Consider the following 55,151-nt stretch of genomic DNA (forward strand, 5'->3'; position numbering starts at 1 on the left):
TTTCCCCATGTGAAAGTAGGTCACTGCCAGGCTTCGAATCAGACCCTGTCCGAATGGACGGGGTTTTTTTATGCCTGGAATTTATTCAAATTATTCTATCAACCTGATTGTACTAATTTGAGCTTTATAGACAGAGGCTTGAATAAAGGCCCTTTTAGTTTAAAGGGCCTTTAAGCTTATCCTATTTAGATTGAGAAAAGGTTTGTGAATCGATTGAAGCGCTGACCAACTCTTGAGTAATTGGAATGTCTTCGTTGAAATAGTGGACAACCCTTTTAATTCTTAGCGGAACTCCCAAGCCTTTTAAGTACCACCTTTCATCTGCAATAGTTACTTTCAAGTAATCGCCATTACCTGGGTCAACTGTTCTTGTATAGCGCAGGTGGCAAGTCTGATAAGTTCCAGATGAAGTTGAAATTTTTTCCATTGCAATAAAACGCAGCGTAACTTTAGACTGATTTTTAAGGTCTACTTCGCCGTTTTTATCTGTCTCATACGATTTTATAGCGCCTGTGACTGTCCAGCTTTTTTCCATACCTGGTTTATCAAAACCAAAATACTCAGGTAGGCCTGGACTAAAGGTTTTAATAAATTGATATTCACCTCCTGATTCTTTAGCTACTGAGTTTTGATCAGATACATGATAAAAGCCCAATTTGTCTTCCGTTGGTTTAACTGATTGGGTTGATATGATCTGTTTTTTTTCGCTTAGCGAGTCAGCTGTTTTGGCATCTTGTTTGACCACTTTATAAGTTGTTAGGTTTTTATCTTCAGGTGATGCTTTTACTACAGTTAGGGTGCTCTCGCTCACGAAGCCATTATCTGTATAGTTAGCGTATGTGATGGTGTTACCTAGCTTATAAAGCTTTGGGTTATAGCATTGTCTAGCGCTATTTTCTGGAATATCTGGTGAGCATGCGCTAAGAACAACGCTAACTAATGGCAGCAGCATAATGGTTGGTTTCATCCCTTAGAACCTTTTCTCTATGACTTAAATAACGATCACTTCTATATTTTGTCATTTTCGCAAGTTCTGCCCATCAGTGATATATCGATATTTAGATAGAGGCTAGTTTATGGTATTAGAATTTGCGAAAAGGCAATTTTTTAACCATGTTTAAAGTTCCCCCTTTTTATGTAGAGGTGAGCAATGCGTTGGTTAAAATATTTTGTGCTTTGTATGGCGATTGCGGCAACGTCAGGGAGCTCATTTGCTGCAAGTTCGAGCCTTAACTCAATAGAGCAGTTACGCTGGAGTAATCGTTTAATATTGATTCATGGCTGGCCATACGAGCAGTCAGCACACAAAATCTTTCAGCCGTTTTCAGCTCAGTTTGCGGACCGTCATATTTTGTGGTTTGTTTTTGAAGATAGTGCAAATGGTATGAAAGTAGCTGAGACTAATTATACCGGACAGCTAGGCCCACAGTTCGCCAAACTAACGAAACCTTATCAATTTGCCAGTGGCGACCATTTGTTGTTAATTGGCAAAGATGGCGGCGTAAAACTTCGCCAGAAAGATATCGAGATGAATCAAATATTTGATCTGATCGATACCATGCCTATGCGCCAATCAGAGATAGCCCAAGCAAAGATGACAAAAGTGAATCAATAACGTTAGCGATTGAAACGATCATCTGAGCTTGTTTGTTTTGGATCTCGACCATGACTCATCCAGCCATCGGTGGTATCGGTGAAGCAATCAAACTGATGGCTGTATGGTTTGAGATCAATAATTGGCGTACCATCAAGTAAGTCGAGTTCGCTGATTTGTAAAATATTACCTTCGATAGCGTTGAGTCGCACGATGGTTAAGCCAATGGGGTTGGGCCGCTTAGGTGAGCGTGTTGCAAAAACTCCGCGTGGGGTTTTATCTAAAAAAGGTGTAACGGTTAGTGCTGTTCCTGCACTTTGGTGTAGATGAAATAGCACGTAGATGTGTGAAAATCCATCTAGGTCTGCAAGCCCTTGTTGGTATTGGCTGAAGATCTCTATCTGTCCGGACTCTTGGGATATTCCCGCACCTTGAATCGGCATCTGCTCGCGTGTTTTAAAGGGCGTTCTGGCAACGCCAATTGGACTTAACTCAATGTTCGTCATAGGAACTCCTTGAGATGAATGTTTTATGAAAGAATCAGCATAGAAAGTTGTGAATGTCGTGCCTATGAGGCGGATCAATATCTGTATAAATTTCATCCTTTTAAAAATGAGTTCGTAACTAATTGGAATTTTTACTCAAATTTGTTTATAATCGCGCATTCTCGTTGCCCTATGAATTTCCTCCCTTGGTAGCGATATCTCAAATATATTGTTGACTATTGATTGGCTATTTTTTGTATAGGGCTATCATTTAGCTTTTTAGGGTGCTATAATTTCGCGCCCTTTAAATAGGCAGCCATAGACCTTTTAAGGTCAGTTGTAATGTTACAGAGGCATAATCGCCTCATGTAAAAATTAAGCGGAGCACTGAAATGATCCAAATGCAATCTATGCTCGACGTGGCCGATAACTCCGGCGCACGTAGCGTACAGTGTATTAAGGTCCTGGGTGGCTCGCACCGCCGTTATGCAAACATTGGTGACATCATCAAAGTTGCTGTGAAAGAAGCAATTCCTCGCGGCAAAGTTAAAAAAGGTGATGTTCTCAAGGCTGTGGTAGTGCGGACACGTAAAGGCGTTCGTCGTCCCGACGGTTCTTTAATTCGGTTTGATCGCAATGCTGCGGTTGTTCTGAATAATAATAACCAGCCGATTGGTACTCGTATCTTTGGCCCTGTGACACGTGAACTTCGTAATGATCAGTTCATGAAAATCGTGTCTCTGGCGCCTGAAGTACTATAAGGAGTAACAAGAGATGGCTAATAAAATTCGTCGTGAAGATGAAGTAGTAGTATTAACTGGTAAAGATAAAGGCAAACGTGGCAAAGTCACTAAAGTTCTTTCCTCTACTGGTAAAGTTTTTGTCGAAGGCGTCAACCTGGTTAAGAAACACCAGAAACCTAACCCTCAAGCGGGTGTTAATGGTGGTATCGTTGAACAGGAAGCTGCAATCGATGTATCTAATGTAGCGATTTACAATGCCGCTTCAGGCAAAGCAGATCGCGTTGGTTTCCGATTTGAAGACGGTAAAAAAGTCCGTTTCTTTAAATCTTCTGGTGAACTAGTTAAGTAATTGGAGTAAAACGATGGCGAAACTGCATGATTTGTATAAGGAGTCTGTAGTGCCTGCACTTCTTAAGGAGTACGGCTACAAATCCATCATGCAAGTCCCTCGGATCGAGAAAATCACCCTGAACATGGGTGTTGGTGAAGCATTAAATGATAAGAAATTGCTAGAAAATGCTGTTGCAGATCTAGCTGCTATTTCTGGTCAAAAACCGCTTGTCACCAAAGCTCGTAAATCCGTTGCGGGCTTCAAAATCCGTGAAGGCTACCCTATTGGTTGTAAAGTAACCCTCCGTGGTGAACGGATGTGGGAGTTCCTTGAGCGCCTGATTTCGATCGCTATGCCTCGTATTCGTGACTTCCGTGGTGTCAGTTCAAAATCTTTTGACGGCCGTGGTAATTACAGTATGGGCGTGCGTGAGCAAATCATCTTCCCGGAAATCGACTATGACAAAGTTGATAAAATTCGTGGTCTAGATGTGACTATCACAACTAGCGCGACATCCGATGAAGAAGGCCGTGCTCTGCTGGCTGCCTTTAACTTCCCATTCCGTAAATAAAAGGGTTAGGGTTATGGCAAAACAATCAATGAAAGCACGTGAAGTGAAACGTGCCAAGCTGGCCGCTAAATATGCTGAAAAGCGTGCGGCTCTCAAAGAGGTTATCTCAAGCGTAAATTCTTCTGATGAAGAACGTTGGGATGCAGTATTGAAACTTCAGGAACTGCCACGTGACTCGTCTCGTAGTCGTCAGCGTAATCGCTGTAACATTACAGGTCGTCCACATGGTTATCTGCGCAAATTCGGCGTAAGCCGTATTAAGCTGCGTGAAGCAGCAATGCGTGGTGAAGTACCTGGTCTTAGAAAAGCCAGCTGGTAAGCCAATCATTCACGGAGTAAGCAATTATGAGCATGCAAGATCCTATTGCGGATATGCTAACCCGCATCCGTAACGGTCAAGCGGCCAATAAAGTATCTGTCAAGATGCCTTCTTCTAAACTGAAAGTGGCGATTGCCAAGGTTTTGAAAGACGAGGGTTACATCACTGACTATGCTGTTTCTGGTGACGTTAAAGCCGAACTAGAAGTAACTCTCAAATATTTTGAGGGTAAAAAAGTTATTGAAACAATTCAACGCGTTAGCCGCCCTGGTTTGCGGATCTACAAAGGCGCTACTGAACTTCCTAAAGTTCTTGGTGGTTTGGGGATTGCAGTTGTTTCTACATCAAAAGGCGTTATGACTGACCGTGCCGCGCGTAAAGCGGGTATGGGTGGTGAAATCGTCTGCTACGTAGCTTAATCGGAGGTATTCATATGTCTCGTGTCGCTAAAGCTCCCGTAGCCATTCCTGCTGGTGTAGAAGTGGTTTTAAATGGCCAGGAGCTGACAATTAAAGGCGCTAAAGGTGCGGTTTCTCGTACTTTAAATGACGCTGTTATCATCACCAAAGAAGAGAATGAACTGAAATTCTCTGTCGCTGATGGTGCACCTACTGCGCAGGCAGGTACTGCTCGTGCATTGGCAAACAACATGGTTATCGGTGTTACTGAAGGCTTTGAAAAACGTCTGCAGTTGGTCGGTGTTGGTTATCGTGTTCAAGTTCAGGGTAAGAAACTGAATCTGACTCTTGGTTACTCGCATCCGGTAGTTTACGAACTGCCTGAAGAAGTGAGTGCTGAAGCGCCTTCTCAAACCGAACTGGTTATCAAAGGTGCTGATAAACAAGTCGTTGGTCAAGTGGCTGCGCACATTCGTCGTTACCGTCTGCCTGAACCTTATAAAGGTAAAGGTGTTCGCTATGCTGACGAACAAGTACGCCGCAAAGAGGCTAAGAAGAAGTAAGGTAACACTATGGATAAGAAAAGTGCTCGTCTGCGTCGCGCGACTCGCGCACGCAAAGCTATGCAAGAGTTGGGTGCAACTCGCCTGGTGATTCACCGTACTCCGCGCCATATTTATGCGCAGGTTATTACACCAGACGCTAATGTTGTTGCAACTGCCTCAACTGTTGATAAAGCAGTTCGTGAGGCGTTAACAAAAACTGGTAATGTCGAAGCCGCTAAAGCAGTTGGTAAAGCAATTGCAGAACGCGCTTTAGAAAAAGGCATTACTCAGGTTTCTTTCGATCGCTCTGGTTTCCAGTATCATGGTCGTGTCGCTGCTTTGGCAGAGGCTGCGCGTGAAGCTGGCCTTCAGTTCTAAGGGGTGAATCATGGCTAAATTTGAAACACAAACCGGTGATCTGAACGAGAAGCTAATCGCAGTTAACCGCGTTTCTAAAGTAGTTAAAGGTGGTCGTATCTTTAGCTTTACTGCATTGACTGTAGTAGGCGACGGAAATGGCCGAGTAGGGTTTGGTTACGGTAAAGCAAAAGAAGTTCCAGCTGCTATTCAAAAAGCAATGGAAAAAGCTCGCCGCAATCTACGTGCTGTTAAATTAAACGGTACCACATTGCAGCACCCGATTAAGGGCCGTCATTCAGGTTCTCGGGTATACATGCAGCCAGCATCAGAAGGTACCGGTATTATTGCCGGTGGTGCGATGCGTGCCGTACTGGAAGTCGCAGGCGTACAGAACGTACTGTCTAAAGCTTACGGTTCGACTAACCCGATTAACATCGTCCGCGCAACCATCGACGCTTTAGAGCATATGCATGCTCCTGAAGATGTCGCTGCGAAACGTGGCCTGAGCGTAGAAGAAATTCTGGGGTAATTGGGCATGGCGAAAATTAAAGTAACACAAACTAAGAGCTCTATCGGTCGTTTGCCAAAACATAAGGCAACTTTGACTGGTTTAGGTCTGCGTCGCATTGGTCACACAGTTGAACTGGAAGATACTCCTTCTGTTCGCGGTATGATCAATAAGGTTTACTACATGGTTAAGGTAGAGGGTGAATAAGATGCGTTTAAATACTCTATCACCAGCTGAAGGTGCTAAACCTAGCGCTAAACGTGTAGGTCGTGGTATCGGTTCTGGCTTGGGTAAAACCGGCGGCCGTGGTCATAAAGGTCAGAAATCTCGTTCTGGCGGCCGCGTACGTGCAGGTTTCGAAGGCGGTCAGATGCCATTGAAACAACGCTTACCAAAATTTGGTTTTACGTCTCGTAAAGCAGCAACTGCAGCAGAAGTTCGTACATCAGAACTAGCTAAAGTAGCTGAAGGCGTGGTAAGTTTGGATACTCTGAAACAATCTGGCGTTATCGCTCGGACAGCCAAAACTGCGAAAATCGTACTTTCTGGCGACGTCACTAAAGCGGTAACTATCCAGGGTGTTGGTGTAACCAAAGGCGCACGTGCTGCTATTGAAGCAGCGGGCGGTAAAATCGAAGGATAGTACGTAAATGGCTAAGAAACCAGGATTACCATCAAAAGGTGGACAAGGCGGGCTAAGCGAGCTGAAGCGACGTTTGTTATTCGTGCTGGGCGCACTGATTGTGTTCCGAGCTGGCTCGTTTATTCCAATTCCTGGGATCGACGCTAATGTACTTGCTGGGTTAATGCAGCAACAAAAAGGGACCATCATTGAGATGTTTAACATGTTCTCTGGTGGTGCCTTAGCTCGAGCCTCAATCTTCGCGCTGGGTATTATGCCGTATATTTCGGCATCAATTATTATCCAGTTGTTGACTGTGGTGAATCCCACTTTGGCCGAATTGAAAAAAGAAGGCGAATCTGGGCGGCGTAAAATTACTCAATATACTCGTTACGGCACGTTAGTGCTGGGCTTGTTCCAATCTATCGGTATTGCTACCGGGTTGCCTCGAATGGTGACTGGATTGGTGCATAACCCAAGTATGGCGTTCTATGTTACTGCGGTTGTTTGTCTGGTTACTGGGACCATGTTCCTGATGTGGCTGGGTGAGCAAATTACTGAACGTGGTATCGGTAACGGTATTTCGATTCTGATCTTTGCCGGGATTATTGCTGGGCTTCCGCCTGCAATTGGCCGGACTATCGAACAGGCTCGATTGGGTGAAATTAATGTCTTGCTGCTATTACTTATCGTTGTCATCGTTTTTGCGGTTACGTTTTTTGTGGTGTTTATGGAACGTGGTCAGCGACGGATTGTCGTTAACTATGCCAAACGCCAACAAGGACGCCGAGTATATGCCGCGCAAAGTTCACATTTGCCATTGAAAGTTAATATGTCAGGTGTGATTCCGGCAATTTTTGCATCAAGTGTCATTTTGTTCCCAGGAACACTGGCGCAATGGTTTGGTCAGCATAAAGGCTTTGGCTTTTTATCTGATATTTCTTTAACATTGCAGCCCGGTCAGCCACTTTATGTGATATTATACGCGGCCGCGATTATCTTTTTCAGTTTCTTCTATACTGCATTGGTGTTTAACCCACGCGAAACAGCGGACAATTTGAAAAAGAGTGGTGCGTTTATTCCGGGCATTCGCCCAGGTGAACAAACCTCGCGTTACATTGATAAGGTGATGACTCGCTTGACACTAGCTGGTGCCTTGTACATCACGTTTATTTGTTTAATTCCACAGTTTATGATGCAGGTGATGAACGTGCAGTTCTACTTCGGTGGTACTTCATTGCTCATTATCGTTGTAGTCATCATGGACTTTATGGCACAGGTTCAGACCCATATGATGAGTCATCAATATGATTCTGTCCTGAAAAAGGCTAATTTGAAAAACTATGGTCGATAAGACCTAAGCGATTTAAATTAGTGAAACTTTTGCGGAGATAGCAATGAAAGTTCGTGCTTCCGTTAAGAAAATCTGCCGTAACTGCAAAATTATCAAACGCAATGGCGTTGTTCGGGTAATTTGCACAGAGCCTAAGCACAAACAGCGCCAAGGCTAATAAGCAGATTTCTAGACATTTTAGATTGCAAATCGGTCATCTGTTGAGTATCCTTACGGGCTTTTCACAGATGGCCTTCGTTTTACGAAATAATAGGAGTGTCCCTAATGGCCCGTATAGCCGGCATTAACATTCCTGATCAGAAACACGCAGTTATCGCGTTAACTGCTATTTACGGTATCGGTAAGACCCGCGCAAAAGAGATCTGCGCAGCTGCTGGTATCGCTGAAGACGTGAAGATCAGAGAACTAGATGAATCTCAAGTTGAAAAACTGCGTGAGCAGGTAGGTCATATCACTGTTGAAGGTGATTTACGCCGCGAAGTTTCAATGAATATCAAGCGCCTGATGGACCTCGGTTGTAACCGTGGGCTTCGTCATCGTCGTAGTTTGCCCGTTCGTGGTCAGCGCACTAAAACTAATGCGCGTACCCGTAAAGGGCCTCGTAAACCTATTAAGAAATAAGGTGAGGACAAATGGCTAAAACTCCGACTCGCGCTCGTAAACGCGTTAAAAAACAAGTTGCTGACGGTATGGCTCATATCCATGCTTCTTTCAACAACACAATCATTACTATTACTGATCGCCAAGGTAATGCTCTATCTTGGGCAACTGCCGGTGGATCTGGTTTCCGTGGTTCACGTAAGTCTACTCCGTTTGCAGCGCAGGTTGCTGCTGAACGTGCAGCTGAAGCTGCAAAAGACTACGGCCTAAAAAACGTAGAAGTATTCGTTAATGGCCCGGGTCCAGGTCGTGAGTCATCAATCCGTGCGTTAAACGCGGCAGGTTTCCGCGTCACTAACATCACTGATGTGACTCCAATTCCACACAACGGTTGTCGTCCGCCTAAGAAACGCCGCGTGTAATTCTTGGGATAGACAGGAGATAGAATAATGGCAAGATATTTGGGGCCTAAGCTCAAACTTAGCCGTCGTGAAGGTACTGACCTGTTCTTAAAGAGCGGTGTACGCGCGGTAGATACTAAGTGTAAGCTTGATTCAGCACCAGGCCAACATGGTGCACGTAAACCACGTCTGTCTGATTACGGTTTACAGCTTCGCGAGAAGCAAAAAGTTCGTCGTATTTATGGTGTACTGGAAAAACAATTCCGTAACTACTATAAAGAAGCGGCACGTTTAAAAGGTAATACTGGTGAAAACCTGCTGAATTTGCTTGAAAGCCGTCTAGATAACGTTGTTTATCGCGTTGGCTTTGGTTCAACTCGTGCTGAAGCACGTCAGCTGGTAAGCCACAAAGCGATCCTGGTTAATGGTAAAGTTGTTAACGTACCTTCTTTCCAGGTTTCACCGGAAGATGTTATCAGCGTTCGCGAGAAAGCTAAAAAGCAAACTCGTATCACTGCTGCACTGGAAATCGCAGGACAGCGTGAAAAACCAACTTGGGTAGAAACTGATGCGACTAAAATGGAAAGCGTTTTCAAACGTAATCCAGAACGCACAGATCTGTCTGCAGACATTAACGAACAGCTGATCGTCGAGCTTTACTCTAAGTAAGGCTAATTTCTAAGAGAGGACACAATGCAGGGTTCTGTAACAGAATTTCTTAAGCCACGGCTAGTTGATATTGAACAACTTAGCCCTACTCATGCAAAAGTGACTTTAGAACCTCTTGAAAGGGGTTTCGGTCATACGCTTGGTAATGCGCTGCGTCGCATTCTGCTTTCATCTATGCCTGGCTGCGCTGTCACCGAGGTCGAGATTGACGGCGTATTGCATGAGTACAGCAGTAAGGAAGGGGTTCAGGAAGATATTTTAGAAATCTTGTTGAATCTAAAAGGTATTGCTGTGAAGCTCGAAGGTAAAGATGAAGCAATGCTTACTCTTACCAAATCTGGTGCAGGCCCAGTCGTAGCGGGTGACATCACCCATGATGGTGATGTTGAAATCGCTAATCCTGAACATGTTATCTGTCATTTAAGCAGCGATGCTGAAGTTAACATGCGGATTAAAGTAGAACGGGGTCGCGGTTATATTCCTGCATCAACTCGCGTTCACGCTGAAGACGAAGAACGTCCTATTGGTCGTTTGTTAGTTGATGCAGCCTACAGCCCGGTTGTACGTATTGCTTATAATGTTGAAGCTGCTCGTGTAGAACAGCGTACTGACTTAGATAAGTTAGTTATCGACATGGAAACCAATGGTACTTTGGATCCTGAAGAAGCGATTCGTCGTTCTGCTACGATCCTGGCCGAGCAACTGGATGCATTCGTCGACTTACGTGATGTGAGTGAACCCGAAGAGAAAGAAGAAAAACCGGAGTTCGATCCGATCCTGCTACGTCCTGTTGATGATCTGGAATTAACTGTTCGCTCCGCTAACTGCTTGAAGGCAGAAGCGATTCATTATATTGGTGACTTGGTTCAGCGTACCGAAGTTGAGTTGTTGAAAACACCTAACTTGGGTAAAAAATCTCTTACTGAGATTAAAGACGTTTTGGCAAGTCGTGGGTTGTCTCTGGGCATGCGCCTGGAAAATTGGCCACCTGCTAGTATTGCTGAAAAGTAATCAGTCACTGGTCCGATAGTATTATTTAGAAGGATAAGGTCATGCGCCATCGTAAGAGTGGTCGTCAATTGAACCGAAACAGTAGCCATCGTCAGGCTATGTTTCGCAATATGGCCAGTTCATTGGTTCGCCATGAAGTTATCAAAACAACTCTGCCTAAAGCTAAAGAGCTTCGGCGTGTTGTAGAGCCTTTGATTACATTGGCTAAAAACGACAGTGTTGCTAACCGCCGTCTGGCTTTTGCACGTACTCGTGACAAAGAAGTAGTTGGTAAACTGTTCTCAGATTTGGGACCTCGTTTTCAGGCTCGTGCGGGCGGTTACACTCGCATCCTGAAATGTGGCTTCCGAGCTGGTGATAACGCTCCAATGGCTTATATTGAGCTGGTTGATCGCGCAGATTCTCAAGAAGAATCAGCCGAGTAACTGCAAAATATTTATCAAGCCGGGCTTTTGCCCGGCTTTTTTTATGTCTGCAATTTGTACTTTATTTAATTGAAACTTTATCAAATGCCTCAGGAATAAAACTGATACGCTGTGCTTGTGGCAGAATTGTTTTAGCCTGTGCGAGCTCTTTGCTGCTGAGTACCTCAGTTATCTCAACATTTAAATCGGCCAGCGAAAATACCGGTTGTTGCGATTGTTCTATCAGTTGCACAAATGGGTAGAGCAATTGATGCTGATTAATCGCCACAACTAGTGCAATTTGCCCATCTGAAAGCCGCAGCAGTGTTCCTGGTGGGTAGACGCCTATTTCATTACTCAGCAACTGAATATAGTTATTATTGAGTTTGCCTTTATAGTGCTTGGTTAATGTCACCAGTGCGATATGCGGACTTTTAATATCATCTTGGTTACATAAATTATCAAAGGTATTGGCCACACTTAACAGCTGGGCAAGCGGGTGGATCTGTTCATCAATCAGTTTGCTTGGGCCTCCACTGCCGTCTAAATATTCATGATGCTGATTGATAATATTTAGCAATTGATGATCGTTGATGCCCGCATCCGTTAACATCTGACTCGAGCGCACGGCATGATGCAGTTTAGGTTTATCTGTTACTAAACAGCCTAAATCATGAAACAGTGCGGCTTGACCAATAAGCTTAATTTCATACTTGCTGCGCATTGCCGATTGAGCCAATAACATACTTAGAATTGTCACATTTAGACAGTGGGCCCCAAGATTATTGGCTATATCGTTGGATGGAATGATATGAATAATGTGCTCTTGTGTTTGCGCTAACGTATTCCAGAAATTATTTACAATCGGTTCAGCTGAGCTTCGAATCTCATCTAATTTAGGCGGGCTTTGATAGAGTTGGTTCAGCTGACTTAAACATTGTGAGTAAAGTGTTTGAGCCTGCGTTAGGCTTATTTCGTATCGCTGTTGGCGATCAAGACGCTCCCACTGTGCTTGAATCTTTGCTTCGCTTGTTAATCTATCTGTATCGACAGCAATAGGTTGCTCTAGATCGCTTAATCTATGGCTTACTGGCGGCAGCGGTGGCACATCACTTTTACTCGGATCGACCAAGACATGCTCGAGTCCTAGGTTATGTAAAATTGTCAGCTCACTGGCGCTGGTTATCTTAAAGTTAGAGCGCAAAAAAGGATGTTGGTGCCAACTGAGTGGCAATTTAACATAGATGCCGACAGCCAGTCGGTTCACTGCTACTTTTATATCACTCATTATTGTTAGTCGATTAACTAATCCTTCTTTTATCTTAGTCAAAAAATGATGTGTTGGTTACTTTGGCTCGATTAAGACTAGACTTAACCTGCAAACAATTTAGAATAGGTGTCTAGATGTCTAGACTTTCATTTTGGAGTGATAAAAATGCCGATTCGGATCCCCGATGAATTACCTGCAGCAGAGGTGCTACGAGGCGAAAATATTTTCGTTATGCCACAAACTCGAGCTTTGGCTCAGGAGATCCGGCCTCTAAAAGTCATTTTATTAAACCTGATGCCCAAAAAGATCGAGACTGAAAATCAGATCCTGCGCCTGCTTTCCAATACGCCATTGCAAATTGATGTTCATTTACTGCGCATTGATCACCGAGTATCCAAAAATACCCCTAAAGCCCATATTGACAGGTTTTATCGGGATTTTGATAAAATTCGGCAAAGCAATTTCGATGGCTTGATCATCACTGGTGCTCCATTGGGACTGACACCATTTGAAGATGTTTATTACTGGGATCAGATGTGCGAGATTATTCGTTGGTCGACCACGCATGTAACATCAACGCTGTTTTTATGCTGGGCTGCGCAGGTTGCTCTGAATGTGCTCTATGGCATGCCACGATGTACACTGGAGAAAAAATTATCTGGAGTCTATGAGCATCAAAGCGTCGGCGGACATAGTAAATTACTGCGCGGCTTTGATGATACGTTTTTAGCACCACTTTCGCGAAATGCTGCTTTTCCCATTGATACCATCAAAAAATACACAGATTTAGATATCCTTGCCAAATTGCCAGAAAATAACGAGCTTTATCTTGCTGCCAGCCATGATTTGCGTCAAGTGTTTGTAACCGGTCACCCAGAGTATGACTCTCACACTCTGGCCAATGAATATCGCCGAGATGAAGCTGCTGGATTGTCTCCTGCTCTGCCACATAATTATTTCCCTCATAACGATGCTAGTAATGAGCCTTTGGCTACTTGGCGAAGCCATGGCAGTTTGCTCTATAGTAACTGGATTAACTATTGTGTTTATCAGATCACGCCATATGATTTGAAAGTAATGCATCCATCTGACAACGATTAATTGCTCGAGCAGGAGAGTTCATGGCTAAAGCCCTTGATTTGTTAACTGAACAATTACACCAGCGCATTCTCATTCTAGATGGCGCGATGGGAACCATGATCCAGCAGTTAAAGCTGGATGAGGCCGACTATCGAGGCGAGCGATTTGCGAATTGGCCATGCGATCTCAAAGGCAATAATGATTTGTTGGTGCTAACCCAAGGCGATAAAATTGCAGATATTCACCGCCAGTACCTTAAAAGTGGCGCCGACATCATTGAAACGAACACTTTTAACGCCACAACCATTGCGATGGCTGACTATCAGATGGAGGACGTCTCTTTTGAGATTAACTTTGAAGCGGCCAAGCTTGCGCGTCAAGTCGCTGACCAAGTCAGTGTCGAAGAGCCTTTAAAACCACGCTTTGTTGCAGGCGTGCTTGGGCCAACGAATCGAACCTGTTCTATTTCTCCGGATGTGAATGACCCTGGGTATCGTAATGTTCATTTTGATGAGTTGGTTAGCGCCTATGAACAATCGACGACTGCGCTGATTAAAGGCGGCGTAGATCTTATCCTTATCGAAACTATCTTCGATACACTCAATGCGAAAGCGGCGGTTTTCGCGGTTAAAACAGTTTTCGAAACCCTTGGGTGTGAACTGCCCATCATGATCTCTGGAACCATTACCGATGCTTCTGGACGAACGTTATCTGGGCAAACCACGGAAGCTTTTTATAACTCGCTTCGTCATAGTGACGCTATATCGATGGGCCTTAACTGTGCGTTAGGGCCAAAAGAGCTACGCCAATATGTGCAAGAGCTATCCCGCATCAGTGAAGGTTTTGTCAGTGCTCACCCGAATGCAGGTTTACCCAATGCTTTTGGTGAATATGATCTAAACGCCGAGGATATGGCCAGCGAGATTAAGCAGTGGGCACAAGATGGTTTTTTAAATATTGTCGGTGGATGCTGTGGTACAACGCCTGAGCATATTCAAGCGATGGCTGATGCGGTTGCTGATGTACCGCCGCGGCCACTTCCCAAGATTGCGCATGAATGTCGATTATCAGGTTTAGAAGCGCTCAATATTTCCCAGCAGAGCCTGTTTGTAAACGTTGGCGAACGTAATAACGTGACCGGTTCGGCGCTGTTTAAGCGATTAATTGTCAATGATGATTACGACAAAGCTTTAGAAGTTGCGGCGCTGCAGGTAGAAAACGGCGCGCAAATTATCGACATCAATATGGATGAAGGGATGCTCGATTCTAAGGCGGCGATGGTTCGCTTTTTAAATCTTATCGCTGCCGAGCCAGATATTGCCAAAGTCCCGGTGATGATTGACTCCTCCAAATGGGACATTTTAGAAGCGGGTCTAAAATGTGTGCAGGGCAAACCCATTGTTAACTCTATTTCCCTCAAAGAGGGAAAAGAGAAATTTGTTCATCAGGCCAAATTGCTGCGCCGTTATGGTGCTGCGGTCATTGTTATGGCTTTTGATGAAACAGGCCAAGCCGATACTAAAGCGCGTAAGGTCGAAATTTGTCGGCGCAGCTATCACGTATTAGTCGATGAAGTTGGGTTTCCGCCTGAAGATATTATTTTCGATCCGAATATTTTCGCCGTTGCCACCGGCATTGAAGAGCACAATAACTACGCGCTTGATTTTATCGAAGCGGTAAAAGAGATTAAAGCGCAGCTGCCTTATGCGATGATTTCGGGCGGCGTATCGAATGTGTCATTTTCCTTTCGTGGTAATAATCCTGTTCGCGAGGCGATTCACGCTGTGTTTCTTTACCATGCGATTGCTAATGGCATGGATATGGGAATTGTTAATGCGGGACAGCTGGCAATTTACGAAGATATTCCTTTAGAGCTTCGCGAAAAAGTTGAGGCGGTGATCCTCAACACCCATTCAGGAGCCACCGATGAGCTATTAGAAATTGCTCAAAACTATCGCGGTGATGGACAGGCAAAAGAAGCTGACCCAAGAGAGCTAGAATGGCGAAGCTGGCCAGTGAATAAGCGCTTAGAACACGCGTTAGTCAAAGGCATTACTGAATTTATTGAAGAGGATACCGAAGCTGCGCGCCAGCAAGCCGAGCGCCCATTACATGTCATCGAGGGGCCTTTGATGGATGGCATGAATGTGGTGGGCGATCTGTTTGGCGCCGGTAAGATGTTCTTGCCGCAGGTGGTCAAATCAGCGCGAGTGATGAAACGTGCGGTTGCTTACCTTAATCCGTTTATTGAAGCTGAAAAATCGAGCGATCAAAAATCAAACGGTAAAATCGTCATGGCGACAGTCAAAGGCGATGTGCACGATATTGGGAAAAATATCGTTGGCGTGGTGTTGCAGTGTAATAATTTTGAAGTGATTGATCTGGGCGTGATGGTGCCATGCGAAAAGATTTTGCAGGTCGCCAAAGATGAACAGGCCGATATGATTGGTTTGTCTGGTTTAATTACGCCATCTTTAGATGAAATGGTGCATGTTGCCAAAGAGATGGAGCGTCAGGGGTTTGATCTTCCGCTGCTTATTGGTGGTGCAACGACATCTAAAGCGCATACCGCGGTTAAGATTGAGCAAAATTACTCTCATCCTGTTGTGTATGTTTCTAATGCCTCAAGAGCTGTAGGCGTATGTCAGAACCTGCTTTCAACCACGCTGAAAGCTGATTTTGTAAAACGCTTAGCGCAAGAGTATGAGGTGGTGCGCGAGCAACATGCTAGAAAACGACCTCGAAGTGCACCAGTGACCTTGCAACAGGCGCGCGACAACGCGTTCGTAACTGACTGGCAAAATTATCGACCGAGTGTTCCCAAAAAACTCGGGGTGCAAGTATTTGATAAAGTTCCGATCGCCACCTTGCGCGAGTATATCGATTGGACCCCCTTTTTTATGACATGGTCGCTGGCTGGTAAATATCCGCGTATCTTAACCGATGACGTGGTAGGTGAGCAGGCGCAAGCACTATTTGCCGATGCAAATGCGATGCTCGATTCTCTTGAGCGTCAGCCTAACATGCAGGTTCGTGGTGTCCTTGGTCTCTTTGCGGCCAACCGGGTCGGTGACGATATCGAAATTTATACCGATGAGAGTCGTACAACCCTGTTGGGGGTTAGCCATCAACTGCGTCAACAAAGTGAAAAACCCAAAGCCAGTAACTATTCATTAGCTGATTTTATCGCGCCGAAAAGCTCTGGGGTTGCCGATTATATCGGGGCATTTGCGGTTACTGGTGGCATTGGGGAAGATGAATGGGCGGATAGCTTTAAAGCCAACGGCGATGATTACAACGCGATTATGGTCAAAGCGGTTGCAGATCGCCTTGCCGAAGCCTTTGCTGAATATCTGCATTCGCAGGTGCGCCGTGAACATTGGGGATATAGTCCGGATGAATCACTGAGCAATGAAGAGTTGATTCGCGAGCGCTATCAGGGGATCCGTCCCGCGCCGGGTTATCCTGCTTGTCCTGAACACACCGAGAAACGCCTGATTTGGCAGTTGTTAGATGTGCAAAAACGCATTGGCATGAAACTGACCGACAGTTATGCGATGTGGCCCGGTGCTTCGGTATCGGGTTGGTATTTCAGCCATCCTCAATCGCGTTATTTTGCGGTGGCAAAAATTCAGCATGACCAGCTGGAAGACTATGCTAAACGCGCCAAAATGACGATCGAGGAAGCTTCGCGCTGGTTAGCGCCAAACCTGGATGATTAGTGAAAATGGTGATAGTTCAAATATTTCGAACACAATGGTCAATATAATCACATATATTCGAACATAAAGCCGTGGTACCATTTTCACATCATAAAAAAGGAGATCAAAAAGATGGCAAAGATTTTAGCGCTCAAATCAAGTGTACTTGGTGAATACTCTCAGTCTTCAAAATTGGTTGATGAATTTCTTTCTCAGCACAAAGATGATGAAGTGATCGTTCGTGACTTGGCTGCTAATCCTGTTCCTGTTCTGGACGGTGAATTAGTCGGTATGCTGCGTCCTTCTGGTGAGTTGAGTGCTCGTCAGCAGGAAGCTAAAGAGCTTTCTGACACACTGATTAAAGAAGCCAAAGAAGCTGACCTGTTGGTACTGGCTGCTCCAATGTACAACTTTGCTATTCCTACTCAGCTAAAAACTTGGTTTGATTTCGTAGCGCGTGCTGGCGAAACTTTCAAATACACTGAATCTGGTGCGGTTGGTTTGATTGAAAACACCAAAGCATTGATCGTAACTACTCGTGGTGGTATCCACCAAGAAGGCGGTAGCGATTTCGAAATTCCTTATCTGAAAACTCTGTTGGGCTTTTTGGGTATCAGCGAAGTTGAAGTCGTTTATGCACAAGGTCTGGCAATGGGTGAAGAAGTTGCTAAACCACAGTTAGACGAAGCAGTTGCTAAACTGAGCAGCTATCAGATCTAAGCTGATAATCGTTGATTAAAAAAGGCTGCGTTGCAGCCTTTTTTATTGTTAAGATTCACTTTTTTGTTTAATCGCTCATCTGTTGAGCTTGTTCTTTGAGCTCTTCAAGACGCGTCTCACAGTCAAGCCAAGCCTCTTCAGCTTGCTCGAGCTGCGCTCTAACGGTTGCTTGCTGTTTTATCAACGTATCTAACTGCGATTTTTGACCTGCTTCATATAAGCTTGTATCACTCATCTTGGTTTCAATCTCATGAAGCTGCGCCGTTAATTTTTCTGTCTGCTTTTCGAGTTTTTCCAGCTCTTTGCGAAGTGGCTGTGTCTTTTTGCGAAACTCTGCCTGCAAGCGCTTTTGCTCCTGTCTTGCGTTTTGTGAGTTTAACGCTTGCGGTTTATTTGGCGTATTACTACCTTGATTTTGGGCTTTGAGCCACGCTTGATATTCATCTAAATCACCTTTAAAGGCATGCACACTACCATTGTCGACCAGATAAAACTCGTCACAACTGGCGCGCAATAAAGCTCGGTCATGCGATACTAAGACCATCGCGCCTTCAAAGCTTTGCAGGGCAATGGTGAGCGCATGGCGCATATCTAAATCTAGATGGTTGGTCGGTTCATCGAGTAACAACAGATTGGGTCGCTGATAGACGATCATCGCCAGAACCAATCGAGCTTTTTCACCACCACTAAACGGTGCGACTTTCGCTAGCGCCTGGTCGCCAATAAAACCGAAGCTCCCCAAATAATTACGTAGTTGCTGCTCAGTTTGATCAGGGGCTAAACGGCGCATGTGATCAAGGGGTGAATCATCAACGCGAAGCGTCTCTAACTGATGCTGTGCAAAATAGCCAATTTTGACGTTCGCATTCAGATCTAGCACGCCTGAGAGCGGTGTTAAATCGCCACTTAATAATTTAATAAATGTGGATTTACCCGCGCCATTTCGGCCAAGCAGACCAATGCGGCTGCCGGGCACGAGGTTAAACTGGATTTCACTGAGCACGGTTTTATCTTGATAGCCTGCGCTGACCTTTTCCATCTGCAATAGAGGCATTGGCAGTGTATCTGGCGGCTGAAATTCAAAATTAAATTCTGAGTCGACGTGCGCGGGCCCAACTAGTTCCATTTTTTCTAATGCTTTTAAACGGCTCTGCGCTTGCTTGGCTTTGGTTGCTTTATAGCGAAATCTGTCCACATATTTTTGCAGGTGATCGCGCTGTTTAAGCTGTTTCTCATGTAACGCCTGTTGCTGCGCAAGTTTAGTGGCTCTTTGGCGTTCGAAGCTTGAATAGTTCCCGGTGTATTCATTAAATTTAGCGTTCTCAATATGAATGATACGCTCGGTGGTCTGATCTAGAAAATCGCGGTCATGAGAGATGATAATTAAGGTGCCTTGATAACGTCCCAGCCACTGTTCTAGCCAAACGACAGTGTTGATATCGAGATGGTTGGTCGGTTCATCAAGCAGTAATAGATCGCTGCGGCACAATAGTGCCTGAGCTAAGTTTAATCGCATCCGCCAACCGCCCGAGAAACTAGCAACGCTCTGTTGCTGCGCAGGTTCATCAAATCCCAAACCTGCTAGTAGGGTCGCCGCTCGCGCTTGAATTTGATAGCCCCCGATGGCATCTAATTGCCCGTGTAATGTCGCGATTGCCAGACCATCGTGATTTGCTTCAGCTTCGCTAAGCTTGGCCATCACTTGTCGATATTCCAGATCGCCATCAATGACATAGTCGATAGCGGAGCACTCAAGTGCGGGCGTGTTTTGCGCAACACTTGCAATTTGCCAGTTTGCTGGAAAGTCGAGCTCACCGCTATCGAGAGTTAATTCACCTTTTAACAGGCTAAATAAAGATGATTTGCCGCAGCCATTTTTGCCGACTAAGCCGACTGATTGACCTGGATGGATGGTCAGTGATGCTTTGTCTAGCAGGACTTTGATGCCGCGCTGCAGACTAATTTGTTGAGCTGTGATCATAGTGATAACTTAAAATGCAATAATAAGGGATCATATCTTAAAAGTGGTTGAACTGTCGAAGTTCACTAAGTAGGTTGATGATGAAAAGACGATTTATCGCTGGTGCGAGCTGCCCAAAGTGCCATCAGCAAGATACATTGGCTATCGAATCAGATAGCCAAGGCCATGATAGGGTCAAATGTGTGCATTGTGGCTATCAATTTGAAGATAAACAAAGCAAATCCCAATCTTCAACAAAACAGCCACAACAGCCATCAATTGCGCGATTTAAACTCTAATCGAGCCGTTTCCCTAAGATGGCTAGGTTGCGCAATGTGTCATCAAGCTTGGCAATTTTTGGTAATTCGCCCCACAGTTGGTAACCATGATGTTCAAATAACTTCATGCTGGGGATATTGTGACTAAAAATAAACCCAAGTAAAACATTAATGTTTTGTGTTTTGGCCAGTGTTTCAGCGTCATCTAAGAGTCGTTTGCCCAAACCGTGCCCTCGGCAACTTTCTGCCAGATAAATACTCAGCTCGCGGGTTTGCTGATACGCAGGGCGGCCATAAAAGGCGCTAAAACTAAACCACGCAATGATTTCACCGTGGCTAATTGCAACCTGAACCGGGTGGCCAATGCGTTGATGTTCCTCAAGCCAACCAGCACGGTCGGCGAGCGTAATCGGTTCCATATCGGCAGTCACCTGTCGAGATGCAATCGTTGAGTTATAAATGGCAACAATCGCTTCAAGATCCTCTGTTGTCGCGCTGCGTAATTGATAGTCCATCATCAAAACTTCTCTTATCTTTAATAATGTGGCGGTGGCGTTTCCTCAGATTGAGATGCAATCTGGGAGGGTTGAAATTGCTGAATTTTATCACTGAGTAATTTTACTTGGCGAGTTAATTTATCGATTTGCCACTGCTGATTGGTAATCGCGTCATTAAGCTGGGCAATGGTATCTTCCTGAAACGTCAGCTGACTTTCCAGTTGTTCAATGTGTTCTTGTAATTCAGATGTCATCAGATTATTCGTTATGTACAGACCAATATTCAACCAAGCCACTTGAGCTTGCACTTATCACCTGTCCATTGTCATCGATTGTGGCGTCATATACAACCGCGCTGGCAGGGCGGCGCTTGGTATTAAGGCCAACTTTCCACTGCTCAAGTAACTGACCTGTTTTAACATCCCACAGCCGCAGTTTGCGATTCGCTGAGCCTGTTAACAGCCACTGGTCATGGTTGACAAAACGCGCTGAGCTAAAAATCTCTTGGCGAGTGTGAATGGCTAATTTGCTTAACAATTGACCTTGAACAATGGTGTAGATCTTAGCTTGATTATGACTTCCTGCGACAAAGATATATTTTCCATCTGGTGTCATGGCAATTTGCGTGATGCGACTATTCATGTGGACTTTGGTGATGATTTGGGCGCTTTGTGTATTCCATAAAATCGCATCTCCGCCATTACCTGCGCTAAACGCATAGCGGCCATTGGCCGATAGTCGCACGATATTAATTGCTTGCGTATGGCCTAAAAATTCCAGCCTGCGGCCTGTTCTAAGATTAATAAACACGACCTTGGCATTTTCTAACCCCACCACGACGTTTTGGCCGTTAGCTGATAGCGCAATATCGCGAATGACCGATTGGCCGATAGAATAAAAACCCAATGATTGGCCGGTTTGCGTTGACCAAATCGCAAAATCATGGCGCGATGCGCTGATCGCATAGCGATGTTCGGGGGAGAATTTAACTAAGAAAACGTTATTTTGTGATTGTTGCTGCCAGCGAAACTTAATTTGAGCATTAGGGGTAAGCTGCCAAAGCGTTACATCATCGCTAGCGCTAGACATTAAACTTAATGAACCATCCCGGCTTAGAGCCGCCGCAAAAACTCCATCACGCTCTTGAGTAATGGTTTTACTCGCCTCTGTTTTAGGCGTGCAACCAGCCAAAAGCGCTATTAGTAGTAAAATAGCCCCGAAATAGCTGCGTCTTACGTAAATTTGTGTGAAATAAATGTTCATATCTTTCTACATGGCTCGATAGACGCTAGTATAGACGGCTCATTGAAGAATCAGTAGATTAAGTATATCGGCTATTGTGTATAGAAATGAAGCCATTCTATTGATTATGATTGATAAATCTTAAGGTCTGGAGAGTTCATCTCATGAAAAAATATTTAGCAGTATCGCTATTAGCCAGTTCGGTCTTGTTTGCAACGGCTCAGGCGAGTGCTGCCACCGAGCATTTCAAAACAGAAGCACAGAAACAGGCATATGCTGTGGGCGCTTCTATGGCTCGCTATTTGGATAAATCACTGCAGCAGCAAGAAAAAATTGGTGTCAAACTCGATCGCAATATGATCATCGAAGGTATGAAAGATGGTCTCAATGGTAAAGTTAAGCTTTCTGATAAAGAAATTCGCGCTGCTTTAACTGATATGAGTAAAGATTTGGCCGCCAAAGCGAAGAAAAAAGCAACTGACGATGCTGCGAAAGCGAAAGTCGAAGGAGCGAAATTTCTTAAAGAGAACGCTAAAAAACCAGGCGTAAAAACAACTAAATCAGGCTTACAGTATAAAGTTCTGAAAAAAGGAACTGGCGCTCAGCCTAAAGCCTCTGACATTGTCACGGTCAATTATAAAGGTTCATTAATTGATGGTACGGTCTTTGATAGCTCTGCTAAACATCACCAACCTGCCACATTTAAATTAGATCAGGTTATTCCTGGTTGGACTGAAGGCGTGCAGCTGATGCATCAGGGCGGTAAATATCGCTTCTATATTCCAGCAAAACTGGCTTATGGTGAACATGCTACAGGTGCTATTCCAGGTAACTCTACATTAATTTTTGATGTTGATTTACTTAAGGTTAAAGCCGCACCTAAAGAAGCATCTGACGACTCAGCTAAGTAATATTAGCTCAAAAGCGATCCTAATTATCCATTGGGATCGCATTCTGATTTAAGGATTGGCCTGCGCCTTCTCATCAACGACATGTTGGTAAAGCTCTGCAAGCAATTTATCTTCGACCGTGAAGCGGTTCTCTAAGCTTTCACCGATAACACCTAATGTATCGATAAACTCATTGAGTTCGCTTAAGTCACTGATTTCTACATATTGGTCATAAAAATCAACAATTGTTTCGGTGGTTGGAGCAAGTTGGTGGATATATCCGTGAACACGTCGGTAATCTTGGCAGTCTTCAATTATTTGGTCAAATACGCCAAAGTGTCCGGTTGAAACATAATCGACTAAATGGTGGCAGAAGTGCTGGATCTGCTCTATTTGCGGCAACTTTTGAGCCGATTTAGGTTGTTTTTGCCCGACCAGCTGGCAATATTCAACAATCAGTTGGCTTCGTGCGGCAAGCCAGTTATCGATAACTTGACTTGCGCCCCCCCAACGTTGTTGAGCTTGGGCTACTCGTGTAAGCATTGTGACCTCCGGCCTCTAAGTGATACAAAGGACTATCTTAATTTAACTTTGGTTGAACGAATGGATTTGATCAAGTTTCCAGCGCAAAGATCGTAAAATAAGGAATTATATGTCTGTTTCTCATCCGAATCGTCAGTCATTAGCTGGCTGGTGGTTTTTTACCTCACAAGACAAAATATTGTGTGTGCCGCAAGGTCAGCGTATTCCGTTTGGTCAAATCGACGATCTTCCTGTGGCGGAATCTTGGCTCACTCAAGCTGAGTATTTTAATGACTATATGGGAGAGCCTTGTTATCGATTAGCCTTAGATGAGCCGATTGATCTAGGCTTAGGTGAATGGATAACCCTTTATCAGCTGGTGAGTGATTTAGACGAGGCTTTGTTTTTGCTCGCAGGTCAAGCGATGCAACAGGCATTGTTTTTAAAAACCCATCAGTTTTGTGGCCAGTGCGGCCAACCGATGGCGCGTGTTGAGTGGGAATTTGCCATGCAGTGCGAGCACTGTGGGTTTCGCGCTTATCCGCGTATTTCGCCTTGTATTATTGTGGCCATTCGTAAAGAAAATTCCATCTTGTTGGCTTGCCATAAACGGCATGTCAAAAAAGATAATCCGATTTATACCGCGGTTGCAGGGTTTGTTGAAACAGGTGAAACCCTTGAGCATTGCGTTCAACGTGAGGCGTTTGAAGAGACGGGGATTCATGTCGATAACATTCGTTATGCTGGCAGTCAGCCGTGGCCATTTCCTCATTCATTGATGATGGCTTTTTTAGCTGATTATCAATCGGGTGAGATTAAAGTTCAGCGCAGTGAACTGGTGGATGCAAATTGGTTTGAGATTACCAACCTGCCGCAATTACCAAAACATGGCACGATTGCCCGTAAAATTATCGATACGTTGGTTAGCAACATCTCACAAGAGCTAAAAGGGTAATCGAAGAGGGGGACTATGGCCTTTATTGGCGAATCACCATACAATGCCGCACAGTTTGTGCCAGCATCAGGAATACTATGAGCAAGTTAAAAAATGATCGTTACTTAAGAGCATTGCGCCGCGAAGAGGTCGATGTTACGCCTGTGTGGATGATGCGCCAGGCTGGGCGTTATCTGCCTGAATATCGACAATTGCGTGCAAAAGCAGGTGATTTTATGGCAGTTTGCCAAAGTCCTGAACTTGCTTGTGAAGTAACATTGCAACCGCTGCGCCGATTCGCTCTGGATGCTGCTATTTTATTCTCTGATATTTTGACCATTCCTGATGCAATGGGATTGGGACTTTATTTTGCCAAAGGTGAAGGCCCAAGATTTAACCATCCGATTCAATCGTTAAGTGATGTCAAAGCGCTGAGCATACCCGATCCCCTCAAATCGCTGAGCTATGTTCCGGCTGCGGTGAAAACCATTGTTAGAGAGTTAGATGCCAGTGTGCCTTTGATTGGTTTTTCAGGTAGCCCTTGGACATTGGCAACTTATATGGTGGAAGGGGCGTCAACAAAGCAGTTTACCAAAATCAAAAAAATGCTCTTTAGTGAACCTGCCACATTGCATCTATTGCTGGATAAATTAGCGCTGTCCGTCATTGATTATCTGAATGCTCAGATTGAAGCGGGTGTGCAAGCGGTCATGATTTTTGATACCTGGGGCGGAGTATTAAGCGGCGATTGTTATAGAGAGTTTTCGCTTGCCTATATGCAAAAAATTGTCGAAGGAATTCATCGCAGTGTTGATGGCCAGAGCATTCCGGTGACGCTATTTACAAAAAATGGTGGTCAGTGGCTGGAGTGGATAGCTCAGAGCGGCTGTGATGCAATTGGCATCGATTGGACGTGTGATATGGATGATGCACGGCGCAGAGTTGGCGATAAAGTGGCTTTGCAGGGAAATATGGACCCTTCGATGTTGTACGCGTCAGCCGATAAAATTGAGAGTGAAGTCAAGCGCATACTTAAGCAATATGGTCACGGCAATGGCCACGTTTTCAATTTAGGTCATGGCATTCATCAGGATGTCCCTTTGGAAAATGCGGGTGTATTTGTGGATGCTGTTCACCAATATAGTCGCGCTTATCATCAAACTTCTTACAAGGGGTGAATAACTGTTAAATGTTATTGTCACTAAGCTGTGATAGAAACACGCTAGAGTGACAACGCGGTTATTTGTTTTAAGGTTATTTATGTTTTGGATCTGCTTGGTGTTAGGCGCTGTGGCCGGAACCCTCTCAGGATTGTTTGGCCTCGGTGGTGGGGTGCTCATCGTCCCGGCGCTAGTTGTGATTTTTCATTGGGCTCATTTTCCATCAGAGTTGGCTATCCATATGGCGATGGGAACTTCTCTAGCAACGATTATTTTTACCGCTTCAAGCTCGACCTACGGGCATTATAAACAGGGAAGTGTTGACTGGAAAATTGTCTGGCAGCTTACCACTGGGATTGTTATTGGTGCCTTTTCTGGAAGCTGGTTGGCGCATTTTATTAATGGTCGATGGCTCGAGTGGGCTTTTGGCGTTTATTTAATTTTGATTGCTCTCAAAATGTTGTTTGCTCATCAGCAAGTTTCTAACCGTTCCATGCCTTCGATATGGGTGACTAACTGTGTCGGTATCTTTATCGGGTTTAAGTCGGCTATTTTTGGCGTTGGCGGCGGGACTGTCACAGTGCCGTTTTTAAACTATTTTGGTCAGCCAATGAAGCGCGCCGCTGGGATCTCAGCCGCGTGTGGATTGCCGATTGCCATTAGCGGTACGTTGGGATATCTGTTTGCGGGAAGTCAACACGATATATTGCCTCAGTGGAGCGTCGGTTATGTCTATCTGCCGGCGTGGTTGGGAATTATTTTAACCAGCTCTATCTTTGCTCGCTTTGGCGCCAAACTCTCCCATATTTGGTCTCAGCAACGGCTACAGCGATTGTTTGCAATCTTGCTGTTTGCCATTGCTGCCAAAATATTTATCGCTTAGAGCGGCTTTTAAGCCAATCTAAGCGATAGCGCATCTACTATGGTTGCCAGATATACAGCGCTTGTTTGCGCAATTTATCTTTAGTGGCTGCGCTCTCACCCCATTGGTAGTGAATCGCTGCGCCATCCCATGTACCGTAAATCGGGTTAGGCAGCACAATGTATTTAGTGCCCCACTGTGGACGATACTGGTCAGCTAACTGCTGGCGTTGCTCCATGCTCTTAGCATCAAATTTATCGCTGAAATCACCTAAATTATCTCCCATGTATAAGGCAATATCATAATGAGAGCGAACTTGATTGCGTCGTGGTTCTTTATCGCTGCTGGTGGATTTCATTAATAGATGGGAGTTTACAACATTAGGAAAACCAAGTTGTTTAAGGTTCGTTAACGTTGCCTCACGAACTTTCTCGGCACGGTTGGTGATATAGAACACTTGCACACCATGCTCACTGGCGAAATTTAAAAATGATACTGCGCCAGGAATTGCCGTTGCTTTACTTTGTTTCACCCACTGTTGCCAGGTTTTACTCGAATAGCCCTGATTTTTGCCAATTAACCAGGCTTGATATGGCAGATTATTTAGAACCGTTTCATCAATGTCGACAACCACCGCCAGAGGCTTGCTATGATCGCTTGATAACTCTTTTTTTAGCTGATCACTGGCAACATTAAATGCTTGATAACACAGCGCTCGATATTCAGCAGAACGTTGCATCCAGACTAAAGCCTGCATCTGTTGCTCGTTCAGATCTTTGGTTGAATAAGAGGATGATGGCTGTGATGGGGAAGATTGCACATGGTTATCAGTCGATGATAACTGAGCGCACCCAGATAAAATCAGTGAACTGAAGGCGATGATCGAGAGCTGTTTAAGCATAGAGAGATCCTGGAGATTATTAAAACTATCAGTATTTTGCCATATCATACCGTATCTGCTAGAGCTGCATAGTGCAAGATCTTGTAAATTTTTGCCTGTTTTAGACTATCCCCATGTAGGGATTTTCCCCAATTGAGCCAATTCAATAAGCTGCCTATGCTTAGCTCATGAGCAATGTAATGAAATCAGCTCAGGCTGAATCCCGCGTCGAAATTCCAGCCTGTCAACAAGTGCAGCTCATGCAAAAAAATGCCAGTGAGCTTCGCTTGCAATGGTTTGGCTGGATGCTTAACGATGAAAATAGACGTCTTGATAAATCTCAGTTTTTAGAGAAGGTTCAGTTGTGCGCGCAAAAAATGCTAACAGAGCAGGTTGGCGGGCCGCTTTTAATTGTCATTGATGTTGAGTTGCTAAGCGATAAACCATGGCTTGAACAACTGTTAGATAAGCTTTTAAAGATTCACTTTTCTTGGCGAAATCTAATAGTACTGGTAAACGATTGGCCAAGCCAAAATGACGTGGCGGCTGTCAATCAATCCATTTATTGGCTGCGCTCATGTCAGGTTCAAGTTTGGCTCCAGAGTTTGCAAATACCCAGTAAATCTCAATTGGAATCCGTTTTAGTGGATGCCGTTGTGGTGGATGCTTTTCATGATCCGCACTTGGCTGGTGACGATTTTGAGGCGAATGTGGATGAGCTATCAGAGGATAATGCTGCGGTGATCCTCTATAATCCTCCCGAGTCATTTCTGCAAGGTCATGATATATCAGCGCTATTGAGTGTGCTAACATCCAGTGACGATTCTATGTAAAAAACGGAGTTTTTTATGCACTGGCAATGGCCTTTTTCAGTCCCAAAAGCTCGTGCATTTCAAACTCATGCAGCATCTCAATTAAAACTCGTTCCTTATCAACAGAACGTTCACTGCATTGCGGGTGCGGATATTGGTTTGCCAAATAAAGCCAAGCAAGTTCGAGCCGCAATATGTACTTTCGATGCGAACGATTTAACGCCTATAGAACTGAGTATTGTGACGTTGCCTAACACGATGCCGTATATTCCCGGACTACTTGGTTTTCGCGAAGTGCCAGCGCTGGTAAAAGCTTACCAATTGTTAGAGACCAAGCCGCAATTGATTTTGGTTGATGGTCAGGGGATTGCACACCCGCGCCGCTTTGGTAATGCATCTCAGCTTGGTTGGCAACTCAATGTCGCCACCATTGGGGTGGCTAAATCAAGACTAACCGGCGAACATGAGCCCTTAACTGAAGCGCTTGGCAGCGTTCAACCTCTAGTGAGTCAAAGCCAAACCATCGGGTATGTATTGCGCTCAAAAGTGCGCTGTAAACCGCTCTATCTTTCGCCTGGCAACTTAGTGTCAACAGAGCAGAGTTTATCCTTTGTTCAGCAATGTCTAGACGGTTATCGCCTGCCGAAGCCGACTCGTTGGGCAGATGCATTTGCCTCTAATCGGTCCTCGGCAGCGAAGTTACTAAAATTAATACCCTCGAGCAAAGTCCACCAGATAACGTAGCGGTTGTGAATTGAGGTAGCGGTTCACATTATCCAAAATGACCGGTTGAACATCTTCGATACGTGATGGAGCGGCAATATGTGGCGTAATACTCACTTGCGAATGACGCCAGAGTGGATGCTCTTGAGATAGCGGCTCTTGGTGCATGACATCCAGCACAGCTCGAGCATTTGGATTGTCATCAAGAAAGCTCAGTAGTGCTTTTTCATCAACGGTGGTGCCCCGGCCACTGTTAATAAACAATGCTTCGCTAGAAAAAAGCGAGAGCAGCTGGGCGTTGACCTTCTCATAGGTTTGTTCGGTGCTTGGCAGTAAGTTGGCAATGACATCTGCTTTTTGGATGAGCTCGCTTGCATCATCCCAGCTCACTACACTTTGGAATCCTTCAGCAGGTTTGGCTGAGCGGCTCACAGCATCGACACGCATTCCTAACTGGCTTGCTGTTTTGGCAACAGCTTGAGCTAAAGAGCCACTTCCTAGGCACAACAGTCGATATTCGGTTAGTGGGCGATAACTCAGTTGTTGCCATTGTTGCTGGCTTTGTTGTTTCTCATATTGAAACAAATGACGTTGCCACGCCAAAATATAACCCACTACGTACTCACTCATGGCTTGGCCAAGAACATCACGAATGTTGGTTAATTGATAATCACGGCGCATTTGTGGTTTCAATAATGGGTCTACGCCGGCATAAAGTGACTGAACCCATTTGAGATTAGGCATTCTCTCTACCACCTGTTGGCCATCGGCGGGGGTTGCAACTAAAATTTGAGATTGCAGGCCTTCATCGGCCAGCTCTTGAGCATTTTTAGCATGAAATATGGTAATTTGCGGATGAGCTTGTTGGATCTGTTGAGAAAGCTCTTCTAAGTTTTGGCCAATTAGAGTGATATTTGTTGACATATTACTTCCTGATATCGCTTGTGTTTGAACTTTTTTTGGTCGTTTTTTAAACTTATTGTGTCATGTTAATACAAATGATTCATTTTTAGCTATTTTATTTATAATTTTACTGGTGCTTTTACAACTTTCTTTTAAAATCACCTCTTTCATCAACCCGGGAGTTTATTGATGCTATCAGCTTCTTTTTTGACAAATTTAAAAAAGCTGCCAAGATTAGCGCAATTACTGTTTTGTGCTTGTTTAGTCCAGCGGATGATGCCAAATTATAAGTTGTTCGCTCTGGCTACCGGGTTTGCCCGTGATGATGCGCTAGATAAATATATGGCGTTGTTCTGGGAATATTTGAGCTATCCGAAAGCGCGCATTAATTTTGCGTTGCAGCGCGAACAATTGGATCCAGTTATTCCGGAAGTCAATAATTTTGATGTTTATGGCGTATATCCGGCTTTGGATTGCTGTGTCGGACTAGAATTATTATTTAGTATCGTTCTGAGCTTTGATGGGGACGAAGCGGCGCAGGCGAGCCAGTTATCGCTGAGTTCGGTGACAAATTTTTTGCAGATGCAAAATGATTTTGCTGATGATGAGCAATTATTCCAAGAGCCATTAGCAGTAGAGGAGTTTGCATTTCAAAAACAATGTTATGATTTTGCTCTTAATTTTCAGAGAAATCATGATTATATAAAACAGGTGAGAGAAGTAGCTCGACAAGAAGATGTGAGTAATCTAGGGATCTGTTTGCGGGACGAATAATTCCTGTTACAGTGGCCTTCGGCATGGGATATTTCGGTAATTTTATACGGAAATTGTGTTAATCCCGCGTCAAATCTGGCTTCTTGGATAAAAAAATCTTTGCGAAGCTTATTTTTTTCTCTTAAAGTGTTCTCGGCTAATCGAAAATAATCACAAAGGATTACTTATCTATGAATAAAACTGAACTGATTGACGCTATCGCAGAAAAGGCGGATCTGTCTAAAGCTCAAGCAAAAGTGGCATTAGAAACTACTCTGGAATCAATCTCTGGCGCGCTAAAAGGTGGTGATCAGGTTCAGCTGATTGGTTTCGGTACTTTCAAAGTAAATCATCGTGCAGCTCGTAAAGGCCGTAACCCTCAGACTGGCGCTGAAATTGATATCGCTGCAGCGAACGTTCCTGCGTTTGTTGCTGGTAAAGCTCTTAAAGACGCAGTTAAGTAATTTGTCTCTCTAAACAGGTTAAACAGTGTTAACCTGTTATTGTTAGAATAAATATGGGCATTCGATGCCCATATTTTTCTCTTCGTTCCGACTCGGAGCATCTTATGTCCAACGCCTTTGTGTTAGTTGCTCATGGCAGCCGTAAAGATGAATCCAATCAAGAAATCATCGATTTTACGAAGTGTTTACACAGCGCCTTAAATCCACGTTTTGATATTATTTGCCACGCTTTTTTAGAACTCTGTGAGCCAGATCTTCACTCGCGGCTTAGTCAGTTGATGGCCCAAAAGGTGAGTTCAGTGACATTGTTCCCATTTTTTCTGGCAGCGGGGAAGCATGTTCGCAATGACTTGCCTGAACTGGTGAATGCCCTTGAAAAGCAATATCCTGAGTGCGAATTCATTTTGCTTGAACATTTAGGAAAACAAAGCGGTTTGGTGAAGTTGATTCAAGAAGCTGTGCTATAAAAGCGACAGCTCCCTGACTGGCAATCTGAGCGGTTTTTAAAAATTATAATCAGTGCCGAGATAAAAGTTATTTTCATAGCGTAAGTCTGGGCCTGCGCTATAACCAAAAGTTGTGCGGCGCCAACCAACTACTACATCGACGTTATCAACTGCCATATATGATGCTTTAGCACCATATTGCATGTATCGGTCAACGTGGTGAAATGACAAAATATCGGGTGCGTAATAAGTTTCCGCTGTAGCACTTAGCCTGTCATTAAGCTGATAAGTAACGTGGCCACCGAGAGCAACGACACCACCATTTTTATGGTCTTTTGCATCCAGAAAAACAGCTTTGCCACCAAAGCCAAAGGAAATTGGATCGGCATTTCCGACAAATTCGGCTCCCAACTGGCCGATTGTCCCGCTATCGTCAGAATATTGACCATTGGCAAAAAATTGCACATTTTCCCCTGCCATTGCTTTAATACCACCTGCCACACTTTTGTTGTTGACCTGTGCGTTGATGTTGTTATTTGCATGTCCTGTGGCCGCAAATGCTGACTGTCCTGCCAGCAGCAATCCTGCGCCTGCTATTGAAAGTGCCATTATTCGTTTGTGCATTGTAGTCTCACTCATTTGAAGTCGAACAAAGTTAACTGACAATTTTAGTGATGCATTGATACGGCGAGATGTCACGTTTTTGTCGTTTCAGTTGTTATTACAAATAGTATGCCAGTTATGAAAATAATAAAGGATGTGACCATCCTTTATTATTTATTGTAGTTGCAAGTCTGATGATTCGTGAAAGAGCATTAGCTCGCGGCAAGCCATACTCCAACCAAAGCCATCAATGTACCAGAGATACGATTGAGCCATTTAAGGTTACCTGAATGGGCCAGATAGTGTCCCAATGTCTTACCTCCGGAGGCGTAAATGGTCAGGCAGACAAATTCGCTGCACAATATGATTGCAACCAATAATGTTAGCTGCGGGGCAACCGGTTCGTTAGCATTGATGAACGGCGGTAACAATGAAACCATAAATGCCCAGGCTTTGGGGTTGGCAATGGCTGTAATCCACCCTTGTAACGCCAGTGCTTTACGACTTTGTCGCTTAGCGTTATCCGGCATGTGTTGCAAAGCCAACTTGGAACGAGCTCGCCACATCTGAATGGCTAGATAGATGAGATAGGCTCCGCCTAAGTATTTCAATATATTAAAAAGATGAGGGTAGTTGAGCATGATGGTTGCAACGCCAATCACAGAGGTTACTGCAACGCTGCCAACACCAATGAGTTCGCCTATCATCATCCATAATGTTCTTTTGACACCGATTGTCATACCCAGCGTCATTGCGAGAGTCATACACATTCCTGGGGTGAGTGAGACAAAGAAAAACGTCCCCAGAAAGGCCATCATGACGTGTCCGTGCATTTAATTTTACTCCTGAAATAATTCGTAAGCTCTTTTTTGGCAACGGGCATGTGCGCTGCAACTTATGAGGTGGTCATTAAACATGCCGACTGCTTGCATAAAGGCATAGCAAATGGTTTCGCCGACAAACTTGAATCCATGCTTTTTGAGTGATTTTGCCATCGCTATCGCTTCTGGACTGGTGGTCGGCGTATCGTTGCCGTCAACTAATTGGTGATCAATTGGGAAATTATTCACAAAAGACCACAAATAATCGCTAAAATTAATGCCTTGCTGCGATAAGTCTAAATAGGCTCGCGCATTTTGCACAATGGCCCTAATTTTTAGACGGTTGCGAACGATGCCGGGCTCTTTTAATAGTTGCTCAATCTTATCGTCGTTAAACAACGCTATTTTTTCCGGGTTAAATTGCTCAAATAAGCGATAATATTCAGATTGTTTACGTAAAATGATTATCCATGATAATCCGGCTTGCTGACCATCAAGGCATAATTTGGCAAAAAGTTCTTGGTTATCGACAACGGGCATTCCCCAGCAGTTATCATGATACTGGCGGTATTGCTCATCGTCTCCTGGCCAACTGCATTCAGGCATACAAGCTCCTTGGGTGTCGTTTAGCCGATGGTTAATTGCTCTAGCAGTTTGCCATTGCGGATGATATTTACAATATCAAAAAGGCGATTTATTGGGATAAATTCGATAAGCTAGGCGCTCCACTAAAAGAGTTAATGAAAAAGTATTAGAAGCGAATGAATATCTGTGAAACTGTCGAATAAATTTATTCTATTTATCGTCATCTGTGTGGTGACTGCGGTCGGTTTGGTTGGTGTTGGCGGCGCGTTGACGTTTCGCAAGCTAGCCTATGATCAGCAATCATTCAAGATTAAAGCAATTGTGCAGCTTCTTGATAGCCAGCTGGATGTTCAACCTGATACGCCAGAATTTGAACAGTGGTTACCCAACTGGTTACATGCTCATCAGATTGTTCGGATGGATTTGTCTAATCAGGGCGGAACTGTTTATACGTTTCGTGAGGTGCGCTACCACGGCAGTACGGATTCGCTGATCCATTATCATTTCCAACTTAAATCCCACCCTGATTTTTCGATTACATTATGGGTCGAGAGTCCTTTTAAACGGCTCCGTTATGCGCCTGATGCGATGATTTATGTTTTCTTAGGCGTCGTGATTGTCGCCGTGGGATTACTCATTAGCATTCAATGGTTAAAAAATGCCTTTAAAGGTGCTGAGCGGCTAGAGTGGCGAGGTCGGCGAATTATTGGTGGCCATCAAGATGGTGTGATGAATGCCGATCCCTGCGAGTGGCCACGCAGTGCCAGCCGAGCGATTAGTCAGTTGCTTTTACAATTAGAAGATAGCCGTCAGGACCGAGCTCGCTTTGATCGGATGATCCGCGAGAATGCTTTTATCGATGAGCTAACAGGGCTTGCCAATCTTACCCATTTTAGTAATCGGCTCGAAACAGAGATGCTCGATGTGGATGCAAACATCGGGGCCGTTTTGCTATTTCAGTTAACGATTTTGGATGAACTTAATTACAGCCATTCGCGCGAGAGCGGTGATGTTTTACTCCAGCAGTTCGCGCAACTTTTGAACAATTACGCGAAAAATAACACTAACGCAATTGTTGGCCGAGTCGGCGGGGATTGTTTTGCGCTGTTGCTCGCTCAGGTGACACTCGCGCAAGCTGAATCAGTGGTTTTAACATTGTTAAAACAGTTAGAGCGGATCCCGCTGCCTTCGGGTTTTTATAGTGATGATTATATAGCGGTCGGTATCGCTGGATATCAATTTGGCGATTCCCCTCAAGAGGTGATGCATCAGGCGGATGATGCGCTGCGTATTGCCAGACAGCAAGGTGGCAACACCTGGTTCACCGTCGATAGGCAGTTAACGGCTAACTATATCGGTCAAGGGTCTGTGCGTTGGCGCAGCATGCTTGAACAGGCGCTTAGCTTGCACCGCGTGAGTTATTTCGAGCAGCTTATCTATGCGCGGGAAAGTAAACCTTACTGTGTTGAGCTATTAGCGCGCATTCAAGATTCAGACTCAACCTGGTTAACTGCCAGTGTTTTCTGGCCGTGGGTTGAGCGCTGCGGAATGGTTAAACAGTTTGATTATCTGGCCATTGATCATGCCCTGGAGCGCTTAAAAAGCAGCTCAATGGCGGTGAGCATTAACTTAGATGTTTCCACCTTGCAAGAGCGCTCAGTGATTCGACGGTTAATCTATTGGGCGATGGAAACCAATCCGCGTCAAGCCGGAAGGCTTATTATCGAGCTCAAAGAACAGCAAGTTGCGTTTTTAGGACGCCGTCAGCAGGCTCGTATTAACGCCTTGCGTGAAAAAGGCATTTTGATAGCCATCGATAGAGCTGGGCAAAATGTGCTTAGCACCCAGTACATCAACGATCTTAAGCCAGCCTATGTTAAGTTGCACCCAAGTCTCGTTCGAGATTTAGCAAGGCGTCAGGTGAATCGTTTGGCGATTAGTAGTTTGCTCGCAAGTGCCGAAGGCAAGGCTAAAGTAGTCGCTGTGGGGGTTGAATCAGCGCAAGATTGGCAGGTGCTAGAGCGCTTAGGGGTAAGCGCCGGACAAGGGACTTGGTTCTCATCTGTAAGCCAGAGAGAACAGGTCGATTGAGTGCCAAAATTGTAACCTAATCGTTAAAATTGAGTGGTTTTTGACTTGATTGAATAATCTTTGTGCGCCTTTCATTTTATTGAGAAAACTCTCTTCCTATTCATTAATTCTGTGCCATACTGGATAGCACTAAATACGATGGTAGAAACGAAATGTAAGTGATCACTTATAAGCCTACAGTTACGCTTGCTCTATTGGTTGAGCGTTGGTAAAGTTAGGCTCACTTAGAGATAATCCATCCCCAACATTTTCAGGATTTTAGCTAGCGATGTTTAAGAAGCTCAGAGGCCTTTTTTCCAACGATCTATCGATCGATTTGGGAACCGCCAATACCCTCATTTACGTTAAAGATCAGGGCATCGTCCTTAATGAACCATCAGTTGTCGCTATTCGTCTGGAGCGCGCTGGGAGCCCAAAAAATGTAGCCGCTGTGGGACATGCAGCCAAACAGATGTTGGGGCGTACACCAGGTAACATTTCAGCCATTCGACCTATGAAAGATGGCGTAATTGCTGATTTTTACGTCACCGAGAAAATGCTGCAGTATTTCATCAAACAGGTTCACGAAAACAACTTTCTACGTCCAAGTCCTCGAGTTTTGGTTTGCGTGCCTTGTGGCTCAACTCAAGTTGAACGCCGTGCTATTAAAGAATCTGCATTAGGTGCCGGCGCGCGTGATGTGGTGTTGATTGATGAGCCAATGGCTGCGGCAATTGGTGCCGGTTTACCTGTGTCTGAAGCGACCGGTTCAATGGTGGTCGATATCGGTGGTGGGACCACTGAAGTTGCGATCATCTCTTTGAATGGGGTTGTTTATTCTTCATCCGTACGTATCGGTGGTGACAAATTTGATGACGCTATCATTAATTATGTGCGCCGTAACTACGGTAGCTTGATTGGTGAAGCAACTGCTGAACGTATTAAACATGTTATCGGTTCAGCCTATCCTGGCGATGAAGTCAAAGAGATTGAAGTGCGTGGTCGAAACCTTGCCGAAGGGGTCCCACGGAGCTTTACACTTAACTCCAATGAAATTCTTGAAGCACTGCAAGAACCACTGTCTGGGATTGTGAGTGCGGTGATGGTTGCTTTAGAGCAGTCACCACCAGAGCTTGCTTCTGATATTTCTGAGCGTGGCATGGTCTTAACTGGTGGTGGTGCGCTAGTGAAGGATTTAGACCGGTTACTCATGGAAGAAACAGGGATTCCAGTTGTAATCGCAGATGATCCATTAACGTGTGTCGCTCGTGGCGGTGGTAAAGCGCTCGAAATGATTGATATGCATGGTGGCGATCTGTTCCAGTATGAATAAGGTCGGCTTTAGTTAGCTCGGTTCTTTGCTTATGAAGCCAATTTTTTCTCGCGGGCCATCGTTACAATTACGTTTGCTGTTGGCATTGATTGTATCGGTGGCACTGATCTATACCGATTCTCATTTTAAACCGTTCTCGATTGTGCGAGGTTATCTAGCCTCGCTCGTCTCGCCTTTGCAGTATGTTGCTAATTCTCCTCGGGAATTTCTTGACGATGCTTCCGATCAATTGGTTAGCGCACACCGCTTACGTCAAGAAAATGTTCGTCTGAAACAGCAGTTGCGTTTGCAACAAGCGCAGTTATTGACCATGGCAAATCTGCAAAAAGAGAATGGGCAGTTACGCTCATTGCTCGGCTCTCCCGTACACGTTGATGGGCGGCGCATGGTCGCTGAAATTCTCGCGGTGGATTCCGACCCATTTTCTCAGCAAGTGGTGATTAATAAAGGTAGTCAGGATGGTGTCTATCAAGGCCAACCAGTGATAAATGATGTGGGTGTAGTGGGCTTTATCGTTCATGTCGCTACAGCTAGTAGTCGAGTACTGCTCATTAGCGATAGTTCAGCTGCGGTGCCTGTGCGAGTGATGCGTAACGATATTCGAGTCATCGCCGAAGGCAATGGCGATGTGAATAGTCTGCGAGTGCCAAATGTCCCTCGTAGCACGGATATCAAAGTGGGTGATGAACTGGTGACATCAGGGCTTGGCGGGCGTTTCCCTGAAGGGTATCCCGTTGCTAAAGTGACCCAATTTCGTTATCAGGAAGGTCGGCCATTTGCTTCTATTGAAGCTAAACCGGTAGTGAATTTAGAGCGGCTTCGTTATCTGTTGCTATTATGGCCAGATAAGACCCAGTTAAAACAGCCCGTGCCTCAGAGCAATAACACGACGAAGGGGGCCAAATGAGAGGTTTTTTCAATCTGTTGATTGTGATCCTGACATTGTTGGTCGCCGTCGTTTTACAGATTTTACCAATCCCAGAACAATTTGCGAATTTTCGCCCTGATTGGCTTTTGGCGTGCGTCTTTTATTGGTGTATCGCATTGCCAATGCGCTTTAATGTTCTGGGCGCTTTCATCTGTGGTTTGGTGCTTGATCTGTTGCTGGGCTCAACGCTCGGGATTCGAGCGCTATCTTTTTCGCTCATCGGTTACATTGCTGCGATTAATTATGTTCGTCTTCGCAATTTATCACTTTGGCAACAGGCGATTGTGTTTGCCTTGACCTGTATTGCGAATAAGGCTGTGATATTCTGGATTAATTATATTGTCCATGGTGTTCAAGCACCGGTTGGCTATTTTTATTCAGCGATTGGCTCGCTCATTATTTGGCCTTGGATCTATCTATTATTGCGTAAACTGCGGCGTCGATTCCGAATGGAGGCTTAAGCTTGGTGGATTTTTATCTCGCATCACAATCACCACGTCGTTTGCAGTTACTTCAATACCTTGATTATACATTTGATGTTGTTGATGGGCAGATAGATGAAACGCCAAATGCTCTGGAGTCAGCAACTGATTATGTGGCGCGAATGGCTCGCTTGAAAGCCTATTGCGGTCTTAAAAACAGCGGTGAAAACCGTCCTGTTTTAGGTGCAGATACCACTATCAGTGTCGATAATGAAATATTGGCCAAACCTGAATCTCTTGAACATAGTCTGTATATGTTGCGGCGGCTCTCTGGGCGGGTTCATGAAGTATTAACCGCTGTTTGCGTGGTGGATAAAACGCGTATTGAACAAGTCTTGGTGCGCACCAGCGTAAAAATGCGCTCGATCAGTGATGACGAAATAAAATCGTACTGGCAAAGCGGTGAACCCTGTGACAAAGCCGGTAGTTATGCGATTCAGGGGATTGGTGGTAAATTTGTACAGGCTATTGATGGTAGCTACAGTGCTGTGGTCGGATTACCGCTGGTTGAAAGCGAACAATTGCTAAAAATATTTTTATCCAAATAGGTTGGATAATGAGGAGTTATCATGCCGGCCGAGTTACTGATCAATGTAACCCCAACCGAGACGCGTGTTGCATTGGTCGAAACGGGGATCCTCCAAGAGATCCACATTGAACGCGAAGCCAAACGCGGCATCGTGGGCAATATTTACAAAGGTAAGGTTAGCCGGGTGTTACCAGGCATGCAAGCTGCCTTTGTTGATATTGGCTTAGATAAAGCAGCGTTTTTACATGCGTCCGATATTATGCCTCACACTGAATGTGTTGATACGCAGGAGCAGGCCAATTTTCAAGCCGGAAACATTGCGGCTTTAGTTCGCCAAGGGCAGGATATTATGGTTCAAGTGGTTAAAGATCCGCTTGGAACCAAAGGGGCGCGACTCACCACTGATATCACTTTACCTTCTCGTTATCTGGTGTTGATGCCAGGTAGTTCTCATGTCGGTGTCTCACAGCGCATTGAAGGCGAAGAAGCGCGTGAGCATCTAAAATCGCTTGCAAGTAGCTATGTCGATGATCTGGGCGGATTTATTGTCCGCACAGCCGCTGAAGGCGTCGGTGAGCATGAGTTGTCTCAAGATGCGGCGTTTTTAAAACGGCTGTGGCGTAAGGTTTTGCAGCGCAAGGAAAAATACCCAAGTTGCAGCATGCTTTATGAAGACTTGTCATTAGCCCCTCGCACCGTTCGCGATTTCGTCGGTACACAACTCGATCGAATTTTAGTCGATTCTCGCGCAAGCTATGAAGAGCTCATTACATTCTGTCAGGATTTTGTCCCTGAATTTGCTGAAATTCTTGAATATTATTCGGCAGATCGGCCTATTTTTGATCTTTACGATACTGAAAATGAGGTGCAGCGTGCTCTGCAGCGGCGAGTTGACCTTAAATCAGGTGGTTATCTGATTATTGATCAGACCGAAGCGATGACGACGATTGATATTAATACGGGTGCTTTTGTCGGCCATCGTAATTTAGAAGAAACCATCTTTAACACCAACGTTGAAGCAACTCAAGCCATCGCAAGACAGTTACGGCTGCGAAATCTGGGTGGCATTATCATTATTGATTTTATCGATATGCAGCAAGAGGAACACCAGCAAAGGGTGCTTTACAGTCTTGAACAAGCGCTGGTGCATGACAGAGCCAAAACTAATATCAGTGGTTTTTCACAGCTTGGTTTAGTTGAAATGACACGCAAACGAACTCGAGAAAGTTTGGAGCATGTTTTGTGTGAGCCATGTCCTGCGTGTCATGGACGCGGGTCAGTTAAAACCGCAGAAACCGTCTGTTTTGAAATTTTGCGTGAGGTTTTGCGGGTTAAAAGAGCCTATCAAGCGGATCATTTCATCGTATATGCTTCTGCTGCGGTAGCGTCATTGTTAACCGGGGAAGAGTCACATAGTTTGGCTGAACTGGAGGTGTTCATGGGGAAAGAAGTTCGGGTTCAGACTGAAACCATGTATAACCAAGAACAGTTTGACGTTGTTATGATGTGATCTTATGGTGCCATTACTGCGCAGAATTGCTCACCACTGTTGGTTAACGTTAGCGGTTGTCATTATTATCGCTGCGGTATTGCTGAGCGTTTTACGCGGTTTTTTCATCTACGCCAACGATTTTCGCGATGAGATGACGCAGTGGCTGACTGGCTACTCGGCCCAGCAACTGCATATTGGTAGCCTCAGTGCATCACTAGAGCAATTTCGGCCCGTTCTAATTTTAAAAGATGTCCGTTTTACCCCGCAACATTCAAGCCATTATCAGCTTGAAACTGGTTCTATCCTTCTTGATTTTAATCTAATCGATTCGATTCGAGAGGGACATTTAGTCTTTCGCAACATTCAGCTCAATGATGTCAACGCAACGTTACCATGGCTTGAGCGCAGCAGTTCTGATAACAGCACCAATCCCGTCGATATGAGTGTCGCTAAGACGTTTGCGAATCTGTTTTTGCATCAATTGGACCATTTCCAGATTCGAAATGCCCAAATCAGTTTTCTAGCTGAGCATCATCAAGCTCATAAAATGTACATTAAATCAATGTACTGGCGAAACAAAGAGAATCTTCATCAAGGCGAAGGGGATGCTTATCTGCCTCATTTCGGCGAATCTACCAGTACCATTCACTTTGCCTTAAAGCTTGATAATAGCGATGGGAGTCATCAGCTACTGGATATTCCTGGGCAGTTTTATGCTCAAGGGGAGCATATTCAGCTTTCTCGAGTCGGCCATTTACTCAACGTGAGTGAGCTGAAGAAATTTAATACCGATCTTAACTTCAAGCTTTGGGGAAAATTTGGTGGTAAACAGCCATCTCTTTGGCAGTGGCAATGGCAGCCCAGTACGTTAAATTGGCAAAGTCCGCAGGGGAGCGACCATCAACTCAGCCTTGAAAAAGGCCAATTCACGCTACGTGATAAAGGCGATTATTTTAAAGTCGATAGCAGTGAGCTGACATTAAAAACGGATGGTAAGTCTTGGGGCAATATCACGGTTCAAGGCGCATTGAATGGCCAAACACAACAGTGGTATATCAATCGGCTCCCGATTGGGCAAGTGCAACCTTTAATCTCTTTATTGCCTTGGCAAAAACCCATAGCGTTGGCAAAAGTCAAAGCGGGGCAATTGCAAGATATTCGAACCGGTTATAACTGGCGTAGTGGGCAGGTTAATTATCGTGCGAAGATTGTTGGTTTAACCACTCAAGCAACAGCTAATTGGCCTGGGGTGAGCGAATTATCGGCAGATATCACAGGCAATCAGCAGCATCTTAATTTTTCCTTGGGTTTAGGTCGCTCGAACATAGCTTTTCAAGATAGCTTCGATAAAAGTTGGCCAATCGAATCCTTATCAGCAAACGGGCAAGTTTCATGGGATAAGCAAGGCACTGATGTGGCCTTTAATAGCCTTGTGATGGACAGCCCTTGGCTCAATGTACATGCTTTGGGAAGTTTAAGTTGGCAATCTGGTAATCCCAGTCCTTGGTTGAGCTTAAGCTCTAAATTGACGTTGCCTGATGCGGGCAAAGCTCATCATTTTTATCCTCATCCATTGATGCCTGAGAAAGTTGCCAATTACCTCAAAGGCTCAATTCTCTCTGGTGCTGCGAAAGATGCGCAATTGTTGTGGTTTGGGCGAATTAACCACTTTCCATATCGCGCTCATCAAGGGATTTTTCAGGTCTATGTGCCACTTCGCCACAGCCGTTTTAAATTTCAGCCGAACTGGCCTGCATTAACAGATATGGACTTGAATCTGTTATTCCAGGGGGATTCATTGCATATGGCAAGCGATCGCGCTCAAATTGCGGGGATCCCCGTTAAGCACATCGATGCGGCGATTGAAAAAATGAATTCTCAAGGGAAAGTTCAACTGCAAGCCCAATTGAGCCATTCGGATTTAAAAAGTGTTCACCAGCTACTAGAAAAATCTCCTGTCACCAGTTTGGTTTCAACCATGCAACAACTGCCTATGAGTTCCGGGACGCTAAGTGGCCAGCTGCTATTAGATATTCCACTAAATGGTCAACAAGTGAAAGTTGCCGGCTATGCGGACTTTGAAGATGCAGCAATGCAGGTTAAAACCATGCAGATGAATTTAAGTGCGCTAAATGGCCGCTTGTCTTTTGTGCAAGGTAACCTTAATGCGCACAATCTAACGGCTCAGTGGTTAGCTCAGCCACTTTCTATTGATATTAATAGTGAGCAAGTCGATGCATCTAAATATCAATTAGGTATCGGTTTAAGTGGCAATTGGGACATGCGCTCCTTTGCGCGCAAACTATCGAATCCCGATTGGCTAAAACCAGCCTCTGGCCAGCTTAACTGGCAGGGGAAGGTGAATATTGCATTCTTAAAAGACAGTGCTTTTCACTACAATGCAAAATTTTCCTCCCAACTGGCCCAGTTAAAATTAGCGCTGGCTGAGCCACTTGAAAAATCAGCCAATCAATCATGGCCGACCACACTGTATGTGAGTGGTGATGAGCAAAATGGCAGCGGTACTATCACTATTGAAGACCGATTAGATAGTCGTTTCCACTATCTTTATAATCCGTTTCATCTTGACCAATTACGCTTGAATATAGCAAATGCCCAGAGCTTACCTCAGCTCTCTGAGCAACTGCCCGAACAGGGCGCTGTCATCAACGCCGATATTGATAAGACTCGCTTAAAACCATGGCTTGATTATATTTTACCGATGGTTGCTTCGGCCTCTAAGAGCGCATCTAAAACAAAAGCGCCAGAGAATAAAACGGCGCAGAGTCGCTCTTTATTGCCTGATTTGCAGTCGATTCATATCTTGGCTCGCCAAATTGATGCCTTTTCTCAGCCACTTGATCATGTGCAATTGGATTATCAGCAAGCTGGCCACGTGTGGAAAGTCAACAGTGAGCAACTCAATGGTTCTTTGATTGCGCCAGTTAATCCAACGGTGGCCAACCCGTTGCGGTTGAATATTGCTAAAGCAATGCTGGCAAAATTAGATCTTAAGGCCGTTAAATCGCTACTTGATACGGCATCGGGCAAAGATAAAAAGATTAAAACCAAAGAAAAAACAACAACACCAATGCCTGTGGAGCTTGATTGCCAGAGCTGTCAGGTTGGTCAATATCAGCTTGGGCAACTGAGTGCAGTTTTGCCATTTGCCAATGGTCAGATGAAAAATGGCCAGATTAAAATGCGTGGCGCAGGTGATATGAAACTGGATGCCACTGTTAACTGGCTACCAGGCCCTGGAGGCATGACGAGCTTTTATAAAGGAACATTTAAAACCAAAGATAGCGGAAAATTTTTAACCTCACTAGGCGTTGCTAAAGAGCTGGAACAGACCCCTGTTGATGGTTCATTTGCCTTGCGTTGGCTTGGACTCCCTTACCAATTGGATAAAAAAACCTTAAATGGCCAGATTAAATGGAAAGCTGGTGAAGGGGTATTAACTGATGTTAGCGATAAGGGCGCGCGATTATTTACCCTCGCCAGTTTGGATACATTGCGGCGGCGTTTAAAATTAGATTTTCGAGATATCTTTGATAAAGGTCTATATTTTAATTCTGCGAAAGCATCTGCGACGATTACCAATGGGGTGCTGAAAAACGATGACTATTACATGGATGCTGTCGCTGGGGTACTGCATGGTCATGGTGAATTAGATTTGGTGACGGGCAAGGTTAATTATCATCTGAGCTTTTCTCCAAAAATCACCTCCAGTCTACCTGTTTTAGCGGCATTCGCTGTCACTCCAGTGACCGGGGCTGCGGTATTGGCATTATCGAAGTTGCTTGAACCGGTGATTGATGTGATAACGCAGGTGGATTTTGATGTTACAGGCGATATTGATCATCCTAAGCTTATCGAAGTAAAACGCGAAAAACATAAAATTAAAGTTCCGGTAAATTTACAAGGTAGACCCGATGGCTCAAATTAATCATGATGTAAGCTGGCGTCTGGGAGCATTGCAGATGACCAGCACTTTAGATGTGGTGGCAAATCAGAGTGAAGTCGAGCGGTTACTTGCAACAAACCCTCCCAAACCTGGCGATGTGTTATTACTACCTGAGAACTTTGCGTATCTAGGTGCTGGTGCTAATTATTCTAAAATTGCCGAAAAACCTGGCGAAGGGCCGATTCAACAGTGGCTGGGCAAATTAGCTAAACAGTATCAAATTACCTTAATTGCTGGCAGTTTGCCGACTAAAGTCAGCGGCCAAAAACGTTGCCGTGCCAGTACATTAGTGTTTGATTGCTTTGGTCGTTACATTAGCCATTACCACAAGATGCACCTATTTGATGTCGATTTAGCCGATAATGTGGGTGCTTATCGGGAGTCATCGCGATTTATCGCTGGCAATAAGCCTAAATGGTTTACCCATCAACAGACTAAAATTGGCTTATCTATCTGTTTTGATTTGCGTTTCAGTTATCTTTATCATTGGCTGGCCAGCCAAGGCTGCGAAATTTTAATGGTGCCAGCGGCATTTACCCAATTAACTGGTCAAGCGCATTGGCTGACTCTTCTCAAAGCGCGGGCCATCGAAAATCAATGTTATGTTGTTGCCGCCGCGCAATGTGGCCAACATGATGAAATTCGCCATAGTTGGGGCCATTCCTGTATTATTGACCCATGGGGAACTGTGATTGCTCAGCTAGAGCAACAAAGCGGGATCTGTTATGGTAAGTTTGATAATCAACAGGTGCATTCTTTACGCGCACGGATGCCCGTCAAACCACATTCCCACCTGACTATCAGCTGGAGTAAATAATTACGATGTCTTTTGAACAAGTTAATCAATCGTTATTGGTGCCTGCTGGGCTTGATCTTTCATCATTAAATCAAGCTCTGGCTATTTTAGGCGGCCCTGATATTGACCAGGGTGATTTGTATTTTCAGCATAGCCGCCATGAATCTTGGGTTCTAGAAGATGGCATTGTCAAAGATGGTAGCTTTAATATCGAGCAAGGCGTAGGTGTGCGTTCAATCTCTGGTGATAAAACAGGATTTGCGTACTCTGATGATATTAATTTTTCATCGCTGGAAAAGGCTTGCCAGGCTGCCCGCGGGATTAGTCGAAGCCAGGGCGAAGGCCGAGTGAAAATTGCCCCATCAGCGCCAGCCAAAGCGCTTTATAGTTCGCAAAATCCAATTCAGAGTCTGGATAAACTTGAAAAAATTGCACTGTTGCAACGGGCTGATAAATTTGCCCGCAGTTTGGACCCTGCGATTACGCAGGTGATTGTCAGCTTAAGCGGCGTGTACGAAGAAGTTTTAGTCGCGGCCTTAGATGGCACGCTGGCTAGTGATATTCGCCCATTAGTGCGCTTTAATTGCAGCGTCTTAGCTGAACGAGGTGGTCGCCGTGAGCGGGGTAGCGCCGGCGGTGGCGGGCGATTTGATTATCAATACTTTTTAGAGCTTGATGAAGGCCAAGAGCGAGCGATGAAGTATGTTCGTGAAGCAGTTCGTCAGGCCTTAGTCAATCTTGAAGCGGTTGATGCTCCAGCAGGCATGATGCCGGTGGTGCTAGGTGCTGGCTGGCCAGGCGTGTTACTGCACGAAGCCGTTGGCCATGGCCTAGAAGGGGATTTTAATCGCAAAGGTTCATCAGCCTTTAGTGGCCGAATTGGTGAGCAGGTCGCTTCAAGTTTATGTACGATTGTCGATGATGGCACGATTGCTAATCGCCGTGGTTCGTTAACGATTGACGATGAGGGAACGCCTTCGCAGTATAATGTGCTGATCGAAAATGGCGTTCTTAAAGGCTATATGCAAGATAAACTCAATGCTCGATTGATGGGGGTTGCTCCGACCGGTAACGGACGGCGTGAATCTTATGCCAATGTGCCTATGCCTCGGATGACCAACACCTATATGTTGCCAGGCGAATCAGAAAAAGAAGAGATGATTGCCTCGGTGAAACGCGGTATTTACGCACCAAACTTCGGTGGCGGGCAGGTTGATATCACCTCGGGTAAATTTGTGTTTTCTGCCTCCGAAGCGTACCTCATTGAGGATGGAAAAATAACTGCACCAATTAAAGGTGCTACGCTCATCGGCAACGGTCCACAGGCGATGGCTAAAGTTTCCATGGTCGGTAATGATCTCGATTTGGACGCAGGGGTTGGCATTTGTGGTAAAGATGGTCAGAGCGTCCCGGTGGGCGTCGGCCAGCCGACATTGAAATTAGACGAGTTGACCGTAGGCGGAACGGCATAAAGATTATAGATTGGGCTAAAGCCCAATCTATAAAAGCTAATCACGGTGAATATGTTCGCCTAGATAGCTCTGCAGTTCTTTGGCAAACTTATCAATAGGTTGCTCTGGCGATTGTTGTGTTTGGCGTTTTGCACTTCGCACTTGTTGTCTGAGCTTTTGCCTATCGAGTGATGGGTACTGTTCTAGAAGTTGCTGGATGAGATCATCGCTTTGCTCTGATTCGAGCAGCTCAATAGCAACTTGTTCTAGCTTATGATGATGTTGCTGGGCATAAAGGTGGCGATTTTTAATTTTTTCCATCGCCTGCTCAATTGCTTCAATATTTTCAGTGCGCATGAGCTTGCCAATGTAGTTCATATGGCGTCGATAGGCTTCTCGTTTGCCTGTTAATCGTTTGGCTAGCGCGACTGCCTCAATCATCGATTCACTAATGGGCACCGTGGCTAAAAAGGTCGGTTTTAATTCGCAGATTTGCTGGCCAAGCTGTTTCAGTTGCTGGGCTTCATGCTTGAGCTGCGTTTTGCTGACCCACTGTTCGTCATCTTGGCGCTCTTGGTTTGGCTCGTTCATAAGAAATTATCGTTTAAAAGTACATAGTATAAGTTTATCAAGAAATAGAAGCGGATGGGCAGGCTTTACTGCTCTTTAGCTGGTGAGCTAACAATAACGTGTTTCAATTTGTTATGCTTAAGAGTAATACGCGTAGATATAAGGTTGGATATGTCATCAATTCAGCAGTCCATGGATAAAGAATTAACTCAGTTAAAACAAGCCGTTGAGTTTGCATTAGATGAAGCAAAACGTTTTGGAGCTAGTGCCGCTGAGGTCTCTATCTCCAAACAGACTGGTATTTCGGTCTCAACGCGCTCTTGTGAGGTGGAAACCCTCGAATTTAATCGTGATGGAGCCTTAGGTATTGCCGTCTATCAGGGACAGCAAAAGGGCAACGCTTCAACCTCTGACCTTAGCAAAGAGGCGATTAGCCGAAGTGTAAAAGCAGCCGTTGACATCAGTGACGTTACTTCTGCTGATCCAGCTGCAGGCCTTGCCCCTAAAGAGCTTATGGCAACCGAGATCCCTGATTTAGATCTCTTTCATCCAACTGAGCTAGAACCACAACGATTTGTCGATTTGGCCAGTGAATGTGAAAAAATCGCCCTGACTCACAAAGGGATCAAGGCGAGCGATGGTGCGAGTGTTAATAGCCATTATGGGGTTCGGGTGTATGGCAACACCCATGGCTTTATTGAGGGCTATCCAACGAGTCGTCATAGTTTAAGTTGTGTTTTAATCGCTGGCGAAGAGCAGATGCAACGCGATTATGCCTATAGCGTCGCGATTGATTATAACGATCTGCGTTCAGCGCAATCCGTTGCTGATGAAGCCGTTGAAAAGACGTTAAGCCGCTTAAATAGCCGCAAGATTAATACCTGTCAGGTGCCTGTTATATTCGATAAAAATGTTTCCAGTGGCTTGTTAGGACATTTTGTCATGGCGATTAGTGGCGGGAACCTCTATCGGCGGTCATCATTTTTACTCGATTCATTAGGGCAAACACTCTTTCCTAAATGGTTAACGATTCACGAAGATCCTTGGCTTAAAAAAGCACTGGGCAGTAGTCCATTTGATAATGAAGGGGTGCAAACGCGCTCTCGAGACATTATTACCGATGGGGTTTTGCAAACTTACTTGCTGACCAGTTATGCCGCCCGAAAAATGGCCATGCAGCCAACAGGACATGCTGGTGGCATTCATAACTGGCTGGTAACGAACTCTTCACTAAGCCAGCAAGAGCTGATTAAACAGATGGGTACAGGTCTGCTGGTCACCGAATTAATGGGCCAGGGCGTTAATATTGTCACCGGTGATTATTCTCGAGGCGCGGCTGGATTTTGGGTTGAAAACGGTGAAATTGCTTATCCAGTTCATGAAATCACCATTGCTGGCAATCTTAAAGATATGTTCCAAAATATTGTCGCTATTGGCAATGATATTGACCCAACTCACGCGATTCGAACCGGTTCAATTCTAATTGACTCGATGAAAATTGCTGGGAATTAATGTCGATTCATTGATTAAAAAAACCGGCTAACTGCCGGTTTTTTATTAAGCTTCAAATGGCGATGTGATGATTTAGCAAAACTGTTGCAATGCCTAAAAAGGCGAATAGACCAACAGTATCGGTGACGGTTGTGAGTACCATCCCTCCGGCCAGAGCTGGATCGATATGGATTTTTTTCATCACCAGCGGAATACAAACGCCTGCTAAACCTGCCATAAATAGATCTGCAAACATGGCGGCGGCACTGATTAATCCCAACTGAATACTGTCCTTCCAGATAGTCACAACCAGCGCGATTATCACCGCCCAAATGATGCCATTGAGTGCACCGATGGCGACCTCTTTAAGAATAAGCCAACGGGTATTACTCTCGCCAATATGGCCAACGGCCAGCCCTCGAATGACCACCGCCAGCGTTTGAGTGCCAGCAATGCCACCCTGACTTGGTACAATCGTCATTAACACCGCTAAAGTGGCCATTTGGGCCAGCGTGTTTTCAAATAAGTTGCTGATTGAGGCTGCCATTAGTGCGGTCAGCAAGTTAATCGCTAACCACAAGGTGCGGCCACGCGTACTTTGCCAAATCGGCGCAAAGGTATCTTCATCGTCATCAACCCCGGCCATCCCCATCATTGAGTGTTCGGCATCTTCTCGGATAATATCGACAACATCATCAATGGTGATTCGCCCGACTAGCTTGCCGTCGGGGTCAACCACGGGAGCTGAAATCCAGTCATGACGTTCAAACAGCTGGGCGACTTGGGCTTCATGCATCGAGACCGGGATAATCCGCTCTGGACGCTTTCCCATAATGGCTGCAACCTCTTCTTTGGGATCGACCGTAATTAAACGCGATAGCGAAATATCACCTAAGTATTTATTGTCTTTATCGACCACAAATAATGCATCGGTTGCCTCTGGCAACTCACCGCGAAGGCGTAAATAACGTAATACCACATCGACTGAAATATCCGGACGCAGCGCAATGGTATCGTTGTTCATCAGGCTCCCGGCGGTATCTTCCGGGTAAGCCAGCGCCATCTCAACGCGGTGACGCTCTTCGCTGTCCATCTGTTCTAGAACTTGCTGATAGATATCTGCTGGCAGACTGCGCAATACATAGGAAAGATCGTCAATATCCATCCCCTCCGTTGCCGCAGCTAAGTTTTCCGGATCCATCATTTTGAGGATGCTTTCCATGGCATCTTCATTGAGTTCTTCAAGGATCTCACCCTGTTGCTCAGGGTCGGTTAATTGCCAGAGAATTTTACGCCCAGCAACAGGCGTTGATTGCAGCAACAATGCCACATCACACGCGGGCATCTGGGCGAGCATGCGGCGCACGTGAACGAACATTCCGTCGTTTAAAGCACGGTTAAGTTCCAGTATCCGTTGGTGTTGGCTATGATGATTTTCCCGCTCAGACATAAGTGATCTGCTCTTAAGCTAAGGTGAATGCCGATTAGTTTATACTTATTTGAGGCTAAAGATGATTATTCTTGCTCATCAAAGCGAGCTTCGATAAGAGCTTTGATGGCGGCAAATGCTTGCTCGGCATCTGGGCCTTCACACTGGACTGTAATTTGCTCACCTTGGGAGCGCTCAAGCAGCAACAATCCTAGCACGCTTGCCGCTGAAGCTTGCTTTTTATCAGTAATAAATAAAACTTCTGAGTCGTACTTGGCTGCCAGTTCAACGAGCTTAATCGCAGCTCTAGCATGCAGTCCGAGTTTATTTTCAATGGTTAGCTGGGCTCTTAGTTTCATCTGCTTGCTGCGCCTTTTGTTCAAGGTTGAGATGTTGAGTCTGAACATGATACTGATTGGAGAAAAACTCACTCAGTTGCTCAGCGACATAGACCGAGCGGTGTTTACCACCCGTGCAGCCTAAGGCAACGGTGACATAAGCTCGGCTATTGCGTTCTAAATGGGGCAACCAACTACTTAGCAGGCTTTCTAATTGCCAGATCAGTTCTCGAACCTCTGGTTGCTGGCCAAAAAAACGTTGAATCGGTAAGTCAAGGCCGGTATATGGGCGCAGTTCATCATGCCAATAAGGATTGGGCAAAAACCGAACATCGAAAACATAATCAGCATCCTGAGGAAGCCCATATTTAAAACCAAATGATTTAAAAACTAATACTAGCTCTTGATTTGGTTTACCTAACACTCTCTCTGTTAGCTGCTCCCTAAGCTGATGAATCGACAGCTTACTGGTATCAATATGTAAGTCTGCTTTGCTAGCTAATGGTTCAAGTAAAGTTGATTCAGCTGAGATTGCATCGGCTAAAGAGTGATGCGTTTTATTGAGCGGATGAAGCCGGCGTGTTTCGCTATAACGACGAATCAGTGTGGAGTCATCGGCATCAACGAACAAACTTGTGAGCTCAACCTGCGAGCGAAATTGCGACATGATCTCTTTGAGCTTTTCGACATTGTCCGGCAAATTTCGCACATCAATACTGACGGCCGCTTTTGGATAGTGACCCGCAAGTGTTTTAGGTAGCTGAGGAAGCAGTTCAAGAGGCAAGTTATCGACACAATAAAACCCCTGGTCTTCGAGCACTCTAAGCGCAATGGTTTTACCCGAGCCAGAGCGCCCACTCACGATAAAGAACTCCATCTTACCCCCTAAGATGTGATGATTTGATACATCTGTTCATCACTTTCAGCCTGGCGAAGGCTTTTACAAATCTGTTTGTTATGTAGTTTTTCTGCCGCCGCGGCTAATATTTGCAAATACTGTTTATTCTCTTCTTCAGGCACGATAAGCGCGAACAATAAGTCAACGGGCTGTTTATCGATAGAATCATAGCCAATGGGTTGATCGCAGCGAATAAATACCGCTGTCGGTGGTAAATTATTTTCCACGCGGCCATGGGGAATGGCGATACCTTGTCCAATGCCAGTACTGCCTAGTTTTTCCCGGTTAAATAAACTATCAAAGATCTCTTTTTCCGAGACCCCAAGTCTTTCGGCTGCGAGTTCACTTATGATCTCCAGAGCCCGTTTTTTGGACTGACACGCGTCTACGCGGCGTGTGCAATCTTTACTTAGAACTTGAGTCAGTTGCATAACATGAATGTCTATTACCTGATGCACGAGGTTTTCTTTGTTGAACGTTTCTATTCATATTAGATTGTTGTCCATGCCTTTGAGGCTTTATCTTTATTTATAGAAAACCTGCATGCTTTGTGTATGAGTTGAGCAAATTAATTCATCGAATAAAATCGATAATATGAACTAACTCACTCATCTAATGGCCGGCCTTTATATCAGGCTCTTGCGCTGATTGGAAGGTGGAATTGATAAAGATTCACGGTATTTGGCAATGGTACGCCGTGCAACTTTAATTCCCTGGTCGGCTAATACATCTGCAATTTTACTGTCACTGAGCGGTTTAGCTGGGTTTTCGGCGGCAACCAATTTTTTGATCAAGGCTCGAATTGCTGTGGATGAACATTCGCCACCTCCTTCAGTACTTACATGGCTGGAAAAGAAATATTTTAGCTCATAAATGCCGCGAGGGGTGTGCATATATTTTTGTGTCGTCACCCTAGAGATGGTTGATTCATGCATCTCAACTGCTTCGGCCACATCATTGAGCACCATTGGTTTCATGGCTTCATCGCCATATTCAAAGAACGCTTGCTGATGGCTGACGATACAACGCGCCACTTTTAAAAGTGTTTCATTGCGACTTTCTAAGCTTTTAATAAACCACTTCGCTTCTTGTAAATGGGAGCGGATAAACTGACTATCATCACTATTTCGTGACTGGCGGCTGAGCGCAGCATACTGGGCATTCACCCGTAATTTAGGTACCGCATCAGGGTTTAGCTCAACGACCCAGTGCCCCATTTTTTTACTCACTGAGACATCCGGAATCACGTACTCAGCCTGCGATGGATTGATATTGCTGCCAGGTCTGGGATCGAGACTTTGAATTAAACGCATAATCTCAGCCAGCTGTGATTCTTTTAGCTTGGTTTTGCGTGATAGCGTTCGATAATCCCGATTTCCAAGCAACTCAATGTATTCACTGACAATTAATTTAGCTTCAGCAAGCCATGGAATTTGGCTATCGAACTGTTCAAGTTGCAAAAGCAGGCATTCTTGAAGTGTCCTTGAGGCAACCCCAAGAGGGTCAAAATGCTGAATCCGTTTGATAACCGCTTCTACTTCTTCAAGCGATAGTTCTTGGTCATCATCGCTATTTAGGCCATCAAGTAACTGTTCGCCACTTTGGGTTAAATAGCCTGACTCATCAACGGCATCGATAATTGCTAGTGCTATTACTTGGTCGGTGTCACTAAAAGGGGTTAAACGCATCTGCCATAACAGGTGCTCTTTAAGTGATTCAGTGGTTTCACCTTGATAGATATGTTCATTGTCATCAGGCAAAGGCGCAGCAGGCGCTGAAGAGGCACTGTAGATTTCATCCCAAGTCGAATCAACCGGAAGGTCATCACTGACTCGCTCATTGGTTATCGCATCACTGGTTTCGACTTGGCTTGAATCGGTTACGGTAACTGTTGGTTCCTGTTCTTGCAGGTTATCATCACTGCTACTGTCGTTTCCGGTATTATCTTCCTCGGCTGTTTCTAATAGTGGATTGGCGTCGAGCGCCTCTTGGATTTCTTGTTGTAAGTCCAATGTCGATAATTGTAAAAGCCTGATGGCTTGTTGTAACTGTGGCGTCATGGTCAGTTGCTGACCGAGACGTAACTGCAAAGCGGCTTTCATTAACGAATCTGATCCCTTTTTATTTTCAGCCTTAAATTAGGTTTTACGAACCCCAGCTATAACTTAAATTGTTCACCCAAATAGACTTTCTTAACGTGGTCATTAGCCAGAACTTGTTCTGGGGTTCCTGATGCAATAAGCTCTCCCTGACTGACGATATATGCATGTTCGCAAACATCCAATGTTTCTCGAACATTATGGTCGGTGATTAACACACCTAACCCTCGGTCACGTAAATGCTCGATAATCTTTTTTATATCAATCACCGAAATTGGGTCAACACCTGCAAACGGTTCGTCGAGCAGAATAAACTTGGGTCCAGCGGCCAATGCTCGGGCAATTTCTGCACGGCGTCTTTCACCACCGGATAAACTCTGTCCTAAACTTTTGCGAATATGTCCAATGTGAAATTCATCGAGCAATTCGTCAAGTACTAGTTGTCTGGCACCTCGGTCGAGCTCTTTGCGTGTTTCAAGCACCGCCATAATATTATCTTCAACCGACAAGGTGCGAAAAATAGAGGCTTCTTGGGGAAGATAACCAATACCCATTCGCGCTCTGGAGTGCATTGCTTTGAGCGTAATATCTTGCTCATCGATACTAATCCGGCCTTCGTCACGCGCAACTAACCCTACAACCATGTAAAAGGTTGTGGTTTTTCCCGCGCCGTTAGGGCCTAACAAGCCGACAATTTGACCAGTTTCAACTTCTAAACTGACATTTTTTACGACTTGTCGCTTCTTATAACTTTTGGCCAGATTCTCTGCTTTCAGCAATGCCATAAATAATTACTTCTGCTCTTTTTTGTTCTGTTGGAGCTGCTGTGGCTCGAAAATAGTAGTGACATGACCCTGCTTGCCACCATCTGCCACCATTTCTTGTGATTTGATGTTATAGCGGATTGTATCGCCTTTGACGAGGCTTTCCTGCTGTTGCAGTTGAGCATTGTCAGTGAGTGTGACAATCCGTGATTTAAGCTCATAACGAAGATGGTTCGCGTGACCTTTCATCAATCGGCCATCATCCATTTTTTGCTGAAATTTAGCAGGTCGGCCATCGGCAACCATCACTTCACTGCCTTTTTCGCCAGTGCCATAAACTGTCACTTTATCTGCGGTGAGTTTAATGGAACCTTGCGTCACTGTAACGTTATGAAAAAACGTTACTTTATTTTGTTTAATATCAACTTTTTGTTGATCGGCATTCACGACTATTTTCTGACTATAGTCTGATTCTAGAGCCTGTGTTGATGCACTTAGCGCTAATAATACGACGAAGGCTATTGAATTAATTTTGTTCATTATGATATACCGCGTTTATGTCCTGATGTAAGTTCACAACTTCCGTGGTGAGACTGCCATGCATACCTATTCCAGTTTGCTCATACTGTGGACCAACAACCGTTACCTTACGGTCTGTGTCCATCGTCTGCTGCGTTAAGTCTACGTGTAACAGCGGGGTCAATAGATCTTGAATATAGCCATCGTTACTTAAATTTTTGACCACCACATCCTTTTGAAAAGTCACCAATTCTTGTTTATAAGCTTTTGCTGTTCTAGACACTACCTGCCAAATAGGCTTTTGGGGACCCGGATAAATCAAGATCCGCGGCGCATCAAAAGTACTAACTTGGCTCTTTTCGTAATACTGCATCTGGTCGGCATAGACTCGATACTGTACCTGACCTAATTTATCATAACTTACACTATATAGCCCACTTGCCGTAAAATCAGGTGTTTGCACTGTCTGATCGGGCTGCTCAGAACCTGAGTGCAGATTTCGCCATCCCCAAATCACGCCCGCTAGAACCAGCAGTGCTAGAATAATTAAATTCTGCCCCTTCATACGCTGCTCCCGGTAAAATCATTGAGTTGGCCGTGAGCTTGCAGGAGTAAATCGCATACTTCGCGCACCGCACCGTATCCACCATTTAAAAATGTTTGATAATCGGCTTTAGCACTGACTAATGGGTGCGCATCATGCACTGCGATAGCCAATCCTACCTGCTGCATAACTGGTAAATCAACTACATCATCACCAATATAAGCGCATTGCTTGGCGCTGACACCTGCTTGAGTCAAAAGTTTTGTAAAGGCTTCTTGTTTATTTTCTTGGCCTTGAAAAATATAACGAACATTCAGCTGCTTCATGCGATTTTCAACAATCTCAGAGCGTCGCCCAGTGATCACGGCAACGTCTATCTGATGGCGGATAATCGCTTTGATGCCAAAGCCATCACGGGTGTGAAATGCTT

Annotated in this window: 64 protein-coding genes (1 of these 64 running past the window's edge); 41 read left to right on the top strand and 23 right to left on the bottom strand. The window is 44.9% G+C overall.

Annotated features, from left to right (window positions below; all coding sequences use genetic code 11):
* Positions 1-181 precede the first annotated feature (181 nt).
* Complete coding sequence (locus ABTQ23_RS18335; protein WP_408617215.1) at positions 182-967, bottom strand: hypothetical protein; 786 nt, start codon at positions 965-967, stop codon at positions 182-184.
* Positions 968-1,150: 183 nt separating this feature from the next.
* On the opposite strand from ABTQ23_RS18335, the gene ABTQ23_RS18340 reads away from it, so the two are divergent.
* Positions 1,151-1,615, top strand: coding sequence for a DUF4174 domain-containing protein (locus ABTQ23_RS18340; RefSeq protein WP_408617216.1), 465 nt, complete (start codon positions 1,151-1,153; stop codon positions 1,613-1,615).
* A gap of 2 nt (positions 1,616-1,617) precedes the next feature.
* Here the strand turns inward: ABTQ23_RS18340 and tsaA are convergent, their stop codons facing one another.
* Positions 1,618-2,100, bottom strand: coding sequence for a tRNA (N6-threonylcarbamoyladenosine(37)-N6)-methyltransferase TrmO (gene tsaA, locus ABTQ23_RS18345; protein WP_408617217.1), 483 nt, complete (start codon positions 2,098-2,100; stop codon positions 1,618-1,620).
* A gap of 371 nt (positions 2,101-2,471) precedes the next feature.
* Between tsaA and rplN the strand changes: the two genes are divergently transcribed.
* The 17 genes from rplN (at position 2,472) to rplQ (ending at position 10,936) form a co-directional block, all read left to right on the top strand.
* Positions 2,472-2,840: a 50S ribosomal protein L14 gene (rplN, locus tag ABTQ23_RS18350; RefSeq protein WP_131911233.1), complete on the top strand. Its 369-nt coding sequence runs from the start codon at positions 2,472-2,474 to the stop codon at positions 2,838-2,840.
* A gap of 13 nt (positions 2,841-2,853) precedes the next feature.
* A complete protein-coding gene (gene rplX / locus ABTQ23_RS18355) occupies positions 2,854-3,171 on the top strand; it encodes a 50S ribosomal protein L24 (protein WP_408617218.1) in 318 nt (105 codons plus the stop codon).
* Between the two features lie 13 nt (positions 3,172-3,184).
* Positions 3,185-3,724: a 50S ribosomal protein L5 gene (gene rplE, locus ABTQ23_RS18360; RefSeq protein WP_408617219.1), complete on the top strand. Its 540-nt coding sequence runs from the start codon at positions 3,185-3,187 to the stop codon at positions 3,722-3,724.
* 13 nt (positions 3,725-3,737) lie between these two features.
* Entirely contained in the window at positions 3,738-4,043 is a 306-nt protein-coding gene (gene rpsN / locus ABTQ23_RS18365; RefSeq protein ID WP_408617220.1) for a 30S ribosomal protein S14, read from the top strand.
* A gap of 26 nt (positions 4,044-4,069) precedes the next feature.
* Entirely contained in the window at positions 4,070-4,462 is a 393-nt protein-coding gene (gene rpsH / locus ABTQ23_RS18370) for a 30S ribosomal protein S8 (RefSeq protein WP_408617221.1), read from the top strand.
* A 14-nt stretch (positions 4,463-4,476) separates the two neighbouring features.
* Complete coding sequence (rplF, locus tag ABTQ23_RS18375) at positions 4,477-5,004, top strand: 50S ribosomal protein L6 (RefSeq protein ID WP_408617222.1); 528 nt, start codon at positions 4,477-4,479, stop codon at positions 5,002-5,004.
* 9 nt (positions 5,005-5,013) lie between these two features.
* A complete protein-coding gene (gene rplR, locus ABTQ23_RS18380; protein ID WP_408617223.1) occupies positions 5,014-5,364 on the top strand; it encodes a 50S ribosomal protein L18 in 351 nt (116 codons plus the stop codon).
* Positions 5,365-5,374: 10 nt separating this feature from the next.
* Positions 5,375-5,875: a 30S ribosomal protein S5 gene (gene rpsE, locus ABTQ23_RS18385; protein WP_131911143.1), complete on the top strand. Its 501-nt coding sequence runs from the start codon at positions 5,375-5,377 to the stop codon at positions 5,873-5,875.
* 6 nt (positions 5,876-5,881) lie between these two features.
* Positions 5,882-6,061 (top strand): 50S ribosomal protein L30, encoded by a 180-nt coding sequence (gene rpmD, locus ABTQ23_RS18390; protein WP_408617224.1) that lies wholly within the window; start codon positions 5,882-5,884, stop codon positions 6,059-6,061.
* Between the two features lies 1 nt (position 6,062).
* A complete protein-coding gene (gene rplO, locus ABTQ23_RS18395; RefSeq protein WP_408617225.1) occupies positions 6,063-6,497 on the top strand; it encodes a 50S ribosomal protein L15 in 435 nt (144 codons plus the stop codon).
* 7 nt (positions 6,498-6,504) lie between these two features.
* The gene (gene secY / locus ABTQ23_RS18400; RefSeq protein WP_408617226.1) at positions 6,505-7,830 is read left to right on the top strand and encodes a preprotein translocase subunit SecY; all 1,326 of its coding nucleotides are present in this window, start codon (positions 6,505-6,507) and stop codon (positions 7,828-7,830) included.
* Positions 7,831-7,873: 43 nt separating this feature from the next.
* Positions 7,874-7,987, top strand: a complete 114-nt coding sequence (gene rpmJ, locus ABTQ23_RS18405; protein ID WP_408617227.1) for a 50S ribosomal protein L36 — start codon at positions 7,874-7,876, stop codon at positions 7,985-7,987.
* A 107-nt stretch (positions 7,988-8,094) separates the two neighbouring features.
* Complete coding sequence (gene rpsM, locus ABTQ23_RS18410) at positions 8,095-8,451, top strand: 30S ribosomal protein S13 (protein ID WP_408617228.1); 357 nt, start codon at positions 8,095-8,097, stop codon at positions 8,449-8,451.
* Positions 8,452-8,462: 11 nt separating this feature from the next.
* A complete protein-coding gene (gene rpsK, locus ABTQ23_RS18415; RefSeq protein ID WP_131911149.1) occupies positions 8,463-8,852 on the top strand; it encodes a 30S ribosomal protein S11 in 390 nt (129 codons plus the stop codon).
* Positions 8,853-8,879: 27 nt separating this feature from the next.
* Positions 8,880-9,500, top strand: coding sequence for a 30S ribosomal protein S4 (gene rpsD / locus ABTQ23_RS18420; protein ID WP_408617229.1), 621 nt, complete (start codon positions 8,880-8,882; stop codon positions 9,498-9,500).
* 24 nt (positions 9,501-9,524) lie between these two features.
* Entirely contained in the window at positions 9,525-10,511 is a 987-nt protein-coding gene (locus ABTQ23_RS18425; protein WP_408617230.1) for a DNA-directed RNA polymerase subunit alpha, read from the top strand.
* Positions 10,512-10,552: 41 nt separating this feature from the next.
* Positions 10,553-10,936, top strand: a complete 384-nt coding sequence (gene rplQ, locus ABTQ23_RS18430) for a 50S ribosomal protein L17 (protein WP_131911152.1) — start codon at positions 10,553-10,555, stop codon at positions 10,934-10,936.
* A 61-nt stretch (positions 10,937-10,997) separates the two neighbouring features.
* Here rplQ and ABTQ23_RS18435 read toward each other — a convergent pair whose 3' ends face one another.
* Complete coding sequence (locus tag ABTQ23_RS18435) at positions 10,998-12,203, bottom strand: cyclic di-GMP phosphodiesterase (protein ID WP_408617231.1); 1,206 nt, start codon at positions 12,201-12,203, stop codon at positions 10,998-11,000.
* A 147-nt stretch (positions 12,204-12,350) separates the two neighbouring features.
* Between ABTQ23_RS18435 and ABTQ23_RS18440 the strand changes: the two genes are divergently transcribed.
* The 3 genes from ABTQ23_RS18440 (at position 12,351) to ABTQ23_RS18450 (ending at position 17,686) form a co-directional block, all read left to right on the top strand.
* Positions 12,351-13,286: a homoserine O-succinyltransferase gene (locus ABTQ23_RS18440; protein WP_408617232.1), complete on the top strand. Its 936-nt coding sequence runs from the start codon at positions 12,351-12,353 to the stop codon at positions 13,284-13,286.
* A gap of 20 nt (positions 13,287-13,306) precedes the next feature.
* A complete protein-coding gene (metH, locus tag ABTQ23_RS18445) occupies positions 13,307-16,987 on the top strand; it encodes a methionine synthase (RefSeq protein ID WP_408617233.1) in 3,681 nt (1,226 codons plus the stop codon).
* Between the two features lie 111 nt (positions 16,988-17,098).
* A complete protein-coding gene (locus tag ABTQ23_RS18450; protein ID WP_408617234.1) occupies positions 17,099-17,686 on the top strand; it encodes an FMN-dependent NADH-azoreductase in 588 nt (195 codons plus the stop codon).
* A 67-nt stretch (positions 17,687-17,753) separates the two neighbouring features.
* Here ABTQ23_RS18450 and ABTQ23_RS18455 read toward each other — a convergent pair whose 3' ends face one another.
* Complete coding sequence (locus tag ABTQ23_RS18455; RefSeq protein ID WP_408617235.1) at positions 17,754-19,667, bottom strand: ABC transporter ATP-binding protein; 1,914 nt, start codon at positions 19,665-19,667, stop codon at positions 17,754-17,756.
* A gap of 77 nt (positions 19,668-19,744) precedes the next feature.
* On the opposite strand from ABTQ23_RS18455, the gene ABTQ23_RS18460 reads away from it, so the two are divergent.
* The gene (locus ABTQ23_RS18460) at positions 19,745-19,945 is read left to right on the top strand and encodes a YheV family putative zinc ribbon protein (RefSeq protein WP_408617236.1); all 201 of its coding nucleotides are present in this window, start codon (positions 19,745-19,747) and stop codon (positions 19,943-19,945) included.
* Here ABTQ23_RS18460 and ABTQ23_RS18465 read toward each other — a convergent pair.
* From ABTQ23_RS18465 to ABTQ23_RS18475, 3 genes are read right to left on the bottom strand one after another with little or no spacing between them, the layout of a single operon-like run.
* Positions 19,942-20,442, bottom strand: coding sequence for a GNAT family N-acetyltransferase (locus tag ABTQ23_RS18465; RefSeq protein WP_408617237.1), 501 nt, complete (start codon positions 20,440-20,442; stop codon positions 19,942-19,944). The genes ABTQ23_RS18460 and ABTQ23_RS18465 overlap by 4 nt on opposite strands.
* Before the next feature lie 17 nt (positions 20,443-20,459).
* Entirely contained in the window at positions 20,460-20,675 is a 216-nt protein-coding gene (locus ABTQ23_RS18470; protein ID WP_408617238.1) for a SlyX family protein, read from the bottom strand.
* Positions 20,676-20,679: 4 nt separating this feature from the next.
* Positions 20,680-21,684: a WD40 repeat domain-containing protein gene (locus ABTQ23_RS18475; RefSeq protein ID WP_408617239.1), complete on the bottom strand. Its 1,005-nt coding sequence runs from the start codon at positions 21,682-21,684 to the stop codon at positions 20,680-20,682.
* Between the two features lie 110 nt (positions 21,685-21,794).
* Here ABTQ23_RS18475 and fkpA point away from each other — a divergent pair, with 110 nt between their 5' ends.
* Positions 21,795-22,574 carry an FKBP-type peptidyl-prolyl cis-trans isomerase gene (gene fkpA, locus ABTQ23_RS18480; RefSeq protein WP_408617240.1) on the top strand — a complete coding sequence of 260 codons (780 nt, stop codon included), beginning with the start codon at positions 21,795-21,797 and terminating at the stop codon, positions 22,572-22,574.
* Positions 22,575-22,622: 48 nt separating this feature from the next.
* Here the strand turns inward: fkpA and rsd are convergent, their stop codons facing one another.
* Positions 22,623-23,096, bottom strand: a complete 474-nt coding sequence (rsd, locus tag ABTQ23_RS18485; protein ID WP_408617241.1) for a sigma D regulator — start codon at positions 23,094-23,096, stop codon at positions 22,623-22,625.
* A gap of 109 nt (positions 23,097-23,205) precedes the next feature.
* Between rsd and nudC the strand changes: the two genes are divergently transcribed.
* From nudC to ABTQ23_RS18500, 3 genes are all read left to right on the top strand, one after another.
* A complete protein-coding gene (gene nudC, locus ABTQ23_RS18490) occupies positions 23,206-24,030 on the top strand; it encodes an NAD(+) diphosphatase (RefSeq protein WP_408617242.1) in 825 nt (274 codons plus the stop codon).
* 77 nt (positions 24,031-24,107) lie between these two features.
* Entirely contained in the window at positions 24,108-25,187 is a 1,080-nt protein-coding gene (hemE, locus tag ABTQ23_RS18495; protein WP_408617243.1) for a uroporphyrinogen decarboxylase, read from the top strand.
* An 82-nt stretch (positions 25,188-25,269) separates the two neighbouring features.
* A complete protein-coding gene (locus ABTQ23_RS18500; RefSeq protein WP_408617244.1) occupies positions 25,270-26,052 on the top strand; it encodes a sulfite exporter TauE/SafE family protein in 783 nt (260 codons plus the stop codon).
* A gap of 37 nt (positions 26,053-26,089) precedes the next feature.
* On the opposite strand, the gene ABTQ23_RS18505 is transcribed toward ABTQ23_RS18500, so the two are convergent.
* Positions 26,090-26,932 (bottom strand): 5'-nucleotidase, lipoprotein e(P4) family, encoded by an 843-nt coding sequence (locus tag ABTQ23_RS18505; protein WP_408617245.1) that lies wholly within the window; start codon positions 26,930-26,932, stop codon positions 26,090-26,092.
* 179 nt (positions 26,933-27,111) lie between these two features.
* On the opposite strand from ABTQ23_RS18505, the gene ABTQ23_RS18510 reads away from it, so the two are divergent.
* Positions 27,112-27,744, top strand: a complete 633-nt coding sequence (locus tag ABTQ23_RS18510; RefSeq protein ID WP_408617246.1) for a hypothetical protein — start codon at positions 27,112-27,114, stop codon at positions 27,742-27,744.
* Between the two features lie 15 nt (positions 27,745-27,759).
* Positions 27,760-28,467 (top strand): deoxyribonuclease V, encoded by a 708-nt coding sequence (gene nfi / locus ABTQ23_RS18515; protein WP_408617247.1) that lies wholly within the window; start codon positions 27,760-27,762, stop codon positions 28,465-28,467.
* Here nfi and ABTQ23_RS18520 read toward each other — a convergent pair.
* Positions 28,432-29,370, bottom strand: a complete 939-nt coding sequence (locus tag ABTQ23_RS18520; protein ID WP_408617248.1) for a D-2-hydroxyacid dehydrogenase — start codon at positions 29,368-29,370, stop codon at positions 28,432-28,434. The genes nfi and ABTQ23_RS18520 overlap by 36 nt on opposite strands.
* 168 nt (positions 29,371-29,538) lie before the next feature.
* Here ABTQ23_RS18520 and ABTQ23_RS18525 point away from each other — a divergent pair, with 168 nt between their 5' ends.
* The 3 genes from ABTQ23_RS18525 to ABTQ23_RS18535 all read left to right on the top strand — a co-directional run bounded on the left by ABTQ23_RS18525 (position 29,539) and on the right by ABTQ23_RS18535 (position 31,033).
* Entirely contained in the window at positions 29,539-30,123 is a 585-nt protein-coding gene (locus ABTQ23_RS18525) for a YjaG family protein (protein ID WP_408617249.1), read from the top strand.
* 170 nt (positions 30,124-30,293) lie between these two features.
* The gene (locus ABTQ23_RS18530) at positions 30,294-30,566 is read left to right on the top strand and encodes a non-specific DNA-binding protein Hbs (protein WP_408617250.1); all 273 of its coding nucleotides are present in this window, start codon (positions 30,294-30,296) and stop codon (positions 30,564-30,566) included.
* A 104-nt stretch (positions 30,567-30,670) separates the two neighbouring features.
* The gene (locus ABTQ23_RS18535) at positions 30,671-31,033 is read left to right on the top strand and encodes a sirohydrochlorin chelatase (RefSeq protein ID WP_408617251.1); all 363 of its coding nucleotides are present in this window, start codon (positions 30,671-30,673) and stop codon (positions 31,031-31,033) included.
* A gap of 36 nt (positions 31,034-31,069) precedes the next feature.
* On the opposite strand, the gene ABTQ23_RS18540 is transcribed toward ABTQ23_RS18535, so the two are convergent.
* From ABTQ23_RS18540 to ABTQ23_RS18550, 3 genes are all read right to left on the bottom strand, one after another.
* Positions 31,070-31,636 (bottom strand): YfaZ family outer membrane protein, encoded by a 567-nt coding sequence (locus ABTQ23_RS18540; RefSeq protein ID WP_408617252.1) that lies wholly within the window; start codon positions 31,634-31,636, stop codon positions 31,070-31,072.
* Positions 31,637-31,827: 191 nt separating this feature from the next.
* Complete coding sequence (locus tag ABTQ23_RS18545) at positions 31,828-32,448, bottom strand: LysE family translocator (RefSeq protein ID WP_408617253.1); 621 nt, start codon at positions 32,446-32,448, stop codon at positions 31,828-31,830.
* A gap of 6 nt (positions 32,449-32,454) precedes the next feature.
* Positions 32,455-33,042 carry a DNA-3-methyladenine glycosylase I gene (locus ABTQ23_RS18550; protein ID WP_408617254.1) on the bottom strand — a complete coding sequence of 196 codons (588 nt, stop codon included), beginning with the start codon at positions 33,040-33,042 and terminating at the stop codon, positions 32,455-32,457.
* 165 nt (positions 33,043-33,207) lie between these two features.
* Between ABTQ23_RS18550 and ABTQ23_RS18555 the strand changes: the two genes are divergently transcribed.
* The 9 genes from ABTQ23_RS18555 (at position 33,208) to tldD (ending at position 46,090) form a co-directional block, all read left to right on the top strand.
* Positions 33,208-35,112: an EAL domain-containing protein gene (locus ABTQ23_RS18555; RefSeq protein WP_408617255.1), complete on the top strand. Its 1,905-nt coding sequence runs from the start codon at positions 33,208-33,210 to the stop codon at positions 35,110-35,112.
* A gap of 268 nt (positions 35,113-35,380) precedes the next feature.
* Positions 35,381-36,424, top strand: a complete 1,044-nt coding sequence (locus ABTQ23_RS18560; protein ID WP_131911177.1) for a rod shape-determining protein — start codon at positions 35,381-35,383, stop codon at positions 36,422-36,424.
* A 31-nt stretch (positions 36,425-36,455) separates the two neighbouring features.
* Positions 36,456-37,331 carry a rod shape-determining protein MreC gene (gene mreC, locus ABTQ23_RS18565; protein ID WP_408617256.1) on the top strand — a complete coding sequence of 292 codons (876 nt, stop codon included), beginning with the start codon at positions 36,456-36,458 and terminating at the stop codon, positions 37,329-37,331.
* A complete protein-coding gene (mreD, locus tag ABTQ23_RS18570) occupies positions 37,328-37,813 on the top strand; it encodes a rod shape-determining protein MreD (RefSeq protein ID WP_408617257.1) in 486 nt (161 codons plus the stop codon). Before mreC ends, mreD begins: the two co-directional genes overlap by 4 nt.
* 5 nt (positions 37,814-37,818) lie before the next feature.
* Positions 37,819-38,382 carry a Maf family protein gene (locus ABTQ23_RS18575; RefSeq protein ID WP_408617258.1) on the top strand — a complete coding sequence of 188 codons (564 nt, stop codon included), beginning with the start codon at positions 37,819-37,821 and terminating at the stop codon, positions 38,380-38,382.
* Positions 38,383-38,403: 21 nt separating this feature from the next.
* Complete coding sequence (gene rng, locus ABTQ23_RS18580) at positions 38,404-39,873, top strand: ribonuclease G (protein ID WP_408617259.1); 1,470 nt, start codon at positions 38,404-38,406, stop codon at positions 39,871-39,873.
* Between the two features lie 4 nt (positions 39,874-39,877).
* Positions 39,878-43,804, top strand: coding sequence for a YhdP family protein (locus ABTQ23_RS18585; RefSeq protein WP_408617260.1), 3,927 nt, complete (start codon positions 39,878-39,880; stop codon positions 43,802-43,804).
* Positions 43,791-44,639, top strand: coding sequence for a carbon-nitrogen hydrolase family protein (locus tag ABTQ23_RS18590; protein WP_408617261.1), 849 nt, complete (start codon positions 43,791-43,793; stop codon positions 44,637-44,639). Before ABTQ23_RS18585 ends, ABTQ23_RS18590 begins: the two co-directional genes overlap by 14 nt.
* 5 nt (positions 44,640-44,644) lie before the next feature.
* A complete protein-coding gene (tldD, locus tag ABTQ23_RS18595) occupies positions 44,645-46,090 on the top strand; it encodes a metalloprotease TldD (RefSeq protein ID WP_408617262.1) in 1,446 nt (481 codons plus the stop codon).
* 36 nt (positions 46,091-46,126) lie between these two features.
* Here the strand turns inward: tldD and yjgA are convergent, their stop codons facing one another.
* A complete protein-coding gene (gene yjgA, locus ABTQ23_RS18600) occupies positions 46,127-46,660 on the bottom strand; it encodes a ribosome biogenesis factor YjgA (RefSeq protein WP_408617263.1) in 534 nt (177 codons plus the stop codon).
* Positions 46,661-46,810: 150 nt separating this feature from the next.
* Between yjgA and pmbA the strand changes: the two genes are divergently transcribed.
* The gene (pmbA, locus tag ABTQ23_RS18605) at positions 46,811-48,151 is read left to right on the top strand and encodes a metalloprotease PmbA (protein ID WP_408617264.1); all 1,341 of its coding nucleotides are present in this window, start codon (positions 46,811-46,813) and stop codon (positions 48,149-48,151) included.
* A 52-nt stretch (positions 48,152-48,203) separates the two neighbouring features.
* On the opposite strand, the gene mgtE is transcribed toward pmbA, so the two are convergent.
* The 9 genes from mgtE to kdsC all read right to left on the bottom strand — a co-directional run.
* Positions 48,204-49,580, bottom strand: coding sequence for a magnesium transporter (mgtE, locus tag ABTQ23_RS18610; RefSeq protein WP_408617265.1), 1,377 nt, complete (start codon positions 49,578-49,580; stop codon positions 48,204-48,206).
* Between the two features lie 65 nt (positions 49,581-49,645).
* On the bottom strand, positions 49,646-49,918 hold the full coding sequence (locus ABTQ23_RS18615) for an HPr family phosphocarrier protein (protein ID WP_408617266.1): 273 nt from the start codon (positions 49,916-49,918) through the stop codon (positions 49,646-49,648).
* Positions 49,890-50,774, bottom strand: a complete 885-nt coding sequence (gene rapZ / locus ABTQ23_RS18620) for an RNase adapter RapZ (RefSeq protein ID WP_408617267.1) — start codon at positions 50,772-50,774, stop codon at positions 49,890-49,892. The genes ABTQ23_RS18615 and rapZ overlap by 29 nt, the downstream gene beginning before the upstream one ends.
* An 8-nt stretch (positions 50,775-50,782) precedes the next feature.
* Positions 50,783-51,226, bottom strand: a complete 444-nt coding sequence (gene ptsN / locus ABTQ23_RS18625) for a PTS IIA-like nitrogen regulatory protein PtsN (protein ID WP_408617297.1) — start codon at positions 51,224-51,226, stop codon at positions 50,783-50,785.
* 195 nt (positions 51,227-51,421) lie between these two features.
* Positions 51,422-52,897 (bottom strand): RNA polymerase factor sigma-54, encoded by a 1,476-nt coding sequence (locus ABTQ23_RS18630; protein ID WP_408617268.1) that lies wholly within the window; start codon positions 52,895-52,897, stop codon positions 51,422-51,424.
* Between the two features lie 56 nt (positions 52,898-52,953).
* Positions 52,954-53,679, bottom strand: coding sequence for an LPS export ABC transporter ATP-binding protein (lptB, locus tag ABTQ23_RS18635; protein WP_408617269.1), 726 nt, complete (start codon positions 53,677-53,679; stop codon positions 52,954-52,956).
* Between the two features lie 6 nt (positions 53,680-53,685).
* Complete coding sequence (gene lptA / locus ABTQ23_RS18640) at positions 53,686-54,198, bottom strand: lipopolysaccharide transport periplasmic protein LptA (protein ID WP_408617270.1); 513 nt, start codon at positions 54,196-54,198, stop codon at positions 53,686-53,688.
* The gene (gene lptC / locus ABTQ23_RS18645) at positions 54,185-54,742 is read right to left on the bottom strand and encodes an LPS export ABC transporter periplasmic protein LptC (RefSeq protein WP_408617271.1); all 558 of its coding nucleotides are present in this window, start codon (positions 54,740-54,742) and stop codon (positions 54,185-54,187) included. The genes lptA and lptC overlap by 14 nt, the downstream gene beginning before the upstream one ends.
* Positions 54,739-55,151: the 3' portion of a 3-deoxy-manno-octulosonate-8-phosphatase KdsC gene (gene kdsC / locus ABTQ23_RS18650; protein WP_408617272.1), read on the bottom strand. The gene runs 148 nt beyond the window's last position; the window shows 413 of its 561 coding nt (coding positions 149-561); its start codon lies beyond the right edge, outside the window — the gene reads right to left on this strand; the stop codon is at positions 54,739-54,741. Before kdsC ends, lptC begins: the two co-directional genes overlap by 4 nt.

It is taken from the genome of Celerinatantimonas sediminis (genome assembly GCF_046054195.1).
In the GTDB taxonomy this organism is placed as follows: Bacteria; Pseudomonadota; Gammaproteobacteria; order Enterobacterales; family Celerinatantimonadaceae; genus Celerinatantimonas.

Coding starts and splice junctions, on each gene's coding strand:
- ABTQ23_RS18335 (WP_408617215.1), bottom strand. CDS start 967: ATGAAACCAACCATTATGCTGCTGCCATTAGTTAGCGTTGTTCTTAGC.
- ABTQ23_RS18340 (WP_408617216.1), top strand. CDS start 1,151: ATGCGTTGGTTAAAATATTTTGTGCTTTGTATGGCGATTGCGGCAACG.
- tsaA (WP_408617217.1), bottom strand. CDS start 2,100: ATGACGAACATTGAGTTAAGTCCAATTGGCGTTGCCAGAACGCCCTTT.
- rplN (WP_131911233.1), top strand. CDS start 2,472: ATGATCCAAATGCAATCTATGCTCGACGTGGCCGATAACTCCGGCGCA.
- rplX (WP_408617218.1), top strand. CDS start 2,854: ATGGCTAATAAAATTCGTCGTGAAGATGAAGTAGTAGTATTAACTGGT.
- rplE (WP_408617219.1), top strand. CDS start 3,185: ATGGCGAAACTGCATGATTTGTATAAGGAGTCTGTAGTGCCTGCACTT.
- rpsN (WP_408617220.1), top strand. CDS start 3,738: ATGGCAAAACAATCAATGAAAGCACGTGAAGTGAAACGTGCCAAGCTG.
- rpsH (WP_408617221.1), top strand. CDS start 4,070: ATGAGCATGCAAGATCCTATTGCGGATATGCTAACCCGCATCCGTAAC.
- rplF (WP_408617222.1), top strand. CDS start 4,477: ATGTCTCGTGTCGCTAAAGCTCCCGTAGCCATTCCTGCTGGTGTAGAA.
- rplR (WP_408617223.1), top strand. CDS start 5,014: ATGGATAAGAAAAGTGCTCGTCTGCGTCGCGCGACTCGCGCACGCAAA.
- rpsE (WP_131911143.1), top strand. CDS start 5,375: ATGGCTAAATTTGAAACACAAACCGGTGATCTGAACGAGAAGCTAATC.
- rpmD (WP_408617224.1), top strand. CDS start 5,882: ATGGCGAAAATTAAAGTAACACAAACTAAGAGCTCTATCGGTCGTTTG.
- rplO (WP_408617225.1), top strand. CDS start 6,063: ATGCGTTTAAATACTCTATCACCAGCTGAAGGTGCTAAACCTAGCGCT.
- secY (WP_408617226.1), top strand. CDS start 6,505: ATGGCTAAGAAACCAGGATTACCATCAAAAGGTGGACAAGGCGGGCTA.
- rpmJ (WP_408617227.1), top strand. CDS start 7,874: ATGAAAGTTCGTGCTTCCGTTAAGAAAATCTGCCGTAACTGCAAAATT.
- rpsM (WP_408617228.1), top strand. CDS start 8,095: ATGGCCCGTATAGCCGGCATTAACATTCCTGATCAGAAACACGCAGTT.
- rpsK (WP_131911149.1), top strand. CDS start 8,463: ATGGCTAAAACTCCGACTCGCGCTCGTAAACGCGTTAAAAAACAAGTT.
- rpsD (WP_408617229.1), top strand. CDS start 8,880: ATGGCAAGATATTTGGGGCCTAAGCTCAAACTTAGCCGTCGTGAAGGT.
- ABTQ23_RS18425 (WP_408617230.1), top strand. CDS start 9,525: ATGCAGGGTTCTGTAACAGAATTTCTTAAGCCACGGCTAGTTGATATT.
- rplQ (WP_131911152.1), top strand. CDS start 10,553: ATGCGCCATCGTAAGAGTGGTCGTCAATTGAACCGAAACAGTAGCCAT.
- ABTQ23_RS18435 (WP_408617231.1), bottom strand. CDS start 12,203: ATGAGTGATATAAAAGTAGCAGTGAACCGACTGGCTGTCGGCATCTAT.
- ABTQ23_RS18440 (WP_408617232.1), top strand. CDS start 12,351: ATGCCGATTCGGATCCCCGATGAATTACCTGCAGCAGAGGTGCTACGA.
- metH (WP_408617233.1), top strand. CDS start 13,307: ATGGCTAAAGCCCTTGATTTGTTAACTGAACAATTACACCAGCGCATT.
- ABTQ23_RS18450 (WP_408617234.1), top strand. CDS start 17,099: ATGGCAAAGATTTTAGCGCTCAAATCAAGTGTACTTGGTGAATACTCT.
- ABTQ23_RS18455 (WP_408617235.1), bottom strand. CDS start 19,667: ATGATCACAGCTCAACAAATTAGTCTGCAGCGCGGCATCAAAGTCCTG.
- ABTQ23_RS18460 (WP_408617236.1), top strand. CDS start 19,745: ATGATGAAAAGACGATTTATCGCTGGTGCGAGCTGCCCAAAGTGCCAT.
- ABTQ23_RS18465 (WP_408617237.1), bottom strand. CDS start 20,442: ATGATGGACTATCAATTACGCAGCGCGACAACAGAGGATCTTGAAGCG.
- ABTQ23_RS18470 (WP_408617238.1), bottom strand. CDS start 20,675: ATGACATCTGAATTACAAGAACACATTGAACAACTGGAAAGTCAGCTG.
- ABTQ23_RS18475 (WP_408617239.1), bottom strand. CDS start 21,684: ATGAACATTTATTTCACACAAATTTACGTAAGACGCAGCTATTTCGGG.
- rsd (WP_408617241.1), bottom strand. CDS start 23,096: ATGCTTACACGAGTAGCCCAAGCTCAACAACGTTGGGGGGGCGCAAGT.
- nudC (WP_408617242.1), top strand. CDS start 23,206: ATGTCTGTTTCTCATCCGAATCGTCAGTCATTAGCTGGCTGGTGGTTT.
- hemE (WP_408617243.1), top strand. CDS start 24,108: ATGAGCAAGTTAAAAAATGATCGTTACTTAAGAGCATTGCGCCGCGAA.
- ABTQ23_RS18500 (WP_408617244.1), top strand. CDS start 25,270: ATGTTTTGGATCTGCTTGGTGTTAGGCGCTGTGGCCGGAACCCTCTCA.
- ABTQ23_RS18505 (WP_408617245.1), bottom strand. CDS start 26,932: ATGCTTAAACAGCTCTCGATCATCGCCTTCAGTTCACTGATTTTATCT.
- ABTQ23_RS18510 (WP_408617246.1), top strand. CDS start 27,112: ATGAAATCAGCTCAGGCTGAATCCCGCGTCGAAATTCCAGCCTGTCAA.
- nfi (WP_408617247.1), top strand. CDS start 27,760: ATGCACTGGCAATGGCCTTTTTCAGTCCCAAAAGCTCGTGCATTTCAA.
- ABTQ23_RS18520 (WP_408617248.1), bottom strand. CDS start 29,370: ATGTCAACAAATATCACTCTAATTGGCCAAAACTTAGAAGAGCTTTCT.
- ABTQ23_RS18525 (WP_408617249.1), top strand. CDS start 29,539: ATGCTATCAGCTTCTTTTTTGACAAATTTAAAAAAGCTGCCAAGATTA.
- ABTQ23_RS18530 (WP_408617250.1), top strand. CDS start 30,294: ATGAATAAAACTGAACTGATTGACGCTATCGCAGAAAAGGCGGATCTG.
- ABTQ23_RS18535 (WP_408617251.1), top strand. CDS start 30,671: ATGTCCAACGCCTTTGTGTTAGTTGCTCATGGCAGCCGTAAAGATGAA.
- ABTQ23_RS18540 (WP_408617252.1), bottom strand. CDS start 31,636: ATGCACAAACGAATAATGGCACTTTCAATAGCAGGCGCAGGATTGCTG.
- ABTQ23_RS18545 (WP_408617253.1), bottom strand. CDS start 32,448: ATGCACGGACACGTCATGATGGCCTTTCTGGGGACGTTTTTCTTTGTC.
- ABTQ23_RS18550 (WP_408617254.1), bottom strand. CDS start 33,042: ATGCCTGAATGCAGTTGGCCAGGAGACGATGAGCAATACCGCCAGTAT.
- ABTQ23_RS18560 (WP_131911177.1), top strand. CDS start 35,381: ATGTTTAAGAAGCTCAGAGGCCTTTTTTCCAACGATCTATCGATCGAT.
- mreC (WP_408617256.1), top strand. CDS start 36,456: ATGAAGCCAATTTTTTCTCGCGGGCCATCGTTACAATTACGTTTGCTG.
- mreD (WP_408617257.1), top strand. CDS start 37,328: ATGAGAGGTTTTTTCAATCTGTTGATTGTGATCCTGACATTGTTGGTC.
- rng (WP_408617259.1), top strand. CDS start 38,404: ATGCCGGCCGAGTTACTGATCAATGTAACCCCAACCGAGACGCGTGTT.
- ABTQ23_RS18585 (WP_408617260.1), top strand. CDS start 39,878: ATGGTGCCATTACTGCGCAGAATTGCTCACCACTGTTGGTTAACGTTA.
- ABTQ23_RS18590 (WP_408617261.1), top strand. CDS start 43,791: ATGGCTCAAATTAATCATGATGTAAGCTGGCGTCTGGGAGCATTGCAG.
- tldD (WP_408617262.1), top strand. CDS start 44,645: ATGTCTTTTGAACAAGTTAATCAATCGTTATTGGTGCCTGCTGGGCTT.
- yjgA (WP_408617263.1), bottom strand. CDS start 46,660: ATGAACGAGCCAAACCAAGAGCGCCAAGATGACGAACAGTGGGTCAGC.
- pmbA (WP_408617264.1), top strand. CDS start 46,811: ATGTCATCAATTCAGCAGTCCATGGATAAAGAATTAACTCAGTTAAAA.
- mgtE (WP_408617265.1), bottom strand. CDS start 49,580: ATGTCTGAGCGGGAAAATCATCATAGCCAACACCAACGGATACTGGAA.
- ABTQ23_RS18615 (WP_408617266.1), bottom strand. CDS start 49,918: ATGAAACTAAGAGCCCAGCTAACCATTGAAAATAAACTCGGACTGCAT.
- rapZ (WP_408617267.1), bottom strand. CDS start 50,774: ATGGAGTTCTTTATCGTGAGTGGGCGCTCTGGCTCGGGTAAAACCATT.
- ptsN (WP_408617297.1), bottom strand. CDS start 51,226: ATGCAACTGACTCAAGTTCTAAGTAAAGATTGCACACGCCGCGTAGAC.
- ABTQ23_RS18630 (WP_408617268.1), bottom strand. CDS start 52,897: ATGAAAGCCGCTTTGCAGTTACGTCTCGGTCAGCAACTGACCATGACG.
- lptB (WP_408617269.1), bottom strand. CDS start 53,679: ATGGCATTGCTGAAAGCAGAGAATCTGGCCAAAAGTTATAAGAAGCGA.
- lptA (WP_408617270.1), bottom strand. CDS start 54,198: ATGAACAAAATTAATTCAATAGCCTTCGTCGTATTATTAGCGCTAAGT.
- lptC (WP_408617271.1), bottom strand. CDS start 54,742: ATGAAGGGGCAGAATTTAATTATTCTAGCACTGCTGGTTCTAGCGGGC.